The following is a 51,707-nucleotide window of genomic DNA, read 5'->3' as shown; positions in this document are numbered from 1 at the left end:
CCATGCACGACTGGAGGACCAACTGGCAGCACAGGGCGCGCACACCGGAGGAGGAGGACCGCCTGCGGCAGGAGTGGAGGGCCCGGTGGTCGCTGCCGACCACGACCAGACCGGGCGGGAGCGGACCCTCCCCGCAGGGCACCGACCCGTTCGGCGGCCGTGCGGGGCAGGGTTCCCCCGACCGGGCACAGACCCCCAGCGCTCCAGAGGGCCGGCCCGTCCCCCCGACGGAGACCGCACGGGAGGAACCGCGCTCTCCCGTCCCGACCGGGACGGATCCGGCCCCCGACAACCCACCGCAGAGCCGAACGAGCACGCAACCGTCCCGACCGGCCCCCGAGGAAACCTCCGGTCCCCCGTCCCGACCGACCCCTGAGGAAACCCCCGCCACCCGACCCCTCACCCAGGACCGGGGCGACGAGGGTTCCTCCACCCTGCCCCAGGACCGCACGGACACCTCCCAGCAGGAGGGGGCCGCGCCCCCGGCCGAACAGGCGCCCCTGATCTCCGGCCCGGCGGCCGACCTGTTCGCGTTCTTCGCCCAGGAGCTGAACGGCCCCGCGGGCAAGGGGGACGGCGACTCCGCGCAGGGCACCACGCGCACACCCTCCGGCGAGGAGACGACCGCGGAGCCCGCCCCTGTCATCGACGACGACCGGACCCAGGAGGCCTCGTCCCCCGAGACGGCGCCCGATGTGGCCGGGACCAACCCGTCCCGGAAGCAGTCCGAGGGCGAGGACCAGGACACGCCCGAGAACGAGGACGGCGACGAGGAGAACAGCGAGGACGACGCCGAGGACGCCCCCGGGAGCGACCGGAAGAAGGACAACGACGAGGACGGCGCCGGAGGCGGCGCCGGCTCCAGCGGTCACCGGTCCGGAGGCGACGGCGGCAACCCGTCCGGTGGCAACAGCGCTGACCGATCCGGCAGCGGTGACGGTGACCGGCCCAGCGACCGTTCCGCAGGCGATGACGGCTCCGAGGGCAACAGCGGAGGCCCAGCCCCCCAGGGGGACGGCAGCCACTCCTCCGCGCAGCCGCGATCCGACTCCGCGACCGCTCCCACGGGGGACACCCCCGCCGGCACCGGGCAGAACCCGTCGAGCGACGCGCCCGCCGGAGCCGAGGAGCCCGGCCAGGACGGCACCCAGGAGAACCAGGGAAGCGACGACCGGCCGGCCGTCGAGGCCCTCGGGCTGGAGGACAGGCCCGACGGAGACCCCCGGTTCCCGAGCGACCTCTCGAACGGAAGGGTTATCGGCACCATTCCGGAGAACCGCACAGGAAGGGACGACAACGACCGGATCATCACGGTCGACGGGAAACCGCTACAGGACTTCCAGAGCGACCTGCTCATCAGGCGCGCCGAGGAGGTCAAGAAGATCCTCAGGGGAAAGACCCCCGTGAGGGTGGACACGGGGACCTTCCACAACACCAAGGCGGACCGCCCCTCGGGCCCGGACGCGGACCCCTTCACCGAAGCCGCCATCAGTTTCGGGGACCAGGGAGGAAGGAACGGCGCGGTGAACGCGATCGTCGTGGACCGCGTCAGCGGGAAAGTGGCGGAAGGGCACAACGGAAGGACCACGTACTCCGTCATCCCCGAGGACGAACTGCACCCCAAGCTGAAAGAGCGCTTCGACGCCATGTACAGCGACGGGGGCTACCAGGTGTACGGTGCCGACGGAAATCCCGTGACGAGGGCGGACGGCAGCCCGGAGACCACCCCCTACCCGTTCAACGACCTACCCGCCCGGCACGCGGAGCTCAAGGCGCTCAACGCACTCCTCTGGGAACGCGACGGCGCGGAGATCAGTGATTTCCAGCTCGACGCCTGGTTCACCCTCAAGAACGACGGTTCGCTCTGAGCGTGCTGCACCCACATCACCATGGGATCGCCCGCGCACCGGGCCGGAAAGAATTCGCCCCCGAGCCGCCCGGAGTTCTCCGAGGTAGACGAAAACGGAGGCCCCATTGCGCAGAATTGACGCAGAGGACCTCGACCTCCTGGAGGAGACCGGGGCCGTGCTCCGCGGTCGGGGCTTCACCGGTCGAGTGGTGGAGACCGAAGAGACCGGGGTGACGGCGCGCACCTTCGTCAACGGCGTCGCGAGCGGTCCCGACATCGCCTGGAACAGCGACGGCCGGCTCGTCTCCCTGGGCAACCTCGCCACCGGAGGCCTGCCCGTCGGCCCCTCCCACCACTGGGACGCCGAAGGCCGCCTGGTCAGCGAGGAACGGCACCGGGCCCAGTTCGGCCGATTCGACCCCGCGACCGGCGAACAGCGCCCCGCCCCCTGGCTCTGAGAGCCGCTCCGCCCCGGCGGTGGGACAGCGCGACCGTCGCCCTTCCTCCGTGGAGCCGCCGCTCCGGAGAGAACGACGCGGACCGGCCACCGGACGCTCATGGAACGTACACACGAAACGGAGTACGCTACCGCAGTCGGTCCTCCTCCCGGGGCTCCGTCCGAACGGACGGCCGCCCCTCCCCCGCGGTCGCGGCCTCGTCACCGCCCGGGGAGGACACCGGTCACGCCGGGTCCGGCGGGGCTCGCGGGGTCGGCCCCGTCCCGCGCGGAGGGTCCCGACGGAACGGTTCCGGAAGAGGCGCCCGGAAGGGCGGCCGCCCCGGGTCCGCCGCGTCGCGGGGAGGCTAGCGTAGGGGCACGGGACCTTCCCCGGCGCCCTTCTCCCCCGCGTACGGCCTCCGCGCGGAAGACGCACCCCCTCGACCCGTACGGGTCCCCCACCGGGCGCGGAGCGCCCCGAGGACACCCCCTGACAGTCTGGAGCACACACCAGGTGACCGCACACACCGATCCGGGGACGGCCCGGCCCCGGCGCCGCCGCACCGCCGCAGCGGCGCTGGCCCTGGGACTCCTCGCCGCCCTCCCCGCGGCTCCGGCGGCGGCCGAGGCCCCCCAGGACCCCGTCTCGCTCGCGCAGGTCCACCCCTTCAAGGCCGACAACCAGCCGTGCGCCGCCACCGGCGGGGACGTCGTGGAGCAGTCTCCCTGGACGCACCACTTCCTCGGCCTGTCGCGGGCCCACGACCTGAGCACCGGCGAGGGGGTGGGCGTGGCGCTGCTGGCCCCGGAGGTGGACGGCGGCGACCCCGCGCTGGCCGACGCCGTGGAGGGCGGGCAGTCCGCCGACTGCCTCGGGTTCGGCACGTCGCTGGCCGGGGTGGTCGCCGCCCGGTCCGTGGAGGGCAGCGGTCTGGTCGGGGTGGCCCCGGACACCGTGGTGACGGCCGTGGCCACGGGCAGTCCGGGGACCGGCCTGGCCTCCGCGCAGGAGATCGCCGACGGGATCGGGAGCGCGGTGGACTCGGGGGCCCGCGTGGTCCTGGTGGGCACGGGTACCTGGGAGACCTCCCCCGCACTGGAGTCCGCGGTCGCCGCCGCGGAGGAGGCCGACGCCCTGGTCGTGGCCCCGGCCACGGTCCCCACGTCCCGGGGACCGCTGCCGGGGCGGCCCGCCCAGGAGGCGTCGGTACTGAGCGTGGCCGCGCACGACGTGGAGGGCCTCCCCGTGGCCCAGGGCCCGCTGGTCCTGCCCAGCGGAGACCTGGCCCGCGTGGACCTGATCGCGCCGGGCGACCGCGTGGTGGCGACCGGCCCGGGCGGCGGCCACGTGACCGCCGCCGGCGACGGCGTGGCCGCGGCGTTCGTGGCGGGGACCGCGGCCCTGCTCATGGCCCGTGAGCCGGACCTGAGCGCGGAGCAGGTGCGCGAGCGGCTGACCACCACGGCCTACGAGTCCCCCCGGGGGGACTCGGACCCTCTGTCGGGGCACGGCAGGATCGACCCTCTGGCGGCGATGGCCATCGCACCGGGCGGCGTCCCCGCCGGGGTGGCGGGCGAGGGGTTCGTCCCCGATCCCTCCCCCTACGGTTCGGTGGACGCGCCGCCCACGGCGGCCGTGGTGTCCGTGACCCTCCTGCTCATCGTGCTGTGCGTCCTGGGCGGAGCGGTGTTCAAGCTCGGGCGCGCGCGCAAGTGGCGTCCCGCCGGCCCGGGCGAACCGGTGCCGATGCGCTCCGACGAACCGGTGCGCTGACGCGGCGGGGCCCGTGGGGCACACCTCCAGGCGTGCTCCACGGGCCCCGCCCGCGACCCGGTCGCGGGGCTCAGTCCTCGGCGCCCTCGGCGATGGCCAACTGGACCTCCACGGGGTCGCGGCGCGCGATCCACAGGGCGCGGCCGGGGGCCATCGTGCGCGCACGGATGTTGCCGAACAGCATGCCCTCCGAGGGCGGGGCGGACAGCATGATGCTGGGCGTGTTGGAGTCGATGAGCGTCCGGATGACCGGGTCGCCGGAGGCCCGGCTGAAACCGCCCGCGGCATGCACGAGAACCACGTGCAGGCCGATCTCCGCACCCTGGCTGAGCATCGGCAGGAGCGGGGTCAGGGGGTTGGGGCCGCTTCCGGAGACCATCTCGAAGTCGTCGATGAGGACGAACAGCTCGGGGCCGGTCCACCAGTCGCGCTTGCGGATGCGGTCGGGGGTGACGTCGGGCCCGGGCAGCCGCGCCTTCATGGCCTGCGCGGCGGCGGCCATCATCTCCTTGACGTTGTCGCCCGAGACCGCGTAGCCGAGCTGCATGTCCGTGGGTACGGCGTCGTAGAGCTGGCGGCGCTGGTCGGCGAGCACGACCCGGGCGGTGGTGGGGCCGTAGTGGCTGCGGATCGCGTTGGTGATGTGGCGCAGCAGCGTGGTCTTGCCCGTCTCGGTGTCGCCGACCACGAGCAGGTGCGGTGTGACGCCGAAGTCGTGCCAGAACGGCTGCATCCGGCGACTCTCCAGCCCCATGGGCACCTTGAGACCGCCCATCTGGGTGAGCTCGGAGGCGGGCAGCTCCCGGGCGTGCAGGATCGGGGGCAGGGTGCGCACCGCCGGGGCGGACGGCCCGTCCCAGGCCGCGCGCACGCGCTCGACGAGTTCGCCCATGCCCTCGGACAGCGTGACCGAGTCGGCGTCCCCGTCGGCGCGGGGCAGACCGGTGAGCAGGTGGTGCTTGGTGTCGGTGATACCGCGGCCGGGCACGCGGGGGACGGTCTGCGCGGCGCGCATGTGGACCATGGAGTCCACGGGGTCGCCCATGCGCAGCTCGAAGCGGGTGCCCATGAGGTCGCGGACGGCGGTGTGGAAGTCGGCCCAGCGGGGGGAGGCGACCACCACGTGCACGCCGTAGTTGAGGCCGCGCTGCACGAGCTGGACGATGGGGCCCACCAGATCCGCGTAGTCCTGGCGGATCGTGCCCCAGCCGTCGATGACGAAGAAGACGTCGCCGTGGGGCTGGTCGGCGAACTCCCCGGCGGCGCGGCGCCTGCGGTAGGTGCCCATGGAGTCGATGCCGTTCTCGGCGAAGAAGACCTCACGCTTGGTGAGGATCTCGTTCATCTCCATGATGGTGCGGGTGATGCGCCGCTCGTCGGTGCGCGTGACGACGCTGCCCACGTGCGGCAGGTCCTTGAGCGCGGTCAGCACGCCGCCGCCGCAGTCGATCCCGTAGAACTGGACCTGGGCGGGGGTGTTGCACACCGCCAGGGTGAGGATGAACGTGGCCAGCATGGTGCTCTTGCCGCTCTGGGGGCCGCCCGCGATGCCGACGTGTCCGCCGGCCCCGGACAGGTCCGCCACCAGGGGCAGGCGCCTGTGCTCGAAGGGGCGGTCGATGATCCCCAGCGGCACGCGCAGGACCGTCTCCTTCGTCCAGGCCAGGCCTCCTGCGGGCAGGCGGGTGCCGACCATGGCGAGCAGCTCGTCCACGAGCGGTGGCACCTCCAGCGGGGGCAGCCACACCTCTCGGGCCGCGGGGCCGAGGCCGTCCATCCGCTCCAGCGCGGTCGCGAGGAGGGACTCGCCGGTCTCCTCCTCCTGGACCTCGGGCTCCTCGGGTTCGGGAGCGGTCGCGTCCACGGGGGTGTCGGTGAAGAGCACCACCTCGCCGCCGACCGTGTTCCTGCGGGCGGCGCGGCGCTTGACGCGGTAGGGCCCGGAGACGTAGGCGGCCTTGAAGCGGGTGAGGGTCTCGGTGTCGGTCTTGAGGTAGCCGTTGCCGGGAGCCGAGGGGAGCTGGTGGGCGTCGGGGACGCCGAGCACCCCGCGACTCTCGATGGCGGAGAAGGTGCGCAGCGCGATCCGGTAGGACAGGTGGCCCTCCAGCTGGTGCATACGGCCCTCGTCCAGGCGCTGGGAGGCCAGCAGCAGGTGGACGCCGAGGCTGCGGCCCAGGCGGCCGATCATGACGAACAGGTCCATGAAGTCGCGGTGGGCGGCCAGCAGCTCGCTGAACTCGTCGACGACCACGAACAGCGTGGGCATCGGCTCCATGCCGGGGTTGGTCTCGCGGGCCCTCTCGTACTCCAGTGCGGAGCTGAAGTTGCCCGCGGAGCGCAGCTGCTCCTGCCGGCGGACCAGTTCGCCGTGCAGGGCGTCCTGCATGCGCTCGACCAGGATGGCCTCGTCGGCGAGGTTGGTGATGAGCGCGGAGGTGTGCTGGAGCTGGTCGAGGCCGATGAAGGTGGCGCCGCCCTTGAAGTCGACGAGCACGAAGTTGAGGGTCTCGGGGGAGTGGGTCAGGGCCAGGCCGAGCACCAGGGTGCGCAGCAGCTCGCTCTTGCCCGAGCCGGTGGCGCCGATGAGCATGCCGTGCGGGCCCATGCCGCCCAGCGCGGACTCCTTGAGGTCCAGCTCCAGCGGCGCGCCGTCGGAGTTCATGCCGATGGGTACGCGCAGCCGGTCCTTCTCGTGCAGCTCGCTCCACATGCGTTCGGTGTCGTGCCGGTGCAGGTCGGGGATGCCCAGGAGCGCGGTCAGCTCGAAGTCGGTCGTGAGGGGCTCGGTGACCTCGACGACCATGCCGATCCGGTAGGGCGAGAGCAGGCGGCCCAGGGAGGTGGCGCGGGACAGGCTCAGGGAGTCCGGCCGGCCCAGCACCTCCTCGACGTCGCGGCCGCTGTGGTCGCGGGAGAGCATCACCAGGCGCTCGGTCTCCACCCGCAGGGCCAGGGTGTAGGGGTCGTCCTCGGGGGGCATCGGGTCGGCGACGTCGACGACGACGGCGTTGCGGTAGCCGCCGCCCAGCATGCGCGACCCCGGGGGGATGCGCCCGCCGTCCACGACGATGACGGTGAAGGGCTCCTCGCGGCTGGGGGTCTCGGTGGGGTCGAAGCGGGGACGGTCGGCCAGATCCGGGACGAGCTGTTCGAGGTCCATCGCGTCCGTGCACAGCAGCCGGGCCTGGCCCGCGCCGTCACGGGCGGTGGGGTGCTGGGTGTGGGGCAGCCACTTGGTCCACGACCACAGGGCCAGGTTCTCCTCGGAGGCGCACACGGCCACGCGCAGCTCGTCGTGGGCGTGGAAGACGGTGAGCTGGCCGATGAGGGCGCGGACGAGGCCGCGGCTGGCGTCCAGGTCGCCGCGCATGGTGATGCGGGAGTACCCGCGCAGGTAGATCTGGACCGGCTGGTCCTCGACGGTTCCGTAGGCGCGGATGAAGCGGCGCAGCGCGTGGGCGCTGAGGGGTTCGAGGTCCTCCACCGGCTTGGAGGAGACCGGGGAGATCGTCATGGACAGCGCCTGCTCGCCGACGGCCATGCGCGCCTCGGCGAAGTCGTCGTCGGTCCCCCTGCGCTCCCACAGCCGGGAGGTGCGCACGATCGACCACAGGGCGTCGGGGTGGGGCGCCCGCCAGAGCATCGCGTCGCGCTGCTCGGTGACCACCCCCCGCAGGCGGGTGCGCATCTGCTTGAGGTAGCGCAGGTAGTCCCGGCGGTCGTCGTTGAGCTGGCGGCGGCGCTCCAGCAGGGTGCGCAGGTACTGGCCGCCGAGCATCACCACGGCACCCACGAGCATCATCCCGCCCGCCAGATAGGGCATGATGCTGTTGCCCCCGCCGCCGCCCATCATGCTCCCGGGGCGGATGATCATCATCATCATCGCCAACGAGGTCATGGCCATCGGCAGGTAGGTGAACACCGAGGAGGCGCTGGCCTGTGGTTCCGGCAGCTCCGGTGGCTCCTGAAGGCTGACCTCGCCCGAGGGCAGGTCCGGCCCGGGGCGCCGCGGGGGACGGCGGACGAGGATCGTACTCACAGGACGGGGTCCTCCCTTGCAGGGAACAGCGGGGGCGGTCCGGAACGGGGACCGTAACCGGCGTCCGGAACCGAACGCCGGAAGCAGAACACTACCGTTGCCAACTAAAGTGACAGACACCAAAATTTAAAACAACACACCTCCAAAATGGGTCGTCGGAGTGTTACCGTCACTTCCACCCCTGTCACGACCCTGCCTCATGATGGGCCCCACCGGATGAACGATGTCGCCTCCCCTGACCTGTGCCGGCTCCTGATCCGCGCTCCCGAGCGCTCCTTCGAGATCGCGGCGCCCACAGAGGTCCCCCTCTCCGAGATCCTGCCCACCCTCGTGCTCTACGCCGAGGGCGACAACGGCGAGGACCTGGACGAGAGCGGCCTGGAGCACGACGGCTGGGTCCTCCAGCAACTGGGCGACGAGCCCCTGGAAGAGGACGAGACCCTCCGCTCCCTGGGACTCTGCCACGGCGAGACCCTCTACCTGCGCCCCCGCCGCGACCAGCTGCCGCCGGTGCACTTCGACGACCTGACCGACGGCGTCGCCACCGGCATGAGCGAGCGCGCCGACCGGTGGCGCCCCGAGGCCACGCGCGTCCTGCTCCAGTCGCTCGGGCTGGTGGTCCTGTTCACCGGCCTGGCCGTCCTGGTCAGCGGCGGCCCCGGCCTCCTGACCGCGGTGTCGGCGGCCTGCTCGTCGCTCCTCATGCTGCTGTCGGCCTGGGCGGCCTCGCGCGCCATGGGCGACCTGGCCGCCGCCACCGGCCTGGCCGCGGCGGCCACCCTGTACATGGCGGTGGCCGGCGCGTCCGTGCCCTCGGGGGACCCCGGCACCGCGCTGATCGGGGCGCGGGTCCTGACGGGAGCGGTGACCGCCGCCGGGGCCAGCGTGCTCGGCCTGGCGGCCGTGGCGGGCTCCGTGCCCTTCTTCGCCGGCCTGTTCACCGCCGAGGTGCTGTGCGCGCTGGGCGCGCTTTCCCTGATGTTCATCCCCGGCGCCACGGTCCCGGCCGTGGCGGCCCTGGTGGCGCTCATCGCGCTGCTGCTGGGCACGTTCGCCCCCCAGCTGGCCTTCCGCCTCTCCGGCCTGAAGCTGCCGCCGCTGCCCTCCAACCCCGACCAGCTCCAGGAGGGCATCGACCCCTACCCCGCGCGCGGGGTCCTGGACCGCGCCGAGCTCGCCGACCGGTTCCAGACCGCCCTGTACGCCGCCACCGGCGCCGTCCTGACGGTCTGCCTGGTCGTGCTCGGCGCCACCCCCGGGTGGGTGCCGATCACCCTGTGCGTGATCGTGTCGCTGGTGATGCTGCTCCAGTCACGCGGTCTGGCCAGCGCCTGGCAGCGGTCCTACGTGGTCGCGCCGCCCTGGATCGGGCTGACCGCGCTGGTCCTGGTCGTGGTGTGGACGGCCGACCCCCTGCCCCGCACCCTCGCCATGGTGGGCCTGTTCGCCGCCTCCGCGATCCTGGCGGTGGTGTCCTGGAACCTGCCGGGCACACGGCCGCTGCCCCACTGGGGCCGGGCCGCCGAGATCATCCAGTCGCTGCTGACGGTGGCCATCGTGCCCCTGGTACTGGCGATCTTCGGCGTGTTCTCGCTCCTGCGCGGAATCGGCGGCTGACATGCAGTCACGTCGCGACAGGGTGATGGCCCACAACTTCACCGTGGGCCGACTGGGCACGGCCATGCTGGAGGGCGACCCCGACGCGGTCGACGCCCCCATGCGCCGCACCCGTACCGGCACCTACATCGGCATCGCGATCGGCGTGGTGCTGTGCATCGGCTTCCTCGTGTTCGGCCTCATCTTCCCCGGAGGCGCCACCAGCTGGCGCCAGGAGGGCCGGCTGATCGTGGACCGCGACACCGGGGCCTCCTACATGTACTCGGCCGGGGTGCTGCGCCCCGTGGCCAACGGCGCCTCCGCCCGCCTGGTCCAGGGCGCCGACGCCGCCGTGAGCCTGGTCTCGGCCCGGTCCCTGGAAGGCGTGCCCGTGGGCGGCCCCGTGGGCATCGCCGCCGCGCCCGACTCCCTTCCCACCGAAGCGGGCCTGGAGGAGGCGGTCTGGCGGGTGTGCGCGCTGCCGCCCGAGGGCGAGGAGGACGAGCGGGGCCGCACCGCCCTGGTCGTCGGCGATGCCCCGGAGCCCACCCCGCCCTCCGCCGAGCAGGCGGTCCTGGTCTCCGGGCCGGACGGGGCTCCGCAGCTGCTGTGGAACGGCACCCGCCTGCGCCTGGACGAGGAGGGCGGCGCCGTCCAGGCCCTCGGCTACGGGACGAGCGACGCCCTGCCCGTCACCGCCGCCTTCCTCAACACCGTGCCCACCGGCCCGGACCTGACCGCGCCCGAGGTCCCGGGCGCCGGTGAGGACGCGGGCGAGCTGGCGGGCGGGCCCCGGCAGGTGGGGCAGGTGTTCGCGGTGTCCACCCCCGGGCAGGGGGACCAGCACTACCTGCTCACCCGGGACGGCCTGGTTCCGCTCTCCGTGACGCAGGCACTGCTGTTGCTCGCCAACCCGGACATCTCGGGCGCCGCCTACCCCGACGCCCCCGCCGAGGCGCTGCCCCTGCCCGCCGGCGAGGCGCACACCCGGCTCTCCGACGGCCCAGCCCCGCGCGAGGAGCGCCACCCGGGCGCCCCGCCGGAGCTGGTGGGCGTCGGCGCGGGCGTGCCGTGCCTGCGGCTGGCCCCCGACGGCTCGCTGTCGCTGACCATGGACGACCCCGCCGGGGTGGAGGCGTGGCCGGTGCAGGAGCGGCCCGGCATCGTCCCCGGGTGCCCGACCCCCGACCTGGTGGGCATCGCCTCCGGCCGGGGCACGGTCGCCGCCGCCCAGCCGGTGGGCGGCGGCGCTGCCGCCACCACCCACTACCTCGTCACCGACAGCGCGGCCAAGTACCCGGTGGTCGACGATGCCGCCCTGACCGCCCTCGGGTACGAGACGGCCCAGGCCGTCCCCGTCCCGACCTCCCTCCTGAGGCTGCTGCCCTCCGGTCCGGTACTCGACCCGGAAGCAGCCGCCCTCCCCCTGGCGTCCTCGTCGATGGTCGAGGACGCCGGATGCCCCTGATGGAACGACCCGAGGAGAGCCTGTGAACCAGAGGACAAGGACTACAGACGAGGCCGAGCGCATCGCCCAGGAGGCGATGACCGAGGCCCACAGCCAGTGCAACACCATCTACACCAACGTGGACAACACGCGTGACAAACTGCGCATGTCCTGGCAGGGCGCGGCCTCCAACAAGTACAGCGAGGCGGTCGTCGGCTGGCTGGAGGAGCTGCGGCTCATCACCAACGACATGAACCAGATGATCGGCACCTTCGGCGGCACCGTCCACGCCATGCACGCCACGGAGGACGCGGCCGTCATCACCGGTTCGCGGTGGATGAACGAGCTCAACCCGAACCAGTCCGGCTGAGGCCTGCCGACCGCTCCCACACGCACGAGTCCCCCTCCGGAAGGCGAGACCATGACCATCAACGGTTTCGACGTCAGCTACGCCTACGTCGACGAGGCCACCAACGAGCTGCGCACCCAGACGCAGGCCGTACAGAACCAGATCGAGGCGCTCGACGCCCAGATGCAGACGGTCAAGGCGGAGCTCGACGGCGCCATGGCCACGGAGTACGACCGCAAGGTCGCTTCGTGGCGGGCCAACGTCGCCGACATGCAGGTTCTTCTGAACAAGGCGGAGACCGCCCTCAACGAGATCCGCAACAACTACTCCTCCACCGACGGGCGCGAGGCCATGAACTGGCAAGCGCTCCTGTAGTCCACTCCCCCTCCCCGGGGCGGGCGGCCCACCACTCCCTCAGGGCGCCCGCCCCACCCCATCCCCCACCCCCGACAACCCGACGAACGACCGCCCTGTGGGCGGTGAGGAGGTCCTGACGTGGAGCCCCCCCTCTTCGACTTCCGTGCTGCCCTCTCCGGAGAGGAGCCGGACCCGGCCGAGACCGAGGAGGCCGCCCTCCTCGAGGAGCAGAGCACCACCACGAACCGGTCGGAATCCGCCCCGATCAGCGTGGACCTGACCAGCGGGCTGCTTCTGCTGAGACACGCAGGCTCCTCGGTCGAGGTGGACACCTCCACCCAGGAGGCCGTGCTCGACCCGGGCGACTCCAGGGTGAACATCGGCGACGACGGCGTGATGCTGTTCGGCGCGCAGCAGGCAGGGGACACCGCCTCCCCGCACGTGTTCCCAGGGCAGGACACCGAGCACGTCGTCGCCGTGTCCGCCCCCGCCGGGGACGTCTCCGGCGAAACGCTCCACACGGAGAGCCATTTCACACCGGTGATGCAGGGGACCCCGGCCCTTCCCCTCGAACCGACGATCGCCTCCGTCGGGGTGCCCGCCAACGCGGAGTCCGTCCCCGAGGGGGAGACGACCGCCCCTGAGTCCACCGTTCTCGCGGAGCCCTTCCAGCGGGCGGAGGCGACGGAGGCGCTGGCGCCGATGGAGCCCCAGTCCTTCGAGGCGATGACCCCGCAGCTGCCCGCGGAGCCGCTTCAGGAAGCCACCGCCCTCAGCGACGCCCCCCTGGAGACCCGCTCCGAGGTGGAGCGGGGAGAGCTGTACGAGTCGGAACGGGACCCGGCCGGGGAACCGATCACCGGTGTGGAGCCCATCTCCGCCGACGCCGACGACCCCGCCTTCGGCGAGAACGACTCCGAGATCCCCGGGGCGCCGGTCGTGACCCTGGACCCCGAGACGGCCGTCACCACCGTCGAGGCTGGCGAGCTGAAGTTCGTCCTGGACCCGGACACCAACACGATCAGCATCGAGCCCGGCGACCGGAACGTGCCCCTCGACCCCGAGGCGGCGCCGCTCACGGTCGAGACCGGGAACCTGGGTCTGACCATCGACCCGGCCGAGGGCACCGTCGAGATCGAGACGTCCCGCGCGAGCGAGGACGGGGAGTCTCTGCCGACCACGATCGAGGTCGGCGACCTGAAGCTCACCCTCGACCCCGAGACCGGCGAGGTGACCTTCGACCCCGGTGACGGGAATGTGGAGGTCGACCCCGAGACCGGCCTGATCACCATCTCCGAGAAGGACGAGGACGAAGAGGGGGAAGAGGGGGAAGAGGGGGAGGACCGGCCCGGCGGCGACGGACCCGGCGAGGAGGAGACCCCCGGCGGGGACCGGCCGGGAGGCGACGAGAGCGGTGACGGCCCCGACCGGCCGGGCGGCGACCGGCCCGGCGAGGACGAAGAGGGCGGGGACCGCCCCGGTCAGGACGAAGAAGGCGGGGACCGCCCCGGCGGCGACCGCCCCGGTCAGGACGAAGAAGGCGGGGACCGCCCCGGCGGCGACCGCCCCGGTCAGGACGAAGAAGGCGGGGACCGCCCCGGCGGCGACGGACCCGGCGAGGAGGACTTCCCCGAGCACGTGGAGAGCAACCGCCCCGGCGCGACCGACCCGGGCAGCGGGACACCCGGCGTTCCCGTGGGCGCCACCCCGCCTCCGGTGGTGGGCAACACTCCCGGCGAGCAGGAGACCCCCGGCGGGGACCGGCCGGGAGGCGACGGCACCGGCGAGGAGCCGGTGCCCCTGGAACCGGTCGAGGTGACCGAGCCCCCTGTCACGGAGACGGGCGACACCCCAGGCGAGCCGGAGGAAACGGCACCGGATGACACCCCCGACGAGAATCTGAGTCGTCTGGAACCGGGGCCGGGGCCGGGGAACGAAACGCCCGGTGATGACCCGATACCGACGGATCCGGCCCACATCACCGAGCCCCCCGTCGCGGTCACCTCCGACAGGCCCGAGGAGGACACCGAAGGCGAGGGCAGCGGGAACGGCGCCGGGGGCGAGGACGAGGAAGAGCAGCCCGGGGACGAAGAGGAAAACCCCGAAGACGAAGAATCCGAGGACGAAGAGGAGGAAGAAGGAGAAGGCGAGGGAGAAGAAGAGGAAGAGGAAGAAGAGGAAGAAGAGGAGGAAGAAGAGGAGGAGGAAGAGGAAGAAGAAGAGGAAGAAGGAGAAGGCGAGGGAGAAGAAGAGGAAGAGGAGGAAGAAGGAGAGGGAGAAGAAGAAGGAGAAGGAGGAGGAGGAGAGGGCGACACCGGCGGGACCAATGACACCAGAGGCGACAACGGTGACAAGGGCACCAAGATCGACCTCCAACGGATCAAGGATTTCCGCTCCCAGATCGTGTCCCCCCTCCAGGACGAGATCGCCTATCTGGTCACCGACTTCTCCGTGTACGGAGGCGAAGGCAGTTACCAGAGGCTCGGGAACCCCTCCATCCTCACGGAGGCCGGAACCCTCGGCTCGAAGATCGACTCCTCGCTGAACAGCATCTACCAGTTCCTCGACGGCTTGCAGACGGAGCTGGTCCAGATCGAGGACAGGCTCTCGGAGAACCTCATCGTCTTCGCCGACCTCGAGGACGAGCAGAGCCTCACCGCCCAGGAGATCTTCAACCTGATGTACCCGAGCCAGAGCAGTTCGGGCGGCGGTGGCGGCGGCGGTGGCGGTGGCGGCGGCGGCGGGAACGACCAGGACACGGACGAGGACAGTAGCGAGGCCTAGCCCCGAGGCGCGATCCATAGAAGGAGGGGAACATGCCGCCGGAAAGAGAACTGGAAGACCTTCCGGACCAACCACTGCACGAGCTCATGAACATCTTCGCCGACAGCGACGAGGGGGGCTCCTATCCGCCGATGGTCGGCATCGACACGGTCACCAAGGACCCCTGGGTCGCCGACGGGCGCTACCACTTCCACGAGAACACCAACCCCTTCACCGGTTTCTCCTGGAATTACGGCGGCCACGAGATGGACCGCTGGTGGAGCTACCGGGACTACTACACGGCCTACATGTCGACGCCCAGCGGTTACGGCTACTCCTACGAGACCTACGGCATCGACTACGCGGGCTACACGATGCAGAGGCACCTGTGGGGTGAGAAGACCCTCAGCGATGGCAAGGAGAGCCTGCACGAGGAGGGAGCCCCCCCGCAGGACACGTTCCGCCAACAGCTGAGCAACCTGGCCCACGTCGCCGACTACGAGGCGAACAAGCTGGTGTCCACCAGCTGGGACCTCAGGCGGCTGCAGAACACCATCGACGACCTGAACAACCTGCGCGACAAGCTGGCCCCCTACATCGACGGGGAGGGGGGCGGCAGCCTGAACAAGCTCTGGAAGGAGATCGACACCCCCGACGGGCCCATGCAGGGCTCGGCCGCGGCGGCGTACCAGTACCGCCTCAAGGACCTGGCGTACCGGATGACCGTGGTCTACGACAAGATCCCCGATTACACGAAGCAGCTGGGGGATCTCAGGGAGAGCCTGAAGCCCGGTACCAGCGGGCTCGCCAAGGCGGTGCGCGAAGCCCTCGAAGGCACGGGCGGCACCGTCCAGGGCGTCCTCGACACCTGGTATTTCCACACCTCCGCGGGGACGGAGACGTTCAACCCGGAGCGGGACCAGTTCCAGGTCCTGATCAACAACGGGCCGCCCGGCGGGGAGCCGGTGATGGGCATCCCCGGCGACCAGGCCACCCAGGACAACATCAACAACACGCTGTACCAGAGGTTCCGGGACCACTACAAGGGGGTCTACGAGACCGTCAACGAACTGCGCGACAACATGGCGCTCTACTACAAGAGCGTCAACGACGTCCTGCCGCGCATCGAGGTTCCCACCTCGCTCCCGACGGAGACGCCGACGGGCCCCGGCCCCGGTCCCGGTCCCGGTGGCGGAGGCGGCCCCGAGAACCCGTTCGACGATTGGGAGATCGACAACCCGTTCGACGACTGGGAGATCGACAACCCCTTCAGCGGCTGGGACGAGGAGGACATGCCAGGTCCTCCGCCTCCCCCGCCGCCACCGCCGCCGCCTCCCCCGCAGCTCCCGTACAACGGCCCCGGCACCGGCGGCGACGGCCCCGGGAACAACGAGATCCTGCCGCCGCCCCCGCCGCCCCCGAACGACCTCGGCCTCAACGGCCCCGGCCAGGGCGGCCCCGAGGGTCTCGGCGGCCCGCCGCCGTTCACACCGGACCTGGGCCTCAACGGCCCCGGCAACGGCGGACCCGAGGGGATCGGCGGTCCCGAGGGGGCCGGCGGCCCCGTCACGCTCCCCCCGCCTCCTCCGAACCTCGGCCTCAACGGCCCCGGCTTCGGCCAGGGGGGCGACAACGGTCCCCTCATGCCCCCGCCCCCGCCGCCCCCGAACGACCTCGGCCTCAACGGCCCCGGCCAGGGCGGCGGCAGCGACCCCGGCATGAACGGGCCCTTCATCCCCCCGCCCCCGCCCCCGAACCTCGGGCTCAACGGCCCGGGAAGCGGCCGCGGCGGTCCGGCAGGCTACAACGGCTCCCTGGAGCGCGATCCGGCGACAGGGCTCCCGCTCAACCCCGAGACCGGCGAGCCCTACCCCATCGACCCCGAGAGCGGCCTGCCCTTCAACCCCGACACCGGCCTGCCCATCAACTTCGATCCCCAGACCGGGCAGGTCCTGCCCATCGACCCCGTCACCGGAGAACCGCTCCCCATCGGGGAGACCGGGAGCTCCCTGGAGTTCGACCCGGCGACAGGGCTCCCGCTCAACCCCGAGACCGGCGAGCCCTACCCCATCGACCCCGAGACCGGTCGGCCCTTCAACCCCGACACCGGCCTGCCCATCAACTTCGTCCCCCAGACCGGGCAGGTCCTGCCCATCGACCCCGTCACCGGAGAACCGCTCCCCGTCGACCCCGTCACCGGACAGCCGCTCCCCATCGGGGAGACCGGGAGCTCCCTGGAGTTCGACCCGGCGACAGGGCTCCCGCTCAACCCCGAGACCGGCGAGCCCTTCCCCGTGGACCCCGGAACCGGCCTGCCGTACAACCCCGACACCGGCCTGCCCATCAACTACGACTCCGAGACCGGGCAGGTCCTGCCCATCGACACCGTCACCGGACAACCGGTCGGCATCGACCCGTCGACCGGGCTGCCGACCGACTACGACTTCAACGTGCCCGCTCCCCCGCCCGACCTCGGGCTCAACGGCCCCGGCACCTCCAACGACGACGACTACGTGCTGCAGCCTCCACCGCCGCCGGCGGACCTGGGGCTCAACGGCCCCGGCACCGGGGAGGACGTACCGATCAACCCGGTCACCGGCGAGCCCTACGTCATCGACCCGCTCACCGGCCAGCCCTACCCGATCGACCCCGAGACCGGGGAGCCGATCACGGACAGCGGCGGCATCCCGGAAGGACCGATCCCGGAGATCCTGCCGCCGCCGCTGGCGCCCGACGACATCGGCCTCAACTACGGCGGCCTCGAACCCAGCCCCTACTCCAGTGACGGCCCGGGCTCGCCTGACAGCTCCGACCGCTCCTCGTTGTTCGCCAACCCCGACGGCACGCAGTACACGGCGGGCGGCCCCAACGGGGCCTCCGGCGGACAGGGCACCGCAGGCGGCCTCGGCGGGCTCGGCGGCGCGGGAGGGCTGAACGGCCAGCCCGGCGCCGGGGGCGCGGGTGCGGGTACAGGCGCCGGCGGCATGGGGGGCATGGGCGGCATGCCGATGATGCCCCCCATGATGGGCGGCGGCATGGGCGGCGGTGGCGGTGGCGGTGACAACAACCGCGACCGGCAGCGCTCCACCTGGCTCTCCGAGGACGAGAAGGTCTGGGGCACCACGGCCGACGCGCAGAGATCCGCACTGGGACGCCCCGTCCCCGGCCAGAACAAGAAGGGAACACCCCGGCATGAGTTCACAGATGCAACGCCAGATGGAAGAGGAACTGGCACAGCTTCACAAGACGATGGACCGGCTGGTGGACGCAAGCGCAAGCCTGGAGGCGGCAACCGAAGAGGTCGTGGCGAAGAACAGGCTCGTGGGAGCGAAGGTGGACGCGACGGGGGAACTGGTTGAGCTGAAGTTCCACACCCAGGCCTACCGGGACATGGCCCCCACCGAGCTGGCCGCCGCCATCACCGAGGTGGTCAACAAGGCGCGGAGCCAGATGGCCGAGCGTGTCACGGAGGCCTACAGCCCCTTCATGCCGGACGTGGCGGGCGCCCAGGAGATCATGAACGGCGACCTCGACCCGCTCAAGCTGCTCGACCGCCTGGGCATCCCCTCCGACGACCCGAGGCAGTAGGCGTTCCACGCCGCACCCGCGGCTGAGGACCGAGAAGAGGAGACGGACATGACGGACCGCGGCGACGGCTTCTTCGCCGATCTCGACGGCATGGCCAGGAACAGCTGGAGCGTCAACGACGCGGCCGAGTACGCCCAAGAGACCCAGCAGTGGCTGAACAGCGAACTGGCTTCCCTGGAGGACCCCACCATCTGGGGCAAGGGCGACAAGTTCGCCAACGACATGGACAAGTCGCTGGGGGTGCTCAGGACCTCCATCGAGGAGTACATGGGCTTCGTGGTCATCGCGGCGCAGGACACGAGCGCCATCCTGGGCGGCACCAAGGAGAAGTTCGGCCGTACGGAAGAGGACAATGTGAACCACGTCCCGGACGTCAACACCCCGGGCGGTCCCGGAGGACGCCGGTGACCCCCGACCCCACCCCCACCTCCCCGGGCGGCCGTTCCCGCGGCCGCCCGGGGCCCCCGAGAAGGAGTTCCGATGTCTGAGAGTGCGCAGGCGCGCGGCGCGGCGGAGGGCCGTCCCACACCGGAGTCCGAGTTCCGGACGGCGCTCTCCGGTGGAGCCGACGGCACGGTCTCCGGCGGGGCCGCGGGCTCCGCGGCGCACATCGCGCCCGCTCCCCCGACCGGGGCCGCCGAGGGGGCGGCCGAGGCCGTTCCCGCTCCCCGGATCACCGGCGCCCTGCACGAACCGGCCGCCCCCCAGGCCCCGGAGGTGGCCCTGGACCGTCCGGGCAAGCCCGCCCTGGCGGGCGCCGCCATCGCGGGTCTGCTCCTGGTCGCCGCACCCTTCGCCATGACGGCGGGTGTGCCCGGGGTGACCCTGGAGGCGACGCCGCTCGCCTCGGACGCCGGCGGCGCCGGCGGCCCGTCCTCGGGCACCGCCGAGGCGGGCGGCTCGGGCGGCGGTGGGTCCGGAGCCGCTCCGGCGGACACGGGCGCCGCGGCCGTGCCCCAACAGGGCGCCGCGCCCCAGGAGACCGGTTACGTCCCCGAGGTGAGCGGGGACGGAGCCGCGGCCCCGACGATGCCCGACCCGGGCGCCGGCGCCACCGGCGGGGAGAACCCCGTGGAGACCGCCCCCGCCGCGCGGGAGAACCCGGGCGCGTCCGGAGCCCAGGAGGCCGGGAACGGGGCGGGCGAGACGACCGCCGCCGGGGAGCCCGGGGCCGGGGGCGCCGCGGCCGAAGGCGGTGGCACGGCCGCCGGTCCCCCCGCCGGCGAGGAAGCCGCGGACGGCACGGCCGGGGAGGACGCGGCGACCGGAGGCGACGAGGGCGCCGGGACCTCCGGGGAGGGTGAGACCGACGGGGCGGCCGGAGAGGGCGCCGGCAACGGCGACACCGGTACCGGGGACACCGGCACCGGCCCGGCGACGGAGCAGATGAACGCCCCCCTCGCCGACACCACCGGAACCGGCGACACCGCCCGGGAGGGCGGGGCCGCCGGAAGCGGCGACACGGCGAACGGCGGGTCGGCGTCCGCCGACGCCCCGGTCGCCGACCCGCCGCCCTCGGAGGGCGGGGGCTCCGTCCTGGAGAACTCCGTCGCGATGACGGGGGGCTCGGAACCGGAGCCCTTCCTCGCCGTCGCGGGGCCCGGCTGCCAGGACTCCCCCGGCTCCTCCTACGCGAACGAGGGGCGCTGGGACAGCGCCGAGGGCACCGCCAGCTGGGCCACACGGCCCGGCGGGTACTCTCAGGAGGGCTGCGACGGCGGCTACGAGGCGCTTCCCGTCTCGGGCGACCCGGAGCAGGGCAACGGCCAGTACGCCACCTGGACGTTCACCCCGGGGGAGGCCGGGGTCGCGTGCGAGCTCTACGTCCATGTGCCCGACGACGAGAGCCCGCTGTGGATATCCCCCGGGGAGGCGCGCTACCAGCTCTTCTCCGGCCCCTCGGCCGAGGGGTCGCCCGTGGCGGTCTTCGGGATCGACCAGGCGGGGATCCGGGGCGGATGGGTCCAGGTGACCGGGTTCACCTCTCCCACGGAGGAGTTCACCGTCAAGCTCACCAACGCGGGGGCCGACGCCCTCGCGGACCAGGAGCACAGCAGCTCGCACGTGGCCGCCTCGGCCGTGCGCGCGTCCTGCTCCTGACCCGCCTCCGGCGGGGCGGCCCCCGCCGCCCCGCCACCTCCCCTCCCCCGATCTAGGAAGACACCGATGACCAGGCAGCTCCTCACCGTCGACGCCGGCGCCCAGGACGGGCACGCGACGATCACCGAGGCGGTCGAGGCCGCCGCCAGCGGTGCCCTCATCACCATCGCCCCCGGCCGCTACGAGGAGAGCCTCGTCCTGCGCGACGTGGTCACCCTGATGGCCCGCGACGGCCTGGGCAGCGTCGAGATCACCACCGGCTCCGGCTGCGCCGTGGTCTCGGGCGCCGAGGCGGTCAAGCTGTCCGGGCTGGTCCTGCGCGGCCGCCACGCCGACTACCCCGCGGTGGACATCCCCCTCGGGCAGCTGGAGATGGCCGACTGCGAGGTGGAGGGGGCGTCCTGGACCGCGGTGTCGGTGCGCGGCGACGGCGCGCTCGCCATGCGCGACAGCCGCGTCACGTGCTCGGCGGGCGCGGGGGTGGTGATCACCTCCTCCGGGCCGAGCGTCATCGAGGACTGCGTGGTCGAGGAGGTCGACACCAGCGCCGTGGTCATCGGCGAGCAGGCGCGCCCCACGATCCGCTCCTGCGTGCTTCGCGACGCCGGGGGCAATGGCGTGTTCGCCAGCGGACAGTCCGGGGGCACGATCCGGGACTGCGAGATCTCGGGGACCAAGAAGCCCGCGGTGGCGCTGGAGGAGGGCTCCGCCGCGTCGCTGCTGGGCACACGCGTGCACGACACCGAGGGCGACGGACTGGTCGTGTCCAGCCGTTCACGCCCGGTCGTGGAGGACTGCGTGTTCGAGGACGTGGGCGGGCGCGGCGTCGTCGTGCACAACGGCGCGGACCCGCAGGTGGCGCGGGTGCGCGTGGTGCGCGCCAAGAACGTGGCGATCCACCTGTCGGGGCGGGCGCGCGGCACCTTCACCGACTGCGAGGTGGAGGAGTCGGGCGGCGACGCCGTGCAGGCCGCGGAGCGGGCCTCCACCGCCTTCCTCGGCCTGGTCGTACGCGGCGGGCAGGGGCTGAGCCTGCGCGGCGACAGCGTCGTGGAGTTCGACCGCGGCCTGGTCAGCGGGACCGCCGGCCCCGGCGTGGTGGTCGAGGGGTGCGCCCCCTTCATGCGCGGGACCGCGATCAACAACACCCGGGGACAGGGCGTGGTGTTCGGCAAGGGCGGGCGCGGACGCCTGGAGGACGTGACGCTGGACCGCACCGGCAAGAGCGCCGTGTCCGTGGAGGAGGGCGGGGCGCCCCTGCTGACCGGTGTGCAGATCTCCGGGAGCCGCGACGCCGGGATCTCGGTGGGCGCGGACGGCTCCGCCGACGTGCGCGACTGCGACGTGTCGGAGTGCACGGGCGACGGTATCGCCGTGCGGGCCGGCGGCCGGGCGACGGTGCTGCGCACCCGGGTGTACAACGGCCGCCGCAACGGCGTGCTGGTGGCAGCGAAGGCGAGCGCCACACTGCGCAGGTGCGAGGTGTTCGGCAACGGCGCCGACGGCATCCTCGTGCACTCCGCCGAGGACGTGGTGGTGGAGGACTGCTCGGTGCGCGACAACGGCCGCTCCGGTCTGCGCCAGACCGTCGCCAGCCAGAGCATGCGCACGGAGGAGCTGCTCAGCCGCGGCAACGGGGCGCCGGACGCGTTCGGCGACCTGGCGGGCGCACCCGTCCCGATGCCGGAGGCCCCCGCCCCCGTGCAGGAGGACGAGGACTCCGAGGAGGTCGGCCCCCTCAAGGAGCTGGACGCGCTGGTGGGCCTGGCCGGGGTCAAGCACGAGGTCAAGACGCTCGTCACCCGCAACCAGATGGCCCAGCGCAGGGCCGAGATGGGTCTGCCCACGCCGCCCATGAGCCGCCACCTGGTCTTCGGCGGCGCCCCCGGCACGGGCAAGACCACGGTGGCGCGGCTGTACGGGCAGATCCTCGCCGAACTGGACGTCCTGCGCTACGGGCACGTGGTGGAGGTCGCCCGCGCCGACCTGGTGTCGCAGTACGTGGGCGGCACGGCGATCAAGACCACCGAGGTGTTCGAGCGGGCCAAGGGCGGCGTGCTGTTCGTCGACGAGGCCTACACGCTGGCGAGCGGCAGCGAGGGCGGTAGCGGCGGCGGCCCCGACTTCGGCCGTGAGGCCATCGACACCCTGGTCAAGCTCATGGAGGACCACCGCGACGAGGTCGTGGTGATCGTCGCCGGCTACACCGAGCAGATGCAGAGCTTCCTCGACACCAACCCCGGCCTGGCCTCCCGGTTCAGCCGGACCATCGAGTTCACCAACTACGCGGCCGAGGAGCTGACGGAGATCGTGCGCAACATGTGCGTCTCCCACAGCTACCGGATGGCGGAGGAGACCGAGGCGGCCCTGCTCGCCCACTTCGAGCGGGTGCCCAAGGGCCCGGCGTTCGGCAACGGCCGCGAGGCCCGCAAGCTCTTCGAGGAGATGATCGACCGCCAGGCGTACCGGCTGGGCGGGACCATCCCCGACAGCCCCGACTCGCTCACGCTCCTGCTGCCCGAGGACCTCGGGGATGCGGCCGAGGAGGAGCAGCTCGGCGGCACGGCGGACGGGATCGCGGCCCTGCGCGAGGAACTGGACGCCATGGTCGGCCTGGCGAGCGTCAAGGAGACCGTCAACGACCTGGCCAACCTGCTGCTGATGTCGCAGCAGCGGCGCGCCATGGGGCTCCAGGTGGCGCCGATGAGCCACCACCTGGTGTTCGCCGGTCCCCCCGGTACCGGTAAGACGACCGTGGCCCGCCTGTACGGCAAGCTCCTGCACGCCCTCGGGGTGCTGCGCGGCGACCACGTGGTGGAGGCGGCACGCTCGGACCTGGTGGGGCGCTACGTCGGGCACACCGCCCAGCTGACCGCCGAGGTGTTCGAGCGGGCCAAGGGCGGCGTGCTGTTCGTCGACGAGGCCTACTCGCTGGCGCCGCGCGGATCGGGCAACGACTTCGGCCAGGAGGCCATCGACACCCTGGTCAAGCTCATGGAGGACCACCGCGACGAGGCGGTGGTCATCGTCGCCGGGTACACCAACGAGATGCAGCGCTTCCTCGACTCCAACCCCGGTCTGGCCTCCCGGTTCAACCACCAGGTGGAGTTCCCCGACTACAGCGACGACGAGCTGGTCACCATCGTCCAGCGCATGGCGAAGGGCTCGGGGTACACCTGCGGCGAGGCGACGACGGCGGCCCTGCACGAGCACTTCTCGGGGGTGGTCCGCGACGTGAACTTCGGCAACGCCCGCTACGCGCGCCAGGTGCTGGAGCGGATGATCACCCGGCAGGCGGGCCGCCTGGTCAACGGCGTCCAGAACGCCACCATGGAGGACTTCACCACCCTGCTGCCCGAGGACATCCCGGCCCGCTGAGGCCGTCGGCCCCGCGGGCGGTGCGTCCCGGGCGGCAGGACGGCCCGGAGGCCCCTTCCCGGAGGGGCCGGGCACGGACCGACCGTGGCCGGGCGCGCCCCCGCCGACCTCCGCGCAACCGCTCCGGCGCCCGGCCCCCGCCCGCGTCCACCGGGCGCCGCCCGGTGGACGGGGAGACCCGGGACCGAACCGGGGAGCGAGGCGTCTTCCCCGGCGGTGGGCCCCGCGGCGTGCCCCGCCCGCATACCCCGGGGTCGTCCGGGGTATGTCGGGGGTCCGTCCCGCCACGACCGGAGGAGGGTGCGCGATGACACGCCGTTTCGACGTCGGCGACCATGTGAGCTGGAACTCCGAGGCCGGACGGGTGTCCGGCACGATCACCAGGGTCCACACCGGCGACTTCACGTTCCGGGGCCGTACGCGCCGCGCGTCCGAGGACGATCCGCAGTACGAGATCGAGAGCGACAGGACCGGCCGCACGGCGGCGCACAAGGACGAAGCCCTGACCCGGACGTCCGGCGGCGGCTAGCCGCGATGACGCCGCCGTTCCTCACCGTGGGCCACTCCGACCGCACGTTCGAGGAGTTCGCCGCCCTGTTGGAGGAGGCCGCCGTGGAGACGGTGGTCGACGTGCGCAGGCTTCCGGGCTCCCGCCGCAACCCGCAGTTCGACGAGGAGGCGCTCTCCACGGCCCTGAGCGCTCTCGGCGTGCGCTACGAGCGCGTCGCGGAGCTCGGCGGCCGGCGCCCCGTCGCCGGGGGCGTGCCCCCCCAGGTCAACGGGCTCTGGCGCAACCGCGGCTTCCACAACTACGCCGACCACGGGCTCTCGGCCGAGTTCGGGGCGGGGCTCGCCCGGTTGCGCGCGGCGGGCACGGCCCACCGCGCCGCCGTGATGTGCGCGGAGGCGGTGTGGTGGCGGTGCCACCGGCGCATCATCGCCGACCACCTCCTCGCCCACGGCCACGAGGTCCTCCACATCATGGGCGGCCACCGCGTGGACGCCGCCCGGCTCACCCCGGGGGCCGTCGTGCGCACCGACCGCGTCGTCACCTATCCGGCACGGCCCTCGGACGAGCACGGCCCCGGGTCCGCCCCGACGGGCGCGTCCCCCCGGGGGTGACGCAGCCCGCCCCCGGGCGGGCCGGGCCCGTGGGCTACATTTCTGGCCATGACGCACCCCCCTCTCGGCCTCACCGCGGAGTTCGTCCGGGACCTGTTGCGCGAGCAGCACCCCGACCTGGCCGACCGTCCCCTGTACTCGGGCACGCGGGGCGCGGGCAACCAGATGTGGCGGCTCGGGGACGACCTCGCCGTGCGGCTGCCGTGGACGCCGCGTTCCGCGGAGGCGCTGGTGCGGGGGGAGCTCGCCTGGCTGCCCTCCCTGGCGCCGTGCCTTCCGCTGCCGGTCCCGGTCCCGTTGCGCCTGGGCATGCCCGGTGCGCGGTTCCAGCGCCCCTGGGCCGTGACCACCTGGGTGCCGGGCACGCCCGCGGACCGCGCCCCGGTCACGGACGCCGCCCGTGCCGCCGAGGACCTGGCGGCCTTCCTGACGGCCCTGCACCGGCCCGCGCCCGAGGACGCCCCCGTGAACCGCAAGAGCCGGCGCCCCCTGGCCGGCCACGCAGAGCAGTTCGCCGAACAGTTCGCCTCGGCCACAGCCCAGGGGCTGGTCGAGGACCCGGAGGCGGTGCGCGCGGTCTGGGAGGACGCGGTCGCCGCGCCCCGCTGGCAGGGGCCGGCGCTGTGGCTGCACGCCGACCTGCACCCGGCCAACGTCCTGACCCGCGACGGCGCGTTGTGCGGGGTGATCGACTTCGGCGACCTGTGCGCGGGCGACCCGGCCTGCGACCTGGCCGCCGCCTGGATCCTGCTGCCGGACGGCGGACTCGACCGCTTCCACCGGGCCTACCGCCCGGCCTCGGACCCCGCGACCCTGCGCCGTGCCCGCGGCTGGGCGGTGCTGTGCGCCCTCGGCGGCGTGCTCGTCGGCGAGGCCGGCGTCCGCGGACGCCCCGGCGGCCACGACACCTGGGGGCCGCCGGCCCGGGCCGCGCTGCGCCGCCTCGCCCGGGGCTGAGGAGGGCGGTCGGCGGCACGGGCCCTCGTGGACCGGCGCCGCCGACCGGGCGGCGCTCCCGTCAGCGCAGCGTGGTGCGGGTGAGCGAGAGATCCTTGGTCTCCCTCACCAGGGTCAGCACCACCAGGAGGCTGATCGCGGCCACCCCGACCAGGTAGAACGCCGGCGTGAGAGCGCTGCCGGTGCTGCTGACCAGCCAGGTCGCCACGAACGGCGCGGTGCCGCCGAACAGCACGTACGCGGCGGTGTAGCCGACCGCCGAGCCGCTGGCCCGCAGCTGAGCGGGGAACATCTCCACCATCATCGGCACGTTGGACGTGCCGATCACGGCGACGAGCACGGCCAGGACCGAGGTCCCCACCAGCGCCCCGGCCAGCCCGGTCGACATCAGCTGGAACGCGGGGTAGGTCAGCAGGACGAACCCCCCGCAGGCGACCATCAGCATGGGCCGCCTGCCGAAGCGGTCGCTGGCCGTGGCCATCAGCGGGCACGCCGCCGTGTACGCGAGCATCGCGACGACGCTGGTCATGAGCGCCTGGGTCTTGGTGTAGTCCAGCGACTCCGACATGTAGCTGATCATGTACGAGCTCATGAAGTAGTAGCCGACCGCGTTCGTGATGCTGTAGCCGAACAGCGTGAACATCTGGCGCCCGGAGACCCGGAAGGCCTGCCGCAGCGGGCTCTTCGTGGTGTTCTCCTGCGCGGCCATCTCGCGGAAGACCGGGGTGTCGTCCAGGCGGGAGCGCAGGTACAGGCCGATGGCTCCGAGCGGGCCCGCGATCAGGAACGGGATCCGCCAGCCCCACGACATCAGGGCCTCCTCGCTGAGGGTGCCTGTGAGCAGCACGCCCACGCCGGAGCCGACCACCGCGGCCACGCCGACGGTGACGGGGACGGCGCTGGCGTACCGGGCGCGGCGGCCCTCGGGGGCGTACTCCATGATGAAGGACGAGGCGCCCGTGTACTCGCCGCCGGTGGAGAAGCCCTGGACCGTGCGCATGAGCAGGAGCAGCAGCGGGGCGCCGAGGCCGATCGCCGCGTAGGTGGGCAGCAGGCCGATCCCGAGGGTGGCGCCGCTCATGCACAGCACGCTCAGCGCGAGGGCGCGGTTGCGGCCGATGCGGTCGCCGTAGTGGCCGAAGAACAGGGCGCCGATCGGCCTCGCGACGAACCCCGCCGCGAAAATCGCCCAGGTCGCCAGCAGCGCGGCGGCGGGGTCGTAGTTGGGGAAGAACAGCACCGCGATGGTGGCCGACATGACGGCGTAGGCGCCGGAGTCGAACCACTCCACGAAGTTGCCGATGGCGGTGGCCACGGTGACGCGGCGGCGGACGCCGCCCATGTCCCGGGGTGGCGTCGCGGGGGCTTCCTGATCGTTCAGCACCGTACCCGAACTCCTCTTTCTCACTGCCCGGGCCTGGCCCGGGATCGATGTTAGGGGGGACAAGAGACGGGGCGGCCCGCCGGGGTGGCCTGGCGCGGCCGGGTGCGGCGGCGGGGGCCGCCGCCGCACCGGTCTCTCAGACCGTGTCGCGTCGTCGCAGCTCGGCGCGCTGGACCTTGCCGGTCGCGGAACGGGGGAGGCGTTCCGCGAAGGCGATCAGGCGCGGGTAGGCGAAGCGCGAGTGGTGTTCGCGGGCGAAGGCGCGGATCTCGTCGGCGAGGTCGTCGCCGGGGCGGTACCCGTCGGCGAGTTCGATCCACGCCTTGACGACCTGTCCGCGCAGCGGGTCGGGCAGGCCGACCACGCCCGCGTCGGCGACCGCCGGGTGCTCGCGCAGGGCGGCCTCGACCTCGTAGGGGCCCACCCGGTATCCGGAGGTCTTGATGACGTCGTCGGTGCGGCCCAGGAACCAGTAGTAGCCGTCGGCGTCGCGGGTGGCCTGGTCCTTGGTGCGGTACCAGTCGCCGCCGAAGCTCTCGGCGGAGGCGTCGGGCCTCCTCCAGTAGCCGAGGGGGAACTGGGGGTTGCTGCGCGCGCGGAGGCAGATCTCCCCCGGCTCGCCCTCGGGCACCTCGTTGCCGTCGGCGTCCAGGAGCGCGACCTCCCACCCGGGGAGCGGGCGCCCCACCGAACCGGGCTTGACCGGCACACCGGGCAGGTTGCCCAGCAGCGGGTAGGACTCGGTGGACCCGTAGTAGTCGAGCGGGGTCACCCCGAACTGCTCGCGGAACCAGGCGATGAGGTCGGTGGTGAGGGGCTCGTTGGAGCAGCACACCACGCGCAGTGCCTGGGGGTGGCGCCGCCCGGCGTCGGGGACGTCGGCGCGGAGCTTGCGCAGCAGGGTGGGGTTGACCAGGGCGGTGGTGACCCGGTTGCGGGACATGGCGGCGAGCAGGCCCTCGGGGTCGAAGCCCGCCCGGGGGCGGTAGACCAGGTGGGTGGCCCCGACGCGCAGCGGACCCATGAGCTTGGCCATGGACCACGCCCAGTCGCCCGCGCCGTAGAACACGTCGCCGGGGCGCAGGTCGTGGCAGTACCGGAACTCGTTGTGCCCGAGGAGGGTGCGGTGGGCGTGCACGATGCCCTTGGCGGGGCCCGTGGTGCCGGAGGTGTAGAAGATGAGGGCGGGGTCGTCGGCGGCGGTGTCGGCCGCCTCGTACCGGGGCTCGCACGCGGCGATCGCGGGGTCGTCCACGTCCACGATCCGCACGTCGGCCGGGGACGGCGCGCCGCCGGCCCCCTCACCGCCGAGGGAGGCGACCGCCGCGACCGCGTCGGCGGCCCGCCCCAGGGAGGCGTTCTCGGTGATGAGGACGGTGCTGCCGGAGTCGGCGAGCCGGTAGGCGATGGGGGCGTCGGCCCACAGCGGGGACATGGTGACCAGGACGGCGCCGGTGCGCAGGACGCCCAGGTAGGCGGCGGGGGTGTCGGGCCGCTGGGGCAGCAGCACGGCCACCCGGTCGCCCTTGCGCACGCCCAGGGCGTGCAGGTGGGCGGCGACGCGGGCCGCCCGGTCGCGGATCCGGTCCCAGGTGACCTCCTCCCGGTGGCCGGTGTGGTCCTCGAAGACGAGGGCGACGCGGTCGCCGGGGTGGTGGTCGGCGACGTCGACCGCCATGTTGTAGCGCTCGGGCGCCTCCCAGTCCTGCTCCTCGCACAGGAGCCGGTAGAGGCGGTCCCCCTCGGCGAGCGCCTCCGGGGTGGGTGCGGCCGGGGACTGGGCGGGGTCCGGGACGGCGGTGCCCGGGGCCGCGGCCCCGGCTCCGGAGTGCGTGCCGTCCTCGGTTCCGGTGGTGGTCATCGGGTGGTCTCCCCTGTTTCCTGCTGTGGCGTCGGTGGTGGAGCTGCGGTTCAGCGGCGCTTGGCCAGGAACCGCTCCATCTCCCGCTGGGGCTCGCCGCTGGCGTAGGCCTGGGCGTGGACCCTCTTGGCCGCGGTGATGGAGTCGGTCAGCGCCTCGTCGTCGATCTCGCGCAGGCGGGCCTTGGTGAGGGCGACGGCGCCGGGGGGCAGGGAGGCGAGGGAGTCCGCGAGGGCGAGTGCGGCGGGGAGCACCTCGTCCCGCCCGGGGACGAGCCGGGTGAGCAGGCCGAGACGGTGGGCCTCGTCCCCGTCGACCAGCTCGCCGGTGAGGGTGAACTCGATGGTGCGGGCCTTGCCGAGGATGTCCCACATGGCCCAGATGCCGGTGACGCTGGGGATGCCGGAGCGGACCTCGGGCTGGCCCATGCGCACGCCGGGGTGGCCGACGCGCAGGTCCGCGAGGAGCGCGAACTGGAACCCGGAGCCGGCGGCGACGCCGTTGACCGCCGCGATGGTGGGCTTGTCGATGCCGCGCAGGGCCCTGTAGAGCAGGTCGAAGTCGTCGATCCACGCCTCGGCGGCGGCGTGGTCGGCCGGGTCGATGTCCCGGGTCTCGGCCAGGTCCTGGCCCGCGCAGAAGGCGGCGCCGGCGCCGGTCAGCACGACGGCGCGGCAGTCGGCGTCGGCGCCCGCCTCCTCGAACAGCCCGACCAGGCGGGTGCGCATGGCGCCGGTCCACGCGTTGAGCTTGTCGGGGCGGTTGAGGGTGATGACGGTGGCGTGGCCCTCGGCGAGGGGTTCGCGGTGCGCCAGGACGAGGTCGTCGTTCGGTGACATGCCGATGCCTTTCACGAGTTCACAAGCAGGGGAGCGGCGGACGGGGTCGCGTACGCCGGAGGATCGGGCGGAGCCGGTGCTCCCCGGTGGCCCCCGGGCGAACCCGGGCCCTCCGCCCTATGAACGACATCACAACAGCTCACCGCCGCCGGCGTCCAACACCAGTTGGGACCTCCCGCGATATCGCAGTGATATGACCGGTAGGGTCCCCGCATGGAACTGCGCCACCTGCGCTACTTCACGGTGCTCGCCGAGGAGCTGCACTTCGGCCGGGCCGCCGCCCGGCTGCACATGGCCCAGCCGCCGCTGTCCCAGCGCATCCGCGACCTGGAGCGCGAACTGGGCGTGCGGTTGTTCGACCGCGGCCGCAACCAGGTGCGGTTGACCGAGGCCGGGGCCCTGCTGCTGGAGCACGCCCGGCCGGTGCTGGAGAGCACCGAGTCGGCCCTGGAGGCCATGCGCCGCATCCGCCCCGGGGAGAGCGGGATCCTGCGTGCGGGGATCCCGCCGGACACCATGCCCGCCACGCTGCGCACCCTGGTCGCGGAGCTGGCGCGCAACGCCCCCGACGTGCTGGTGGACCTGCACGAACTCACCACGGACGAGCAGCTGCGGGCGCTGCGCGAGGGCGACCTGGACGTCGGGGTGGTGCGCCACCCCTCCGACACCACGGGACTGGAGTCGGGCCCGGTGGCCCACCGGGCCCTGGGGGTCCTGCTGCCCGCCGAGCACCCGCTGGCGGGGGGCGGGCCGGTGCGGCTGCGCGACCTCAACGGGATGCCGCTGGTGGTCTTCCCCCGGGCGATGGCGCCGATGCTCTACGACCAGGTCATGTCCGCGTGCAGCTCGGAGGGGTTCCGCCCCGGGGCGATCCGGCACGCCCGCAACCCGCTGTTCGTCAACGGCCTGGTCATGGCCGGGAGGGGCGTGCACTTCAACGAGAGGCCCCTGGGCGGGCTCCCCGAGGGCCTGGTGTGGTCACCCCTGGAGGGGAACCCGCTGGCCTGGCGCACGTCGGTGGTGTGGCCGCCCCGGCGGCGCCACGCGAGCGTGGCGGTCTTCGTGGCCGCCGCGACGGCGGGCCTGGAGGCCGCCGGGCACGTGGTCCAGCCCCACCCCGGGCCGGGACCGGACTAGCGGACCGCCCCGAAGCGCCGCGGGCGCGATGCGAGACCCCGCCCGCCCCCGATGATCTTGTACTTATCGACGGTCTCGGCGCCGAACCTCGCTACAAGTACAAGATCATCGCAGGTGGGCGCCGTGCGCCCCGGAACCGGCCGCGTCCGGGACCGGACTCCCCGTCACCGGCCGCCGCCCGCCGGCGGTAACCTGCTCCCCCGACCGCACGCACGTTCCGTGAGGAGACCACCACCATGGGCTCGAACGCACCGGCCGGCCCCGAGGCCGCGGCCCTGACCGAGATCGTCGAGGGCGTGTACGCGTGGGTCCAGCCCGATGGCACCTGGTGGGTGAACAACGCGGGCGCGGTCGCCGGCGAGGACGGCCTCCTGGTGGTCGACACCTGCGCCACCGAGGCCCGCACCAGCCGCTTCCTCGGCGCCCTGGCACGCGCCACCGGCGGCGCCCCCGTGCGGTGGGCGGTCAACACCCACCAGCACGGGGACCACGCCTACGGCAACAGCCTGCTGCCCGACTCCACCGCGCTCATCGGGCAGGCCGCCATGCGCGAGGCCCTGCTCCACGACCCGTTCTTCGACGCCTGCCCGCCGTTCTGGTCCCCCTCCCCCGACTGGGGCGGGGTCAGCAGGCGCGCCCCGTCGATCGTGCTCGACCGGGGGCTGACCGTGTACACCGGCCGGCGGCGCGTGGACCTGCTCCACCCCGGGTACACCGCGCACACCCCCGGCGACGTCGTGGCGTGGCTGCCGGAGGAGCGGGTGCTGTACACCGGTGACCTGGTGTTCCACGGCCTCACCCCGCTCGTGTTCATGGGCTCGCTGGAGGGCGCGCTGCGCTCCCTGGAGTGGCTGCACGCCTTCGCGCCCGACCACGTGGTCCCCGGACACGGGCCGCTGTTCGGCGCCGCCGAGCTCGACGCGGTGCTGGGCGCCCACGAGCGCTACTACCGGTTCGTCCTGGAGACCGCGCGTGCCGGGGTGGCCCGAGGGCACACTCCGCTGGAGACCGCCCTCGCCTGCGACCTGGGCGAGTTCCGCGACTGGGACGACGCCGAGCGCATCGCCCTGAACCTGCACCGCGCCCACGCCGACCTCACCGGCACCGCCATGGACCTCACGGCGGCGCTGTCCGACGCCGTCGAGTGGAACGGCGGACCGCTCCCCACCCGGCTCTGACGCGGTCACCGGGACCGGCGCGACAGGAACCGCCCCGCCCCCTCCCGGAGCCCGTACAGCGCGCCGACCGCCCTCCCGGCCCCAAAACGTCGTCGGCGCGCGGTTCACTGGCGGGGACGCGGCGCCTCACGAGGCGCCCGTCCCGCCCTCCACCCCCTCTCCCCAGGAGCCTCCGTGCGCCCCCTCGACCTGGACCGCCGCACCGTCCGCCGCCTCGCGATCACCCGCCAGAGGCTGGCCGGTCCCCGGCCCGCCGCCGACGCCGACGGGCTGCGCGAGGTCCTGCGCGCGCTGCGCTGCCTCCAGCTGGACCCCGTCGCGGTGGTCGCCCGGAGCCACCTGCTGGTCCTGTGGAGCAGGGTGGGCCGGTTCGACGGGGCCGACCTCGACGCCCTCCTGTGGGACGAGCGCTGGCTGTTCGAGTACTGGGCCCACGCGGCGTCGATCGTGCTGACCGAGGACTACGCACTGCACCGGGGGCTGATGCGCCGCTACCCGAGGGGCGTCTCCGCCTACGGACGGCGGCTGGTCGCCTGGGTCGAGGCCAACGCGGAACTGCGCGAGCACGTCCTCCAGCGGCTGGAGGACAAGGGGCCCCTGCCCGTCGGCGGGTTCGAGGACCGCTCCGCGCTGCCCTGGGAGTCGGGCGGATGGACGAAGGGGCGCAACGTCGAGCGCATGCTCGACCTGCTGTGGACCCAGGGACGGGTGATGGTGGCGGGCCGGGAGGGCGGCAAGCGCCTGTGGGACCTGGCCGAACGGTGCCTGCCCGAGCGCACCGACCGGACCGAGCTGCCGGACGCGGACATCGTGTCGCTCTCGGCCGAGCACGCCCTGCGGGCCCTGGGCGCCGGACGCGCGAGGGACGTCGCGAACCACTTCGTCCGCGACCGGTACGACGGGCTGCCGGAGGCGCTCGAACGGCTGGTGGCGGACGGCCGGGCGGTGCGGGCCCGGGTCGAGGGCGCCGACCCGGGAGAGCCGTGGTTCGTGCACGCGGACGTCCTCCCGCTGCTGGAGACCGTGGGCGGGGAGGCGTGGGGGCCCAGGACCGTGCTGCTGTCCCCGTTCGACAACCTGCTCTGCGACCGCGAGCGGACCGAGCTGCTGTGGGGCTTCCGCTTCCGCACCGAGATGTACGTGCCCAAGGCGCGCAGGGAGTTCGGCTACTACGTCCTGCCGGTCCTGCACGGCGACCGGCTGGTGGGCAGGATCGCGCCGAGGTTCGACCGGCGGCGCGGCGTCCTGGACCTGGAGAACGTGTACGCCGAGCCCGGCGCGGCCGGGGTCCGGGCGGCGGGCCCGGACGCCGGGGCCGCCCCGTCCCCGGACCCGGCCTCCGCCGAGGAGGTCGCGGACGCCGCGGAGGGTGTCGCGGGCGCGGTCGCCGACCTGGCCGGGTTCCTGGGGGCGCGCGAGGTGGTCTGCTCGGGCGCGGTGCCCGCGCCCTGGCGGGAGGCGCTGCGCCGGGTCGAGGCGGCGCCCGTCCCCTGAGGCCGCCCGCTCGGAGCGCTCCGCCACGACCCCTGACCTCCCCGGTCGCGCCCGTCCCCTGGGGCCCACCCGCCCCTCGCGTAGCGGTTCCGCTCCCGGACCGCGAACAATCCTTCTTTTCCGATATTTACTACCTATTTAGTATGCATTAGCCTCATGGGGGTGACCACCACAGCGCTCCCCCGGCGTCCGCTCCGTATCGCGCTCGTCGGCGCGGGCCCCAGGGCCACCTCCCTCCTCGAACGGATCACCGCCAACGTCCACGAACTCCTCCCCGACACGATGCTCGAGGTTTGCGTCGTAGACCCTCACCCGCCCGGCGGCGGCCGGATCTGGCGGCGCGCGCAGTCGCCCCGGCTGTGGATGAACACCACGGCGAACGACTGCACGATGTTCACCGACGCGTCGGTGGTGTGCTCCGGGCCCGTCGTCCCCGGACCGACGCTGACCGAGTGGGCCGAGGACCTCGCTGCGGGACGCCTGCACAGGCCGCCCGGGTTCACGGCCGACGCGGCCGACCTCGCCGAGGCCCGCCGGGTCCATCCCGGCTGGTTCGCCACCCGCAGGTTCCAGAGCCGGTACCTGTCCTGGGTCTTCCACCACGTGGCCGAGCGGGCCCCGGGGAGGGTGGCCGTCCGCTCCGTGGCCGCACGGGTGGTGGACCTGCGCGACCTGGCCGACGGGCGCCAGCGCCTGTTCCTCGACCGCCCGCCGTATCCGGTCCCGGACCGCACCGCCGGCACGGGCCGCCCGCCGGCTCCCGGGAACACCCTGGACGCGGACGCCGTCGTCCTGGCGCAGGGCTCCGCCGGCACCGGCCCCACCGAGGAGGAGCGCGAGCTCGCCCGGCACGCCGCCGCGCACGGCCTCGCCCACATACCGACCGCCTCCACCGCCGACATCTCCCTCGACGCGGTCCCGCCCGGCGAACCCGCGCTGGTGCGCGGCATGGGACTGGCGTTCGTGGACACCGTCGTGCTGCTGACCTCCGGGAGGGGCGGCGTCTTCCGCAGGGACCCGGACGGGACCCTGCGCTACTCCCCCTCCGGCTCCGAGCCCGTCCTCCACGCCGGATCGCGGCGCGGGGTGCCCTACCATTCCAAGATCCGCTACCACCTGCCCGGGGCGCGCCCCGAACTGCCGAGGCACGTGAGCGCGCGGGCCCTGGACGCACTCGGCCCCGACCCCCTCGACCTCCGGGAGGACGTGTGGCCGCTCGTCGTGCGGGAGCTGGCCCACGCCCACTACCGGGAACTGGCGCTGTCGCACCCCGAGCGGCTGGACGTCCGCGCGGAGGAGTTCGTCCGGCGGCTGGACTCCCTGGACTGGTCGGGGGCCCAGCTCAAGGAACTGGTCTCCGAGGCGGTGCGCGAGGACGGGGACCGGTTCGACGCCGGGCGGATCGACCGGCCGCTGGCGGGACTCAGGTTCGCCGACCACGACGCGCTCGGCGCGTGGCTGGACGGTTACATCGGCGCCGACCTCGAACGGCGGCGCGACCAGCGGTACAGCATGGACCTGGCGGTCTTCTTCGCGCTGCTGTCGGTGTTCACGGTGATCTCCGAGGCGATCGGCTCCGGACGGATCTCCCAGGAGTCCGCGGCGCGGGACCTGCCCCGGTTCACCGGGTTCTTCAGCTACCTGGCCAGCGGGCCGCCCGGCCCCCGGCTGGAGGAGCTCCTGGCGCTGGCCCGGGCGGGGGTCCTGCGGTTCGTCGGCGCCGACATGGAGGTGGACACCCCCGAGGGCCGTTTCCTTGCCAGGTCCTCCAGCACGGACGCGACGGTCGGGGCCTCCGTCCTCCTGGAGGCCAGGCTGCCCGAACCCTCGCTGTCCCGGACGACCGACCCGCTGCTGCTGGCCCTGCTCCAGCGCGGGGAGATCCGCGAGCGGCCCGGCACCGGGCTCGTCGACGCCGACCCGGCCGACCAGCGGCTGCGCGGCGCCGACGGGACGCCGCACCCGGCCCGGTTCGGCGCGGGCGCGCTGGTCGCCGGCGGCGTGGGAGCGGGCGGGTTCTCCCGTCCGCGCACCAACGCCGGGTTCTTCCGGCAGAACGACGCGATCGCCCGTGCCGTCCTGGGCGGCCTGCGCCCGTGAGGGGGCGGGCGGCGGTCCCGTCCCCTGAGGCCCGTCCGCTCGGAGCCGCTCCGCCACGCCCCACGCCCGCCCCGACCGCGCCCGTCCCGTGAGGCCCGCCCCTCGCGTCGCGGTTCCGTCCGGGTCCGGGAGTTCCGGGGAGCCCGGGCCGGCTCCCTCCCGGAACGGCCCGCCACCGGTCCTCCCCGGTCCCTCACCCCAGACCGGTATCCGACACAGGCCGGAGGTTTACGTTGTAGATTCCTTTTGTCCGGCAGCGGTCGGCCCCGGCGCCCACGGAACCCGGTTGACGCGGACGGCCCCGGAGGGGGAGGCTCCGTCACGGCAGGCGCCCGCCGGCCGCCCCGGAGGGGCCGCGGACAGGAGGTCGGACATGGCGGACGCGCGACCGGCGGAGGACCCGCCCCGCCCGTCGGAGGGGCCCGGCTCCGGAGGGCGTGCCCCCGCACCGTGGTCCCCGCCCGCGCCGGAGGAGATCACGACCGCGCGGATGGTGCTGGAACCCCTCACGCCGGACCACGCGGGCCCGATGCTCCCCGTGCTGGCCGATCCGGCGCTGTACGCGTTCACCGGCGGGGAACCGCCGACCGCGGACGGCCTCCGGCGCCGCTACGAGCTCCAGTCGGCCGGGCGGTCCCCCGGCGGGGAGGAGTCGTGGTTCAACTGGATCCTGTGCACCCGCGACGGGAGCGGCCCTGCGGGGTTCGTGCAGGCCACCGTGGTGCTCGGGGCGCCGGGCCCGGCTGCGGACCTGGCGTGGGCGGTCGGCGTCCCCCACCAGGGGCGGGGCCTGGCCGCCGAGGCGGCCCTCGGGATGCGCGACTGGCTGTCCGCCCGCGGCGTCCGCCGGTTCGGGGCGTGGGTCCACCCCCGCCACGGAGCCTCGGCGGGGGTGGCGCGACGGCTGGGCATGGCCCCGGCCCCGCGCCGGGACGCCGACGGCGAGGTGCGGTGGGAGTCGGGGGGCTGAGACGCCGCGGCCCCGCGCTCCCCCGGCGGCCCCGCACGGGGCCGCGCGTGGGAGGGGCGCACGGCACCGGGCGGGCCGGACGTGCTCAGCGCGTGCGGAGGAGCTTGCGGTTGACGAACTCGGCCATGCCGTACTCGCCCAGCTCGCGCCCCACCCCGGACGCCTTCACCCCGCCGAACGGCAGGTCGGCCTGGGTCCGCGACGGCGCGTTGACCGACACCATGCCCACGTCGAGCCGGTCGGCCACGGCCAGGGCCGCCTCCTCGTCCTCCCCGAACACGACGCTGCCCAGGCCGTAGGGGGTGTCGTTGGCCAGCTCCACGGCCTCGTCGACGGTGGCGACCCGGTGGACCACGGCCACCGGGCCGAAGATCTCCTCCCGGTAGGCGCGGGTACCGGGGGCGACCCCGGTGAGCACCGTGGGCTCGACGAACGCGCCCGGGCGGTCGGGGCGCCCCCCGCCTGTGAGGACGGTGGCTCCGTGGGCGACCGCGTCCGCCACCTGGCCGGCGACGTGCACGGCCGCGGCCTCCGAGGACAGCGGCCCCAGGTCCACCCCCTCCTCGGTGGGGTCGCCGACCCTCAGGCGCGCGACCGCGTCCACGAACCCCTCCACGAACGCGTCGTACACCTCGTCCAGCACGATGAACCGCTTGGACGCGGTGCACGCCTGGCCCGCGTTGCCCATCCGCCCGGCCACGGCGGCGCGGACCGCGCGCCCCAGGTCGGCGTCGGGCAGGACGATGAACGGGTCGGATCCCCCCAGCTCCAGCACGGTCTTCTTCATGGCGCGCCCGGCGACCTCGCCGACGGCGCGCCCCGCCCGCTCCGAGCCGGTGAGCGAGACCCCCTGGACCGCCGGGTGCTCGATGATCCGGACGCACTGCGCCTCGGTGGCGTACAGGTTGGTGTAGACGCCCTCGGGGAGGCCCGCGTCGGCGAGCAGGCCGGCGACGGCCCCGGCCGACTCCGGGCAGCTCGGCGCGTGCTTGAGCAGGACGGTGTTGCCGAGCGCGATGTTGGGCGCCGCGAACCTCGCCACCTGGTAGTGGGGGTAGTTCCACGGCATGATCCCGAGCAGCGCGCCGATGGGCTCCGTGCGCACGGTCGCGGTCCCGTGGGACACGTCCAGGACCCGGTCGGCGGTGAACGCGGCGGCGTTCTGCGCGTAGTAGTCGTAGATCCGGGCGCACAGGTCGACCTCCCCGAGCGCCTCCGCCGTGGTCTTGCCCATCTCCCGGGTGATGATCCCGGCCAGGCGCTCGCGGCCGGCCCGGTAGCGCTCCGCCGCCGCGGCCAGGTACGCGGCGCGCTCCGCGACGGGGCGGAGGCGCCAGGTCCGGAAGGCCCTCCCCGCGGCTTCGACGGCGGTGTCGACCTCCGCGTCCGTGGCGGTCGGGAACCTCCTGACGAGGCGTCCCGTGGCGGGGTCGGTGACGGCGTACTCGGTCATGCTCGGTTCCTTCCGGGAACGTGGGGTGCGGCGTTCTCCAGCTCTCCGGCGCCCAGGCGGCGGGTCACGTCGGTGAGCACCTCCAGTCCGGCGAGGAGGTCGGCGTCCTCGGTGTACTCGCCCTCGTTGTGGGAGACCCCGCCCGCCGAGGGGACGAAGAGCATCACGGTGGGCACGCGCTCCTTCATGTTGATCGAGTCGTGCCCGGCGACGGTCATGATCTCACCGCTGCGCAGGCCGAGCCGCTCGGCGCTGGCACGGGCCAGTTCGACGCCCTCGGGCTGGTAGGGGTTGACGCCCCAGGAGTGCGAGAGCGTGCGCTCGACGGTGACGTTCGCGGCCGCCTCGACGCGGGCGACCTCGGCGAGCAGGAGCTCGTCGGCCTCGGCGAGGACGGCCTCGTCGGGCGAGCGGAGGTCGAGCAGGAGCGTGGCGCGGGAGGGCACCACGACCGGGGAGTTGGGGTACACGTCGAGGCGGCCGACGGCGGTGTGCAGGACGCCGGGGAACCGGTCGGCGAGCTCGCGCGCGGCGACCACGAGCATGGACGCGCCCACGAGCGCGTCGCGGCGGTCCTCCATGGCGGTGGCGCCGGAGTGGGCCTGTTCGCCGTGGACGGTGATCTCGTACTTGCTCGCCGCCCAGCTGGCGCCGACCAGGCCGATGGTGGTGCCGGAGTTCTCCAGGAGGCGCCCCTGCTCGATGTGGATCTCGGCGCACAGGACGGCCTCCGGCCCGTCGCCGTCACCGAGGAACCCGGTGGGGGCCAGGGCCTCGGCGACCGTGGTGCCCGAGCTGTCGCTCGCGGCGAGGGCGGTCTCCAGCGGCAGCTTGCCGGTGTAGACGGCGCTGCCCATCATGGACGGCGTGAACCGGGAGCCCTCCTCGTTGAACCAGTTGACCACGGCCAGGTTGTGGACGGGGGGCGCCTCCGCGCCGTCCTCGGCGGCGATGCGGAAGACGGCGTGGGCCGCGGCCAGGACCCCGTAGGCGCCGTCGTAGCGCCCGGCGGTGGGCTGCGAGTCCATGTGGGACCCGACCACGACGTAGGGGGCGCCGGGCACGCGCTCCAGGAGTCCGAACTGGTTGCCGACGCGGTCGTAGACCACGCGCAGCCCGTTCTCCTCCAGCAGGCCCGCGAACCAGCGGCGCTGGGCGTTGTCGGCCTCGCTCGCCGCCTGGCGGTCGACGCCGCCCGAGGGGGTGGCGCCGAAGGAGCTCATGGTCTCGAAGTCCCGCAGGAAGCGGGCGTCGTCGGCCGCGGGGTCGCGCGGCGGTCGGGGCGGGCTGGAGGTCATGGCCTCGTTCCTCTGCTCGTCGGGCACGGGTGGGTGGTGTCGGTGCGGGGCGCCGGCCCCGGGTCAGGAGGCGCCGGGGGCGCGGACCGCGGGGTCCTGCCTGACGTGCAGGACCGCGGGGAGCCCGCTCTCCAGGGCCCGGCGCAGGGCGCCCCGGAAGTCGGCGGTGGCGGTCACGGTCTCCCCGTACCCGCCGTAGGAGCGTGCCAGTGCGGCGAAGTCGGGGTTGGTGAGGTGGGTGCCGGAGGGCCGCCCCGGGTAGTGCCGCTCCTGGTGTTCGCGGATGGTCGCGAAGACGCCGTTGTCGACGACGATCGCCGTGAACACCGCACCGTAGCCGATCGCGGTGGCGATCTCCTGGCCGTTCATGAGGAAGCACCCGTCCCCGGCGACGGAGACCACCTGGCGCCCGGGCCGCACGAGGGAGGCGGCGACGGCGGCCGGGATGCCCATCCCCATCGCGCCGTTGCGGGGCGCCAGGAGGGAGCGGGCGGACCGGTGCTCCAGGTAACGGGCGGGCCAGACCGCGTGGTTGCCCGCGCCGTAGGTGATGACGGCGTCGTCGTCGAGCTCCTCGCGCAGCACGCCCATGGCGGCGGTGAGGTCGACGAAGCCCCCGTCGTCGGCCGCCGCGACCGGGGTGGAGAAGGCGGTGTGGGCGTCCCGGGCCCCGGCCAGGCGCCCGGGGTCGTGCCGGACCGGTGCGCCCCCGGCCTCGGCGAGGGCGGCGACGAACCCGGCGGGGTCCGCGACGAGGTGCTGGTCCAGTCGCCCGCTGTGTCCGAGGGGTTCGCCGGGGAGGACGACGACGGTCTCGGCCCGGCCGCCCCGGGTGTAGCCGTCGCTGAGCACGTCGGTGCGGCAGGCGCCGACGAAGAGGGCGAGGTCGGCGTCGTCGAGGAGTGCGGCCGCGGCGTCGGAGCGGCCGTAGCCGAGCGAGCCCGCGTAGGGGCTGTCGGCGCCGTCCAGCCGGTGGGGCACGGCGTCGTAGGCGCGGAAGTCGGCGAGCACCGGGATGTCGCGGGCGGCGGCCCAGGCGGCCAGCGCCGCGCCGTCCGCGTCGGTCCAGTTCTCGCCGCCCACGACGACGACGGGCCGCTCGGCCCGGTCGACGCGGGCGAGGGCCCGGGCGAGCGCGTCGGCGTCCGGGCGGCCGGACGGCAGCGCGCGGGGCTCCACCGTGTCCGCTCCCCCGGCGGAGAGCCGGATCACGTCCTCGGGCAGGCCGACCACGACCGGCCCGGGGCGGCCCGAGCGTGCGAGGCGCACGGCGTCGGAGACCACCCGGGCCGCCGCGGCCGGGTCGTCCAGGGTGACCACGGCCTTGGCTGTGCTGCCGAACCACGCGGTGAGGTCGAACTCCTGGAACGCCTCCCGCCCCCGGTCGGCGACGGGGATCAGCCCGACGAACAGCACGAGCGGCGTGGCGTCCTGGTGGGCGGTGTGCACGGCGATGAACGCGTTCGCCGCGCCCGGCCCGCGGGTGACCATGGCGACGCCCGGGAGGCCGGTGAGCCGGCCCTCGGCCAGGGCCATGAACCCGGCGCCGCCCTCGTGGCGGGTGACCACGGTGGTGACGGAGGAGTCGTGCAGGCCGTCGAGCACGTCGAGGTAGGACTCCCCCGGTACCCCGTAGACGCGCTGGACCCCCTCGCGTTCGAGCTGGGCGACGACGAGGTGGCCCGCCGAGCGCGGGCGGGCGGGGTCGGTGGTGGACATGAGGGGCGGTGCCTTCTTCCTGGTGGGGCGGTTCGGGGCGCGGGGAGGCCGTCGGACTCCCCGGTGGGGCGGGTCAGAGCGCGAGGAGGCCGGTGAGGGGTTCCCCCGCGCGGATGCGGGCCACGAGGCCGGGCTCGTCCCGGTCGGAGCGCAGGGCGCCCTCGACCAGGGACCGGTCGAAGGTGCGCGGGTCGACCACGAGGAGCCCGTTCTCGTCTCCCAGGACGAGGTCGCCGGTCCGCACGCGCACCCCGCCGACGGTCACGGGGGCGCCCACCGCCTCGGTGGCGGTGCCCAGGCGCTTGGTGGTGCGGCAGGTGGAGCCCCGCGCGTAGACGGGGAGGCCGCTGTCCCTGAGCGCCGCGAGGTCGGTGACGGGGCCGTCCACGACGATCCCCGCGCCGCCGCGGGCGGAGACCGCGGCGGCGGTGACGGCGCCGATGGGCGCGTGCGCCCCGCCGTCGACCCCGACGACGAGGACGCCGCCCCGGGGCAGCCGGACGAGGGCGCGGTTGACCGCGAGGGCGTCGGGTTCGGCGAGGTGGACGGTGAGCGCCTCACCGCCCATGCGCGGGGCGCCCGGGGTGACGGTGCGCACGGCGGGGTCGCAGAACCCCTCCTCCAGGACGTGGCCGAGGGTGGGCAGCTCCACCCCGGCCAGCGCCCGCAGGAGCGCGGCGGTGCCGGGTCCGGTGTCAGGCATCGGCGGCACCGGTCCCCCCGCCGGGGCGGTCGGCGAGGACCGCGACGCAGTCGATCTCCAGCGCGACTCCCCACAGGGACACGCAGACGGTCGTGCGCGCGGGGAGCGCGTCGCCGAACGCCGCCCGGTAGACCCGGTTGTAGGTCTCCAGGTGGCCGGGGTCGGTGAGGTAGCCGTTGACCTTGACGACGTGGGCGAGGGAGCTCCCGGCCGCCTCCAGGACGGTGCGGAGGTTGTCGAGGGTGCGCGTGAGCTGCTCCTCGAACGTGGCGGGGGTCGCGCCGTGCTCGTCGGAGGGCAGCTGCCCGGAGGTGTACACGAAGCCGTTGGCGACGACCGCGTGGGAGAACGCGCCCACGGGCGCGGCGAGTCCGTCGACCGCGCCGAGTCTGCGGGGGGTCACGCCCGCACCTCCGTCCCCGCGGTCCCGTCCGCCCCGGTGGCGTCGGCGGCGTCGAAGTCCTCGCCTGCGACGGACTTCAGGAGCAGGAGCGCCATGAGGGACAGCAGGGAGGCGCCGAGGATGTACCAGGCGATCGACGAGCTCTGCCCGGTGAGCGAGAGCAGTCCGACGGTGACGGCGGGCGTGATCGCGGAGCCGAGGAGGCCGGACAGCATGTACGCCACGGACAGGCCGGAGTAGCGGATCCGGGAGCCGAACTGCTCCGCGAGGAAGGTGGCGATCGGGCCGTAGTTGGCGGAGAAGGCGACCATCATCAGGGCGTAGGCGGCGAAGACGAGCGCGGCCGAGCCGGTGTCGAGCATCCAGAAGAACGGGAACGCCAGCAGGGCCTCGGCCGCCACACCGGCCAGGATCACGGGCTTGCGCCCCACGCGGTCGGAGAGGCGCCCGAAGGCGGGGATGGCCACGAAGGCCAGGGTGCAGGCCACCAGGACCGCCCACAGCATGAGGTCCTCGGAGTGCCCCAGTTCGGCGGTGCCGTAGTTGACGCCGGAGGTGACCAGGAGCGTGAAGGTGGAGCCGGTGGACAGGGTGGCCACGCCGCCCAGGAGGACCTGCTTCCAGTAGTGGCGCATCAGGTGGGCGAACGGGAGCTTCGCCTTGGCGCCCTGGTCCTTGACCTGCTGGAAGCTGGGGGTCTCCTCGATGTTGAGCCGGATGTAGATGCCGACGCCGACGAGGAGGGCGGACAGCAGGAACGGCACGCGCCAGCCCCACGTCAGCAGGGCGTCGTGGTCGACGGCGGCCAGGACGCCGAGGAAGGCGAGGTTGGCGATGAGGGTTCCCGCCGGGACGCCGACCTGGACGAGCGAGCCGAACCAGCCCCGCTTGTGCGGGGGCGCGTGCTCCACCGTCATCAGGACCGCGCCGCCCCACTCGCCGCCCAGGGCCAGGCCCTGGACGAGGCGGAGGGTGAGCAGGAGCAGCGGGGCGGCGACGCCGATGGCCCGGTAGTCGGGGACCAGGCCGATGGCGACGGTCGCGGCGCCCATCGTGATGAGGGAGACGAGCAGCATCGACTTGCGGCCGAGGCGGTCGCCGAAGTGGCCGAAGAGGACCGCGCCGACCGTGCGCGCCACGTAGGCGGACGCGAAGGTCAGGAAGGCGAGGATGGTGCCGACCGCGCCGTCGAGGTCGGGGAAGAAGACCTGGTTGAAGACGAGGGCGGAGGCGGTGCCGAACAGGAAGAGGTCGTACCACTCGACGGTGGTGCCGATGACGCTGGCGGTCGCGATCCTCTTCATCTTCGCGGGCGCGAGGCGGTCCCGGCCCGCTGCCGCGGGGTCGGCGCCGACGGGGGGTGTGGGGCTTGCGGTCATGGAGGTCTCCGGTTGAGCTGTGGAAACAGCGCGGTGTGTCTCGGCTCATACTCGGTGCGCCGCAGGTCGGAGCTCAATCGGCATTCACACACGATTTCCCCGCCAGACTGTGTAAATGCACACGGGCCCACGGTCCTTTTGCGGGGGAAACCGCCGACCGAGCAGAATAGCCCCAGGTGGAGGGGGGTTTGCGAACTCCCGGCACGCCCCCACCGGCGCCGACCCCTGGCATTTCTCCCATGTATCGCCCAGATGACGTTTTCGGAGGGCCCGATGACCGCCGAACCCGGCCCCGCGCACACCGCGCCCGGCCCCCCGACGTGGGCGCGGATGCTCGAACTCCTCGCCGAGGACCGCGAGAACCTCGTGGACGACTTCCTGCGGCGGCTGGGGGACCTCGGCGGCTACACCGGCGGCGCGGTCCCCGAGGACGACCTGCGCAGGACCGCCTCCGACACCCTCGACATGCTGATCCGCCGGATCGCGGGCGCCCCGCTGCCCGCCCGCCTGCGCGGCCTGCCGGAGCGGCTCGGCGTGCGCCGGGCGCGCCAGGGGGTCCCCAGGGAGAAGCTGCTGGAGGCGGTCCGGCTCGACTTCCGCGTGATCTGGGCGGGGCTGGTGCGGGCGGGCGGCCCCGGGTCGTCGGAGGTCCTGGTGCTGCACGCCGAGGAGATCCTGACGACGGTGGAGGAGTACATCAGCGACGTGCAGGCCGCCTTCCTGGAGGAGCGGGCCGTCCTGGCCCGGGACTCGCGCGCCGTGACGGCGCAGGCCTTCTCCCGCCTGCTCAACTCCGGGGAGCGGTCGGCGGAGGTCGCCTCGGAGGTGGCGGCCGTGCTCGGCCTGCCCGAGCACGGCCGGTTCGAGGTCGCCTTCGTGGCCGCGTCCTCCGCGGCCCGGGGCGGGGCGCAGGCCCGCATCACCCGGGAGCGCGAGCGGGGACGCCACCTGAGCTGGGAGTTCGACGACGGGATCGCGCTGGTGAGGGAGGTCGGCGGGCCCGGGTGGGCGGCCTCCCTGGAGGGGGTGGCGGGCGGCCTGGTGGCCGACGCGGCCGGGCTGGCCGCGGTCCCCGCCGCCGTCGGGGCGGCCAGGGTCCTGTCCCGCTACGCCGGGGAGCGCGGCGGCCTGGTCCGGGAGGACGACGTGTGGTTCGCGGTGGCGGGCGACCAGGTGCGCCGCGTGCTGCCGGGGTTCGGGGGCGGCGCCGCGGCGCGCCTGGCCCGGCTGGCGCCCGGGCCCAGGGCGAGGCTCATGGAGACGCTCTCCCACTACACGGCCACGGGCTCGGTCAAGGACACCGCGGCGTCGCTGTACTGCCACCGCAACACGGTGGTGAACAGGCTCCAGGCCTTCCGCGAGGTGACGGGGCTGGACCTCACGGTCCCCCGCGAGGCGGCGCGCGCCCTGGTCCTGTTCGCGCCGGAGCACCCGCCCGGCCGACCCTGACGGCGCCGGCCCGACCGGGTCCCGGGCCGGGCATCAGGAGGGCGGGTCCGCCTCGGCCCCGCGTCCGCGCGCCGCCTCCAGGGACAGCAGGACGAGCGCGCCGTCGCCCGGACGCGCGGGGTTCCTGCCGGTCAGCTCCTCGAACCGGCGCAGGCGGTTCAGGACCGTGTTGCGGTGGCAGTACAGCGCGTGCGCCGCCTCGCTGACCGACCCCCGCTCCAGCACCGCCAGGGCCGTCTCGACCAGGGCCGACCGCTCCCTCTCCGGAAGCCCGTCGAGCGGGGCGAGGACCTCCTCCGCCAGGACCTCCGCCACGTCGCCGAGCTCGCGGACGACGACGGCGGGCCAGTCGGAGCGCACCAGCAGGGCGCGCCCGTCGCCCGGTCGCACCGCCCTCGCGAGCCTGGCGGCGACACGGCGCATGCGGGGGATCTCGGCGACGCCGCGGGCGGTGGGCGCGAGCCCCACGGGCAGGCCGAGCAGCCACTCGGGGGGCGCGCCTCCCGGGTCGGGGCACCGCAGGAGGGCCAGGACCTCGCTGTCCAGGTCCACGAGCATGTCGTCCGCCCCCGCTCGGGCGGCGGCCGCCCGCAGCTCGGCCTCGCGGCCGGGCGCGGCGACCGCGACGGCGAACAGGTCGCGGGCGTCCGCGTCCAGGGCCCGTGCGACCTGCCGGACCAGGTGGGGGTCCTGCCGCTCCGCCTCGAACAGGCTGCGCAGCAGGAAGACCCTCTCGTGCTCGGCCTGCCTGCGCATCGCGGTCAGCTCCGCGAGGTACCCGGAGTGGACGTCGGTGAGGTGGAGCTCCACCGCGTCCCAGATCGGGAGCACCCCGTCGCTGAACGCCACCAGGTCCTCGTCGGACACGTGCTCGCGCAACGCGTTCCAGATGAACCGGAAGTCCATCCGCACCGCGCGCAGCAGGGACTCCAGCGGGATGCCCTGGCGGGCGCGGCGCCGGCCCACCTCCCGGGACAGGGAGCGCCGGTCCGAGGTCACGGGCAGTCCGGCCACCAGCCGGAGGAGGTACTCCAGGGACTCGCGCGCGGTGGCCAGCAGCTCCTCGTCGGCGATCGCCGCCTCCGGGTACCCGGTCACCCCGCGCACCTCCAGAAGGTAGGCGCGGGCGAGGGCGTCGACCTCGCGCAGGCACGCGCGCAGGGCCACGGCCCCGGGGGAGCCTTCTTCGGACCAGGACACGGGGACTCTCCTCGTTGTGTGTTCGCACAGTCGAACGCGCGAGGCGGTTGGGGATGACCATTGTCCAGGTCACCCGATCCCCCTGATCATGGACTACAGCGGGGGCGGCGCCACGCCGCCCCCGCTCCCCGTGCGCCCCCTCCCGTTGGGGGACGGCACATCCGGTGAACCGACGAGGGGTGCCGAGCAGAGCACCGCCGAACGAAAGGCCCCCAATGGACTCCCCAGCACCGCCCCCCGGCGGAACGAAGACCGTCTCCGGAGCGGACGCCTCCCGCATCGCCTGGGCGGCGTTCGTCGGCACCGCGCTGGAGTGGTACGACTACTTCCTCTTCGGCACCGCCGCCGCCCTGGTGTTCAACCGGCTGTTCTTCACGGAGCTGGACAGCACCGCGGCCACGCTCGCCGCGTTCGCCACCTTCGGGGTCGGGTTCGCCGCGCGCCCACTGGGCGCCCTGCTCTTCGGGTACATGGGCGACCGCTTCGGCAGGCGGCCGGCCCTGCTCACGACGATCGTCATGATCGGCTGCGCCACCGGCCTGATCGGCCTGCTGCCCGACTTCGGCTCCATCGGCCTGGCCGCGCCCGTCATGCTCACCGTGCTGCGACTCCTCCAGGGCCTGGCCGTGGGCGGGGAGTGGGGCGGCGCCGTGACCATCGCCGTCGAGCACGCCCCGATCGAGACCCGGGGCCGGTTCGCCGCCCTGGTGCAGGTCGGCTCCCCCGTGGGCACGCTCGTGTCCTCCGGCGCGTTCGCCCTCGTCCTGATGCTGCCCGGCGAGGCCTTCGACGCCTGGGGGTGGCGCCTGCCGTTCCTCGCCGCGTTCCCGCTCCTGGGCATCGCCCTGTACATCCGCCTCAAGGTCGAGGAGTCGCCCATCTTCCAGGACCTCGTCGAGCAGGAGGAGCGCTCCAGGATCCCCGCCCTGGACGTCTTCCGCCAGGCGGGCGGCCGTCTGCTGGTCGCCGTCGCCGCGGCCATGCTGGGCGTCGGCGGGTTCTACATGATCACCACGTTCGTGGTCAGCTACGGCACCAACACCCTGGGCGTCGACCGGAGCGTCATGGTCAACGCCACCCTGGTCGCCGCCGCCCTCCAGATCGTCGTCACCGTGTTCGCCGGGCGCCTGGCCGAGCGCTTCGGACCGGGCCGCATGACCGTGGCGGGCTCGCTGGCGACCGCCGCCGCGGCCTTCCCGCTGTTCTGGCTCATCGACACGCGGGACCCCCTGGCCATCGTCCTCGCGGTCACGGCCGGCATCGCCCTGGTCACCATCGCCTACGCCGTCACCGGCGCCCTGCTCACCGACCTGTTCCCGCCGCACCTGCGCTACAGCGGGGTCTCCCTGGGCTACAACCTCGCGGGGGCGCTGACCGGGTTCCTGCCCCTGATCGCCACCGCCTTCCTCGCCGCCTCCGGCAACGCCTCCTGGTCCGCCGCGCTCATCCTCGTCGTGATCGCGCTCCTCTCGGCGGTCGGCGGCGCCTACGGGGAGCGCCTGCGCATCACCGACAAGTCCATCGTCTCCTGAACCGCACCGCCCCGAACGAGAGGAACCACCCCATGCACGCCGACGATGCCCGCAGGATCTGCGACGCGGTCGACGCGGCCTTCGACGCCCAGCTGGAGCTGACGGCCGAACTGGTCCGCCACCCGTCCCTGCGCACCCGCGAGGGCTCCGCCCAGGACCTGCTGTACGCCGAGATGGAGCGGCGCGGCTTCGCGATGGACCGGTGGGAGCTGGACGCCGCACAGCTCTCCGAGCATGTGGGCTACGGGCCGAGCACGGTCTCCTACGAGGGCGTGACGAACGTGGTCGGCACCTACCGGCCGACCGAGCACACGGGGCGGTCCCTCATCCTCAACGGGCACGTGGACGTCGTCCCCGAGGGCCCGGAGGAGGCGTGGTCGCGCTCCCCGTGGGACGCCCCCGTCATCGACGGCTGGCTCCACGGCCGGGGCAGCGGGGACATGAAGGCGGGCCTGGTCGCCAACCTGTTCGCGTTCGACGCGGTCCGCGCCGCGGGCCTCTCCCCCGCCGCGCCCATCCACTTCCAGTCGGTGGTCGAGGAGGAGTGCACGGGCAACGGGTCGCTGTCCGCGCTCATGCGCGGGTACACGGCGGACGCCGTCGTCATCCCCGAGCCCGAGGAGGACATGCTCGTCCGCGCGAACACGGGGGTCATCTGGTTCACGGTCCGCGTGGCGGGCGTCCCCACGCACCCGCGCGAGATGAGCTCCGGTTTCAACGCCATCGACGCCGCCCACCACGTGATGGGCGAGCTGCGCCGCGTGGAGGAGCGGTGGAACGCCGAACGGGGCTCCCACCGCCACTTCGAGGACCTCGACCACCCGATCAACTTCAACCTGGGCACGATCAGGGGCGGCGACTGGCCGTCCAGCGTGCCCGCCTGGTGCGAGATCGAGGTGCGGGCCGCCCTCTACCCGGGCGTCACCGCCGACCAGGCGTGGGAGGAGCTGACCGGCGCGCTGGAGTCCGTCACGTCCGACGCCCAGGGCCACCCGATCTCCGCCGTGGCCACCCGGACCGGGTTCTACGCCGAGGGCTACGTCCTGGAGGAGGGCAGTGAGGCCGAGGCCGTGCTCGCCCGGTCCCACGAGCGGGTGTTCGGGTCCGAGCTCCGGAGCTTCACGACCCCCGGCTACCTGGACGGCCGCGTCTTCACGCTCTACGGCGACATCCCCACCCTCGTCTACGGTCCCGTCTCCGAGGCCATCCACGGGTTCGACGAGCGCGTGGAGGTGGAGTCCGTCCGGCGGATCACCAAGAGCATCGCCCTGTTCATCGCCGACTGGTGCGGCACCGCGCGGGCGTAGCACCCTCCCGCCCGGGACGGCCGCCCTTGCGGAGGCCGTTCCGCCGTGAGTGGGAACGGCCTCCGGGCGCACCTCCGCCGTCCTTCGGGGGCGCGCCCGGGACGGCCCCTCAGAGGAGGGGTCGCAGCTCGTCCTGGCACCACGCGGCCAGGGTGGTCGGCGTCGTGGTCGCCGCGGTGCGCGACTGCTCCGGCCTGAAGCCGTCGCGCAGCCCGGTGGACATGCCCATCACCGCCTCGACCAGGCCGGGGCCCAGGCCCGCCCCCGCGAGGGTGTCGCGCATCCGCTCGTCGGCGATGCGCTCCGCCCGCACGGGACGGCCGGTGACGTCGGCGACGACCGCCGCGGCCTGCTCCCAGGACAGGTCGGCGGGGCCGTGCACGGCCTGGACGACCCGGCCGGTCCACCCGGGGTTGAGGAGTCGGCCCACGGCCACCTCGGCGATGTCGCGCGGCGCGACCCACGGCATCGGGTGGTCCACCGGCAGCACGACCCGGATGGCGCCGGACCGGATGGAGTCCAGCTCCATCAGCAGGTTGCTGAAGAAGAAGCCGCACCTGAGGTGCACCACGTCCGCGCCGGTGCCGTCCAGCAGCTGCTCGGTGCGGGCCAGCCCGTCGATCTCCCCCGCGCCCGAGCGGCGCTCCGCGCCCACGCTGCTCAGGAAGACGACGCGGCGGATCCCGTTGGCGGTGACGGCGCGCGCGGCGTGCGCGCCGAAGCGGGCGTACGCGGCGACCGGGTCGTCGGTGGGGGTGGGCGGATCGACCCAGAACAGGGTGTCGACGCCCGCGGTCGCGGCCACGACCGCGGCCCCGTCGCCCTGGTCCACGGCGACCGGGTCCACCAGGCCGGCGAGGGCCGGGTCGAGGCGGGCGGGGTCGCGCATGAGCAGCAGCGGGCGCGCTCCGGCCCGGACGAGGCCGTTGACGACGTGGCGGCCCACGGTGCCGGTGGGGGTGGTCACGGCGATGCGCATCAGGTGTCTCCTCGTGCTCGTGTTCCGCGGGGTCGCGGTTCGCCTCGCACGGTACGAGGGGTTGCGGCCGGAATCCGGCCACAACACGGGAGGCCGGCGGATCGGTCCGGCGGCCCCGTGGCTCCCGGCCGTGCCGGCGGCCGGGCGGAGGCCGGCGGGCGGCCCCGGACCGCCCGTGGGCGGACTCCGGCGGCGGCTCCGGGGCCGCGGGCCCTCGCGCTCCGGGGCCGGAGCGCGCTACGCGTTCCCGGCCGAGACCACCCGGGCGAGCCATCCCCTGCTCCGGCGGGAGAAGTCCTCGGACACGGGGGCGTCGGGCGCCCAGGCCTCGAAGCCGTGGGGCGCGCCGGGGGCGACCTCCAGCTCGCAGTCCACCCCCGCCTCGCGCAGCCGGCGCGCGTAGCCGGTGGCCTCCTCGAAGAACAGGTCGATGTCGCCCACGCCGATCCACGCCGGGGGCAGGCCCCGGAGGTCGTCGCGCCGGGCGGCCGCGGCGTAGGGCTCGGCCTCGCCCCCCGGCTCCCGGCCCAGGTAGGCGTGCCAGCCGAACCGGTTCAGGCGGTTGTTCCAGACCCAGTGCCGCTCGCCGTCCAGCTCGGTCCGGGCCGCGGTCCGGTCGTCGAGCATCGGGCAGCCGAGCAGCTGCGCGCGGGGCTGGACCCCGCCGCGGTCGTGGAGCCTCTGCACCAGGCACGCGGCGAGTCCGCCGCCCGCGCTCTGCCCGCCGACGACGATCCGGTCCGCGTCCACCCCGAACCGCTCGCACGAGCGCTGGAACCAGTCCCAGGCGGCGACGCAGTCGTCGGACGCGGCCGGGAAGGGGTGCTCCGGCGCGAGCCGGTAGTCGACCGAGACCACGACCAGGCCCGTGTCGCGCGCGGCGGTGGAGCAGAACCGGTCGTCCTGCGAGGGCTGGCCGATGACCAGCCCCCCGCCGTGGATCCACAGCAGCCCGGCGCCGGACGCGCCGGCCTCCGGCTCGTAGACGCGCACGTCGACGCCGTCCTCGGACAGGTCCCGGAACCGCACGCCGTCGACGACCGCGTCGCGGCCGAGGCCGCGCTGGGCCGCCCTGAGCAGGTTGCGCAGCCGGGGCCGGTGCAGGGGCAGGGCGGGCACCCGCTTCACCGCCTGCCGCAGTTCGGGGTGCACCTTCGCCAGTTCCATGGACCGCTCCCGTCGACCGCCGCTCCCACGCGGCCCCGCCTCGTCACCGCCAACCTACTGCCCGCGTCCGCCGGGCCCGCGACCGGTCACCGGCTCAGGGATCCGTCCCCTTCCGCGTACCCGCTCCCGGGGTGCGGGGCCCCCGCGGGCCGGGGCACGGCGGGCGCGGGAGCGCCGTCCGGGCCCGTGTGCCCACCGGCGCGGGAACCTCGCGTCCCCCGTTCGGCGCGGGAGCGCCCCTACCTCAGCGAGGACACGCTCCGCCGGACCGGGCGCCGGGGGCGCCCGTCCGAGAAGTACTCGGGCGAGACCGCCCGGATGCGCTCGACGTCCTCGAAGACGGCGCGCAGGTGCGAGCGGAGCGCCCGGACCGCGTCGTCGAGGTCGCCCGCCT

The 51,707-nt window shown here is 74.0% G+C and carries 38 protein-coding genes (1 of these 38 only partly in view); 24 read left to right on the top strand and 14 right to left on the bottom strand.

The genetic code is table 11. From position 1 onward, the window contains the following. The 3 genes from ACFQBR_RS23715 to ACFQBR_RS23705 all read left to right on the top strand — a co-directional run. The coding region (locus ACFQBR_RS23715) for a hypothetical protein (protein ID WP_378554440.1) at positions 1 to 1,868 on the top strand (1,868 nt) is incomplete at its 5' end. 106 nt (positions 1,869 to 1,974) lie between these two features. Further along, on the top strand, positions 1,975 to 2,307 hold the full coding sequence (locus ACFQBR_RS23710) for a toxin-antitoxin system YwqK family antitoxin (RefSeq protein ID WP_344184254.1): 333 nt from the start codon (positions 1,975 to 1,977) through the stop codon (positions 2,305 to 2,307). Between the two features lie 495 nt (positions 2,308 to 2,802). Beyond that, positions 2,803 to 4,062 (top strand): S8 family serine peptidase, encoded by a 1,260-nt coding sequence (locus ACFQBR_RS23705; protein WP_352987269.1) that lies wholly within the window; start codon positions 2,803 to 2,805, stop codon positions 4,060 to 4,062. A gap of 70 nt (positions 4,063 to 4,132) precedes the next feature. On the opposite strand, the gene eccCa is transcribed toward ACFQBR_RS23705, so the two are convergent. Then, positions 4,133 to 8,104, bottom strand: coding sequence for a type VII secretion protein EccCa (gene eccCa, locus ACFQBR_RS23700; RefSeq protein WP_344184252.1), 3,972 nt, complete (start codon positions 8,102 to 8,104; stop codon positions 4,133 to 4,135). Positions 8,105 to 8,320: 216 nt separating this feature from the next. Here eccCa and eccD point away from each other — a divergent pair, with 216 nt between their 5' ends. The 13 genes from eccD to ACFQBR_RS23635 all read left to right on the top strand — a co-directional run bounded on the left by eccD (position 8,321) and on the right by ACFQBR_RS23635 (position 25,761). After that, positions 8,321 to 9,721 (top strand): type VII secretion integral membrane protein EccD, encoded by a 1,401-nt coding sequence (eccD, locus tag ACFQBR_RS23695; RefSeq protein WP_267945578.1) that lies wholly within the window; start codon positions 8,321 to 8,323, stop codon positions 9,719 to 9,721. A gap of 1 nt (position 9,722) precedes the next feature. Further along, a complete protein-coding gene (gene eccB, locus ACFQBR_RS23690) occupies positions 9,723 to 11,168 on the top strand; it encodes a type VII secretion protein EccB (protein WP_267945579.1) in 1,446 nt (481 codons plus the stop codon). 22 nt (positions 11,169 to 11,190) lie between these two features. After that, positions 11,191 to 11,517 (top strand): WXG100 family type VII secretion target, encoded by a 327-nt coding sequence (locus ACFQBR_RS23685; RefSeq protein WP_267945580.1) that lies wholly within the window; start codon positions 11,191 to 11,193, stop codon positions 11,515 to 11,517. A 51-nt stretch (positions 11,518 to 11,568) separates the two neighbouring features. Continuing rightward, positions 11,569 to 11,871, top strand: coding sequence for a WXG100 family type VII secretion target (locus ACFQBR_RS23680; RefSeq protein WP_267945581.1), 303 nt, complete (start codon positions 11,569 to 11,571; stop codon positions 11,869 to 11,871). A 120-nt stretch (positions 11,872 to 11,991) separates the two neighbouring features. After that, positions 11,992 to 14,637: an AAA family ATPase gene (locus tag ACFQBR_RS23675; protein WP_344184251.1), complete on the top strand. Its 2,646-nt coding sequence runs from the start codon at positions 11,992 to 11,994 to the stop codon at positions 14,635 to 14,637. A gap of 32 nt (positions 14,638 to 14,669) precedes the next feature. Beyond that, positions 14,670 to 17,975 (top strand): YML083C domain-containing protein, encoded by a 3,306-nt coding sequence (locus tag ACFQBR_RS23670; RefSeq protein WP_378554435.1) that lies wholly within the window; start codon positions 14,670 to 14,672, stop codon positions 17,973 to 17,975. After that, positions 17,866 to 18,204: a YbaB/EbfC family nucleoid-associated protein gene (locus ACFQBR_RS23665; protein ID WP_378554433.1), complete on the top strand. Its 339-nt coding sequence runs from the start codon at positions 17,866 to 17,868 to the stop codon at positions 18,202 to 18,204. Before ACFQBR_RS23670 ends, ACFQBR_RS23665 begins: the two co-directional genes overlap by 110 nt. 48 nt (positions 18,205 to 18,252) lie before the next feature. Next, complete coding sequence (locus ACFQBR_RS23660; RefSeq protein WP_344184250.1) at positions 18,253 to 18,612, top strand: hypothetical protein; 360 nt, start codon at positions 18,253 to 18,255, stop codon at positions 18,610 to 18,612. 72 nt (positions 18,613 to 18,684) lie between these two features. Continuing rightward, positions 18,685 to 20,304 carry a hypothetical protein gene (locus ACFQBR_RS23655; protein WP_344184249.1) on the top strand — a complete coding sequence of 540 codons (1,620 nt, stop codon included), beginning with the start codon at positions 18,685 to 18,687 and terminating at the stop codon, positions 20,302 to 20,304. Between the two features lie 66 nt (positions 20,305 to 20,370). Then, entirely contained in the window at positions 20,371 to 23,682 is a 3,312-nt protein-coding gene (locus ACFQBR_RS23650; protein ID WP_344184248.1) for a right-handed parallel beta-helix repeat-containing protein, read from the top strand. Positions 23,683 to 23,989: 307 nt separating this feature from the next. Beyond that, the gene (locus ACFQBR_RS23645) at positions 23,990 to 24,211 is read left to right on the top strand and encodes a hypervirulence associated TUDOR domain-containing protein (protein WP_344184247.1); all 222 of its coding nucleotides are present in this window, start codon (positions 23,990 to 23,992) and stop codon (positions 24,209 to 24,211) included. A gap of 5 nt (positions 24,212 to 24,216) precedes the next feature. After that, positions 24,217 to 24,804 (top strand): DUF488 domain-containing protein, encoded by a 588-nt coding sequence (locus ACFQBR_RS23640; protein WP_344184246.1) that lies wholly within the window; start codon positions 24,217 to 24,219, stop codon positions 24,802 to 24,804. Positions 24,805 to 24,852: 48 nt separating this feature from the next. Further along, positions 24,853 to 25,761 (top strand): aminoglycoside phosphotransferase family protein, encoded by a 909-nt coding sequence (locus tag ACFQBR_RS23635; protein WP_378554429.1) that lies wholly within the window; start codon positions 24,853 to 24,855, stop codon positions 25,759 to 25,761. Positions 25,762 to 25,822: 61 nt separating this feature from the next. Here ACFQBR_RS23635 and ACFQBR_RS23630 read toward each other — a convergent pair whose 3' ends face one another. From ACFQBR_RS23630 to ACFQBR_RS23620, 3 genes are all read right to left on the bottom strand, one after another. Next, complete coding sequence (locus ACFQBR_RS23630; protein ID WP_344182564.1) at positions 25,823 to 27,145, bottom strand: MFS transporter; 1,323 nt, start codon at positions 27,143 to 27,145, stop codon at positions 25,823 to 25,825. A gap of 136 nt (positions 27,146 to 27,281) precedes the next feature. Next, on the bottom strand, positions 27,282 to 29,006 hold the full coding sequence (locus ACFQBR_RS23625; RefSeq protein ID WP_344182566.1) for an acyl-CoA synthetase: 1,725 nt from the start codon (positions 29,004 to 29,006) through the stop codon (positions 27,282 to 27,284). Between the two features lie 50 nt (positions 29,007 to 29,056). Beyond that, a complete protein-coding gene (locus ACFQBR_RS23620) occupies positions 29,057 to 29,845 on the bottom strand; it encodes an enoyl-CoA hydratase/isomerase family protein (protein ID WP_267945592.1) in 789 nt (262 codons plus the stop codon). A 213-nt stretch (positions 29,846 to 30,058) separates the two neighbouring features. Between ACFQBR_RS23620 and ACFQBR_RS23615 the strand changes: the two genes are divergently transcribed. The 5 genes from ACFQBR_RS23615 to ACFQBR_RS23595 all read left to right on the top strand — a co-directional run bounded on the left by ACFQBR_RS23615 (position 30,059) and on the right by ACFQBR_RS23595 (position 36,724). Continuing rightward, complete coding sequence (locus tag ACFQBR_RS23615; RefSeq protein ID WP_344182570.1) at positions 30,059 to 30,982, top strand: LysR family transcriptional regulator; 924 nt, start codon at positions 30,059 to 30,061, stop codon at positions 30,980 to 30,982. A 236-nt stretch (positions 30,983 to 31,218) separates the two neighbouring features. Next, positions 31,219 to 32,160, top strand: coding sequence for an MBL fold metallo-hydrolase (locus ACFQBR_RS23610; RefSeq protein WP_344182572.1), 942 nt, complete (start codon positions 31,219 to 31,221; stop codon positions 32,158 to 32,160). 174 nt (positions 32,161 to 32,334) lie between these two features. Continuing rightward, positions 32,335 to 33,654: a winged helix-turn-helix domain-containing protein gene (locus tag ACFQBR_RS23605; RefSeq protein WP_344182574.1), complete on the top strand. Its 1,320-nt coding sequence runs from the start codon at positions 32,335 to 32,337 to the stop codon at positions 33,652 to 33,654. Positions 33,655 to 33,816: 162 nt separating this feature from the next. Continuing rightward, positions 33,817 to 35,754: an FAD/NAD(P)-binding protein gene (locus tag ACFQBR_RS23600; RefSeq protein ID WP_344182576.1), complete on the top strand. Its 1,938-nt coding sequence runs from the start codon at positions 33,817 to 33,819 to the stop codon at positions 35,752 to 35,754. Between the two features lie 373 nt (positions 35,755 to 36,127). Beyond that, positions 36,128 to 36,724 (top strand): GNAT family N-acetyltransferase, encoded by a 597-nt coding sequence (locus tag ACFQBR_RS23595; RefSeq protein ID WP_344182578.1) that lies wholly within the window; start codon positions 36,128 to 36,130, stop codon positions 36,722 to 36,724. Between the two features lie 85 nt (positions 36,725 to 36,809). Here the strand turns inward: ACFQBR_RS23595 and ACFQBR_RS23590 are convergent, their stop codons facing one another. The 6 genes from ACFQBR_RS23590 to ACFQBR_RS23565 all read right to left on the bottom strand — a co-directional run bounded on the left by ACFQBR_RS23590 (position 36,810) and on the right by ACFQBR_RS23565 (position 43,679). Further along, positions 36,810 to 38,177, bottom strand: a complete 1,368-nt coding sequence (locus ACFQBR_RS23590; RefSeq protein WP_344182580.1) for an NAD-dependent succinate-semialdehyde dehydrogenase — start codon at positions 38,175 to 38,177, stop codon at positions 36,810 to 36,812. Further along, the gene (locus ACFQBR_RS23585) at positions 38,174 to 39,475 is read right to left on the bottom strand and encodes a M20 family metallo-hydrolase (protein WP_267950439.1); all 1,302 of its coding nucleotides are present in this window, start codon (positions 39,473 to 39,475) and stop codon (positions 38,174 to 38,176) included. The genes ACFQBR_RS23590 and ACFQBR_RS23585 overlap by 4 nt, the downstream gene beginning before the upstream one ends. Positions 39,476 to 39,538: 63 nt before the next feature. Then, positions 39,539 to 41,194 (bottom strand): thiamine pyrophosphate-dependent enzyme, encoded by a 1,656-nt coding sequence (locus tag ACFQBR_RS23580; RefSeq protein WP_344182582.1) that lies wholly within the window; start codon positions 41,192 to 41,194, stop codon positions 39,539 to 39,541. 73 nt (positions 41,195 to 41,267) lie between these two features. After that, a complete protein-coding gene (locus tag ACFQBR_RS23575) occupies positions 41,268 to 41,897 on the bottom strand; it encodes an RraA family protein (RefSeq protein WP_344182584.1) in 630 nt (209 codons plus the stop codon). Then, positions 41,890 to 42,300, bottom strand: a complete 411-nt coding sequence (locus ACFQBR_RS23570) for a RidA family protein (RefSeq protein ID WP_267945601.1) — start codon at positions 42,298 to 42,300, stop codon at positions 41,890 to 41,892. Before ACFQBR_RS23570 ends, ACFQBR_RS23575 begins: the two co-directional genes overlap by 8 nt. Continuing rightward, complete coding sequence (locus ACFQBR_RS23565) at positions 42,297 to 43,679, bottom strand: MFS transporter (RefSeq protein ID WP_344182586.1); 1,383 nt, start codon at positions 43,677 to 43,679, stop codon at positions 42,297 to 42,299. The genes ACFQBR_RS23570 and ACFQBR_RS23565 overlap by 4 nt, the downstream gene beginning before the upstream one ends. 273 nt (positions 43,680 to 43,952) lie before the next feature. Between ACFQBR_RS23565 and ACFQBR_RS23560 the strand changes: the two genes are divergently transcribed. Next, positions 43,953 to 45,128, top strand: coding sequence for an RsbRD N-terminal domain-containing protein (locus ACFQBR_RS23560; protein ID WP_344182588.1), 1,176 nt, complete (start codon positions 43,953 to 43,955; stop codon positions 45,126 to 45,128). Positions 45,129 to 45,161: 33 nt separating this feature from the next. Here the strand turns inward: ACFQBR_RS23560 and ACFQBR_RS23555 are convergent, their stop codons facing one another. Next, positions 45,162 to 46,328, bottom strand: a complete 1,167-nt coding sequence (locus ACFQBR_RS23555; protein WP_344182590.1) for a helix-turn-helix domain-containing protein — start codon at positions 46,326 to 46,328, stop codon at positions 45,162 to 45,164. 215 nt (positions 46,329 to 46,543) lie between these two features. Between ACFQBR_RS23555 and ACFQBR_RS23550 the strand changes: the two genes are divergently transcribed. Then, complete coding sequence (locus tag ACFQBR_RS23550) at positions 46,544 to 47,860, top strand: MFS transporter (RefSeq protein WP_344182592.1); 1,317 nt, start codon at positions 46,544 to 46,546, stop codon at positions 47,858 to 47,860. A gap of 32 nt (positions 47,861 to 47,892) precedes the next feature. Then, on the top strand, positions 47,893 to 49,167 hold the full coding sequence (locus ACFQBR_RS23545; RefSeq protein WP_344182594.1) for an ArgE/DapE family deacylase: 1,275 nt from the start codon (positions 47,893 to 47,895) through the stop codon (positions 49,165 to 49,167). A 109-nt stretch (positions 49,168 to 49,276) separates the two neighbouring features. On the opposite strand, the gene ACFQBR_RS23540 is transcribed toward ACFQBR_RS23545, so the two are convergent. The 3 genes from ACFQBR_RS23540 to ACFQBR_RS23530 form a co-directional block, all read right to left on the bottom strand. After that, positions 49,277 to 50,146, bottom strand: a complete 870-nt coding sequence (locus tag ACFQBR_RS23540; RefSeq protein ID WP_344182596.1) for an NAD(P)H-binding protein — start codon at positions 50,144 to 50,146, stop codon at positions 49,277 to 49,279. A gap of 237 nt (positions 50,147 to 50,383) precedes the next feature. Beyond that, positions 50,384 to 51,313 carry an alpha/beta hydrolase gene (locus ACFQBR_RS23535; protein WP_344182598.1) on the bottom strand — a complete coding sequence of 310 codons (930 nt, stop codon included), beginning with the start codon at positions 51,311 to 51,313 and terminating at the stop codon, positions 50,384 to 50,386. 239 nt (positions 51,314 to 51,552) lie between these two features. After that, a protein-coding gene (locus ACFQBR_RS23530; protein ID WP_344182600.1) for a GntR family transcriptional regulator crosses the window boundary here: on the bottom strand, positions 51,553 to 51,707 show its 3' portion. It continues 577 nt past the right edge of the window; only the last 155 of its 732 coding nucleotides appear in the window; the start codon falls outside the window, past its right edge — the gene reads right to left on this strand; the stop codon is at positions 51,553 to 51,555.

The organism is Nocardiopsis tropica (genome assembly GCF_042660575.1).
In the GTDB taxonomy this organism is placed as follows: Bacteria; Actinomycetota; Actinomycetes; order Streptosporangiales; family Streptosporangiaceae; genus Nocardiopsis; species Nocardiopsis tropica.
This window is presented reverse-complemented; position numbering and strand designations above follow the sequence as displayed.

What these genes read in the sequence shown, in the direction of transcription:
- ACFQBR_RS23580 (WP_344182582.1), bottom strand. Translation starts at nt 41,194, where the DNA reads ATGTCCACCACCGACCCCGCCCGCCCGCGCTCGGCGGGCCACCTCGTC.
- ACFQBR_RS23560 (WP_344182588.1), top strand. Translation starts at nt 43,953, where the DNA reads ATGACCGCCGAACCCGGCCCCGCGCACACCGCGCCCGGCCCCCCGACG.
- ACFQBR_RS23650 (WP_344184248.1), top strand. Translation starts at nt 20,371, where the DNA reads ATGACCAGGCAGCTCCTCACCGTCGACGCCGGCGCCCAGGACGGGCAC.
- ACFQBR_RS23645 (WP_344184247.1), top strand. Translation starts at nt 23,990, where the DNA reads ATGACACGCCGTTTCGACGTCGGCGACCATGTGAGCTGGAACTCCGAG.
- eccD (WP_267945578.1), top strand. Translation starts at nt 8,321, where the DNA reads ATGAACGATGTCGCCTCCCCTGACCTGTGCCGGCTCCTGATCCGCGCT.
- ACFQBR_RS23610 (WP_344182572.1), top strand. Translation starts at nt 31,219, where the DNA reads ATGGGCTCGAACGCACCGGCCGGCCCCGAGGCCGCGGCCCTGACCGAG.
- ACFQBR_RS23590 (WP_344182580.1), bottom strand. Translation starts at nt 38,177, where the DNA reads ATGACCGAGTACGCCGTCACCGACCCCGCCACGGGACGCCTCGTCAGG.
- ACFQBR_RS23635 (WP_378554429.1), top strand. Translation starts at nt 24,853, where the DNA reads ATGACGCACCCCCCTCTCGGCCTCACCGCGGAGTTCGTCCGGGACCTG.
- ACFQBR_RS23565 (WP_344182586.1), bottom strand. Translation starts at nt 43,679, where the DNA reads ATGACCGCAAGCCCCACACCCCCCGTCGGCGCCGACCCCGCGGCAGCG.
- ACFQBR_RS23545 (WP_344182594.1), top strand. Translation starts at nt 47,893, where the DNA reads ATGCACGCCGACGATGCCCGCAGGATCTGCGACGCGGTCGACGCGGCC.
- ACFQBR_RS23660 (WP_344184250.1), top strand. Translation starts at nt 18,253, where the DNA reads ATGACGGACCGCGGCGACGGCTTCTTCGCCGATCTCGACGGCATGGCC.
- ACFQBR_RS23615 (WP_344182570.1), top strand. Translation starts at nt 30,059, where the DNA reads ATGGAACTGCGCCACCTGCGCTACTTCACGGTGCTCGCCGAGGAGCTG.
- ACFQBR_RS23670 (WP_378554435.1), top strand. Translation starts at nt 14,670, where the DNA reads ATGCCGCCGGAAAGAGAACTGGAAGACCTTCCGGACCAACCACTGCAC.
- ACFQBR_RS23575 (WP_344182584.1), bottom strand. Translation starts at nt 41,897, where the DNA reads ATGCCTGACACCGGACCCGGCACCGCCGCGCTCCTGCGGGCGCTGGCC.
- ACFQBR_RS23595 (WP_344182578.1), top strand. Translation starts at nt 36,128, where the DNA reads ATGGCGGACGCGCGACCGGCGGAGGACCCGCCCCGCCCGTCGGAGGGG.
- ACFQBR_RS23585 (WP_267950439.1), bottom strand. Translation starts at nt 39,475, where the DNA reads ATGACCTCCAGCCCGCCCCGACCGCCGCGCGACCCCGCGGCCGACGAC.
- ACFQBR_RS23655 (WP_344184249.1), top strand. Translation starts at nt 18,685, where the DNA reads ATGTCTGAGAGTGCGCAGGCGCGCGGCGCGGCGGAGGGCCGTCCCACA.
- ACFQBR_RS23550 (WP_344182592.1), top strand. Translation starts at nt 46,544, where the DNA reads ATGGACTCCCCAGCACCGCCCCCCGGCGGAACGAAGACCGTCTCCGGA.
- eccB (WP_267945579.1), top strand. Translation starts at nt 9,723, where the DNA reads ATGCAGTCACGTCGCGACAGGGTGATGGCCCACAACTTCACCGTGGGC.
- ACFQBR_RS23620 (WP_267945592.1), bottom strand. Translation starts at nt 29,845, where the DNA reads ATGTCACCGAACGACGACCTCGTCCTGGCGCACCGCGAACCCCTCGCC.
- ACFQBR_RS23640 (WP_344184246.1), top strand. Translation starts at nt 24,217, where the DNA reads ATGACGCCGCCGTTCCTCACCGTGGGCCACTCCGACCGCACGTTCGAG.
- ACFQBR_RS23625 (WP_344182566.1), bottom strand. Translation starts at nt 29,006, where the DNA reads ATGACCACCACCGGAACCGAGGACGGCACGCACTCCGGAGCCGGGGCC.
- ACFQBR_RS23680 (WP_267945581.1), top strand. Translation starts at nt 11,569, where the DNA reads ATGACCATCAACGGTTTCGACGTCAGCTACGCCTACGTCGACGAGGCC.
- ACFQBR_RS23535 (WP_344182598.1), bottom strand. Translation starts at nt 51,313, where the DNA reads ATGGAACTGGCGAAGGTGCACCCCGAACTGCGGCAGGCGGTGAAGCGG.
- ACFQBR_RS23665 (WP_378554433.1), top strand. Translation starts at nt 17,866, where the DNA reads ATGGACCGGCTGGTGGACGCAAGCGCAAGCCTGGAGGCGGCAACCGAA.
- ACFQBR_RS23540 (WP_344182596.1), bottom strand. Translation starts at nt 50,146, where the DNA reads ATGCGCATCGCCGTGACCACCCCCACCGGCACCGTGGGCCGCCACGTC.